General features: G+C 65.0%; 51 protein-coding genes and 3 tRNA genes. 33 read left to right on the top strand and 21 right to left on the bottom strand.

Annotated elements, in window-relative coordinates; genetic code table 11:
- Positions 1-81 precede the first annotated feature (81 nt).
- The 11 genes from XM53_RS10190 to XM53_RS10140 all read left to right on the top strand — a co-directional run bounded on the left by XM53_RS10190 (position 82) and on the right by XM53_RS10140 (position 11,684).
- Positions 82-768, top strand: a complete 687-nt coding sequence (locus XM53_RS10190) for an adenylate kinase (protein WP_057792948.1) — start codon at positions 82-84, stop codon at positions 766-768.
- Positions 769-831: 63 nt separating this feature from the next.
- Complete coding sequence (locus XM53_RS10185) at positions 832-1,092, top strand: DUF4212 domain-containing protein (RefSeq protein ID WP_057792912.1); 261 nt, start codon at positions 832-834, stop codon at positions 1,090-1,092.
- A 3-nt stretch (positions 1,093-1,095) separates the two neighbouring features.
- Positions 1,096-2,883: a sodium:solute symporter family protein gene (locus XM53_RS10180; protein ID WP_057792910.1), complete on the top strand. Its 1,788-nt coding sequence runs from the start codon at positions 1,096-1,098 to the stop codon at positions 2,881-2,883.
- A gap of 106 nt (positions 2,884-2,989) precedes the next feature.
- Complete coding sequence (locus tag XM53_RS10175; protein ID WP_057792908.1) at positions 2,990-4,810, top strand: DUF294 nucleotidyltransferase-like domain-containing protein; 1,821 nt, start codon at positions 2,990-2,992, stop codon at positions 4,808-4,810.
- A gap of 4 nt (positions 4,811-4,814) precedes the next feature.
- Positions 4,815-5,333, top strand: coding sequence for a hypothetical protein (locus tag XM53_RS10170; RefSeq protein ID WP_057792906.1), 519 nt, complete (start codon positions 4,815-4,817; stop codon positions 5,331-5,333).
- A 1-nt stretch (position 5,334) separates the two neighbouring features.
- A complete protein-coding gene (locus XM53_RS10165) occupies positions 5,335-6,756 on the top strand; it encodes a 3'-5' exonuclease (RefSeq protein ID WP_057792904.1) in 1,422 nt (473 codons plus the stop codon).
- A gap of 73 nt (positions 6,757-6,829) precedes the next feature.
- A complete protein-coding gene (locus XM53_RS10160; protein ID WP_057792902.1) occupies positions 6,830-7,606 on the top strand; it encodes a cobalamin-binding protein in 777 nt (258 codons plus the stop codon).
- A 145-nt stretch (positions 7,607-7,751) separates the two neighbouring features.
- A complete protein-coding gene (locus tag XM53_RS10155; RefSeq protein WP_057792901.1) occupies positions 7,752-8,381 on the top strand; it encodes a paraquat-inducible protein A in 630 nt (209 codons plus the stop codon).
- A complete protein-coding gene (locus XM53_RS10150; RefSeq protein ID WP_201455404.1) occupies positions 8,351-9,034 on the top strand; it encodes a paraquat-inducible protein A in 684 nt (227 codons plus the stop codon). Before XM53_RS10155 ends, XM53_RS10150 begins: the two co-directional genes overlap by 31 nt.
- Positions 9,031-11,115 carry an MlaD family protein gene (locus XM53_RS10145; RefSeq protein WP_201455403.1) on the top strand — a complete coding sequence of 695 codons (2,085 nt, stop codon included), beginning with the start codon at positions 9,031-9,033 and terminating at the stop codon, positions 11,113-11,115. Before XM53_RS10150 ends, XM53_RS10145 begins: the two co-directional genes overlap by 4 nt.
- 2 nt (positions 11,116-11,117) lie before the next feature.
- Positions 11,118-11,684: a PqiC family protein gene (locus XM53_RS10140; RefSeq protein WP_057792898.1), complete on the top strand. Its 567-nt coding sequence runs from the start codon at positions 11,118-11,120 to the stop codon at positions 11,682-11,684.
- 162 nt (positions 11,685-11,846) lie between these two features.
- Here the strand turns inward: XM53_RS10140 and XM53_RS10135 are convergent.
- A tRNA-Leu gene (locus XM53_RS10135) sits at positions 11,847-11,933 on the bottom strand.
- A gap of 124 nt (positions 11,934-12,057) precedes the next feature.
- Here XM53_RS10135 and lipB point away from each other — a divergent pair.
- Positions 12,058-12,705 carry a lipoyl(octanoyl) transferase LipB gene (gene lipB, locus XM53_RS10130; protein WP_057792942.1) on the top strand — a complete coding sequence of 216 codons (648 nt, stop codon included), beginning with the start codon at positions 12,058-12,060 and terminating at the stop codon, positions 12,703-12,705.
- A gap of 167 nt (positions 12,706-12,872) precedes the next feature.
- Here the strand turns inward: lipB and XM53_RS10125 are convergent, their stop codons facing one another.
- Positions 12,873-13,301, bottom strand: a complete 429-nt coding sequence (locus XM53_RS10125; RefSeq protein ID WP_057792896.1) for an organic hydroperoxide resistance protein — start codon at positions 13,299-13,301, stop codon at positions 12,873-12,875.
- Between the two features lie 108 nt (positions 13,302-13,409).
- On the opposite strand from XM53_RS10125, the gene XM53_RS10120 reads away from it, so the two are divergent.
- A complete protein-coding gene (locus tag XM53_RS10120) occupies positions 13,410-13,838 on the top strand; it encodes a MarR family winged helix-turn-helix transcriptional regulator (RefSeq protein WP_057792895.1) in 429 nt (142 codons plus the stop codon).
- Positions 13,839-14,043: 205 nt separating this feature from the next.
- Here the strand turns inward: XM53_RS10120 and XM53_RS10115 are convergent, their stop codons facing one another.
- Positions 14,044-16,389, bottom strand: a complete 2,346-nt coding sequence (locus XM53_RS10115; protein ID WP_057792940.1) for an ATP-dependent helicase — start codon at positions 16,387-16,389, stop codon at positions 14,044-14,046.
- A 125-nt stretch (positions 16,390-16,514) separates the two neighbouring features.
- Positions 16,515-16,961, bottom strand: a complete 447-nt coding sequence (locus XM53_RS23045) for a hypothetical protein (protein WP_144435505.1) — start codon at positions 16,959-16,961, stop codon at positions 16,515-16,517.
- A 297-nt stretch (positions 16,962-17,258) separates the two neighbouring features.
- Between XM53_RS23045 and XM53_RS10105 the strand changes: the two genes are divergently transcribed.
- From XM53_RS10105 to hisH, 9 genes are all read left to right on the top strand, one after another.
- Complete coding sequence (locus XM53_RS10105) at positions 17,259-17,732, top strand: hypothetical protein (RefSeq protein WP_057792893.1); 474 nt, start codon at positions 17,259-17,261, stop codon at positions 17,730-17,732.
- Positions 17,733-18,013: 281 nt separating this feature from the next.
- On the top strand, positions 18,014-19,156 hold the full coding sequence (locus tag XM53_RS10100; RefSeq protein ID WP_057792891.1) for an alpha-hydroxy acid oxidase: 1,143 nt from the start codon (positions 18,014-18,016) through the stop codon (positions 19,154-19,156).
- Between the two features lie 264 nt (positions 19,157-19,420).
- Positions 19,421-22,864, top strand: a complete 3,444-nt coding sequence (gene pyc / locus XM53_RS10095) for a pyruvate carboxylase (protein ID WP_057792889.1) — start codon at positions 19,421-19,423, stop codon at positions 22,862-22,864.
- Between the two features lie 112 nt (positions 22,865-22,976).
- Positions 22,977-23,792 carry a phosphodiesterase gene (locus XM53_RS10090; RefSeq protein WP_057792887.1) on the top strand — a complete coding sequence of 272 codons (816 nt, stop codon included), beginning with the start codon at positions 22,977-22,979 and terminating at the stop codon, positions 23,790-23,792.
- 130 nt (positions 23,793-23,922) lie between these two features.
- The gene (locus XM53_RS23915; protein ID WP_268873922.1) at positions 23,923-24,057 is read left to right on the top strand and encodes a hypothetical protein; all 135 of its coding nucleotides are present in this window, start codon (positions 23,923-23,925) and stop codon (positions 24,055-24,057) included.
- Positions 24,058-24,223: 166 nt separating this feature from the next.
- Positions 24,224-24,298 (top strand) — tRNA-Gly (locus XM53_RS10085).
- A 333-nt stretch (positions 24,299-24,631) separates the two neighbouring features.
- Positions 24,632-26,050 carry a hypothetical protein gene (locus XM53_RS10080; RefSeq protein ID WP_057792885.1) on the top strand — a complete coding sequence of 473 codons (1,419 nt, stop codon included), beginning with the start codon at positions 24,632-24,634 and terminating at the stop codon, positions 26,048-26,050.
- Positions 26,051-26,195: 145 nt separating this feature from the next.
- On the top strand, positions 26,196-26,783 hold the full coding sequence (gene hisB / locus XM53_RS10075; protein ID WP_057792883.1) for an imidazoleglycerol-phosphate dehydratase HisB: 588 nt from the start codon (positions 26,196-26,198) through the stop codon (positions 26,781-26,783).
- A gap of 4 nt (positions 26,784-26,787) precedes the next feature.
- Positions 26,788-27,426 carry an imidazole glycerol phosphate synthase subunit HisH gene (hisH, locus tag XM53_RS10070; RefSeq protein ID WP_057792881.1) on the top strand — a complete coding sequence of 213 codons (639 nt, stop codon included), beginning with the start codon at positions 26,788-26,790 and terminating at the stop codon, positions 27,424-27,426.
- A 3-nt stretch (positions 27,427-27,429) separates the two neighbouring features.
- On the opposite strand, the gene XM53_RS10065 is transcribed toward hisH, so the two are convergent.
- On the bottom strand, positions 27,430-27,813 hold the full coding sequence (locus XM53_RS10065) for a DUF2147 domain-containing protein (RefSeq protein WP_057792878.1): 384 nt from the start codon (positions 27,811-27,813) through the stop codon (positions 27,430-27,432).
- A 99-nt stretch (positions 27,814-27,912) separates the two neighbouring features.
- Positions 27,913-28,305 (bottom strand): DUF2147 domain-containing protein, encoded by a 393-nt coding sequence (locus XM53_RS10060; RefSeq protein ID WP_057792876.1) that lies wholly within the window; start codon positions 28,303-28,305, stop codon positions 27,913-27,915.
- A gap of 137 nt (positions 28,306-28,442) precedes the next feature.
- On the opposite strand from XM53_RS10060, the gene hisA reads away from it, so the two are divergent.
- Positions 28,443-29,165, top strand: a complete 723-nt coding sequence (gene hisA, locus XM53_RS10055) for a 1-(5-phosphoribosyl)-5-[(5-phosphoribosylamino)methylideneamino]imidazole-4-carboxamide isomerase (protein WP_057792873.1) — start codon at positions 28,443-28,445, stop codon at positions 29,163-29,165.
- Between the two features lie 34 nt (positions 29,166-29,199).
- Here the strand turns inward: hisA and XM53_RS10050 are convergent, their stop codons facing one another.
- Together XM53_RS10050 and XM53_RS10045 are read right to left on the bottom strand one after the other, a co-directional pair.
- A complete protein-coding gene (locus tag XM53_RS10050) occupies positions 29,200-29,652 on the bottom strand; it encodes a DUF302 domain-containing protein (RefSeq protein WP_057792871.1) in 453 nt (150 codons plus the stop codon).
- Positions 29,653-29,814: 162 nt separating this feature from the next.
- On the bottom strand, positions 29,815-30,507 hold the full coding sequence (locus tag XM53_RS10045) for a hypothetical protein (protein ID WP_057792869.1): 693 nt from the start codon (positions 30,505-30,507) through the stop codon (positions 29,815-29,817).
- Between the two features lie 171 nt (positions 30,508-30,678).
- Here XM53_RS10045 and hisF point away from each other — a divergent pair, with 171 nt between their 5' ends.
- The 3 genes from hisF to XM53_RS10030 are packed head-to-tail and all read left to right on the top strand — an operon-like array spanning position 30,679 to position 32,038.
- On the top strand, positions 30,679-31,443 hold the full coding sequence (gene hisF, locus XM53_RS10040; RefSeq protein ID WP_057792867.1) for an imidazole glycerol phosphate synthase subunit HisF: 765 nt from the start codon (positions 30,679-30,681) through the stop codon (positions 31,441-31,443).
- Positions 31,440-31,751, top strand: a complete 312-nt coding sequence (locus XM53_RS10035; RefSeq protein WP_057792865.1) for a phosphoribosyl-ATP diphosphatase — start codon at positions 31,440-31,442, stop codon at positions 31,749-31,751. Before hisF ends, XM53_RS10035 begins: the two co-directional genes overlap by 4 nt.
- Complete coding sequence (locus tag XM53_RS10030) at positions 31,748-32,038, top strand: Dabb family protein (RefSeq protein WP_057792863.1); 291 nt, start codon at positions 31,748-31,750, stop codon at positions 32,036-32,038. Before XM53_RS10035 ends, XM53_RS10030 begins: the two co-directional genes overlap by 4 nt.
- Positions 32,039-32,060: 22 nt before the next feature.
- Here XM53_RS10030 and XM53_RS10025 read toward each other — a convergent pair whose 3' ends face one another.
- The 3 genes from XM53_RS10025 to rlmB all read right to left on the bottom strand — a co-directional run bounded on the left by XM53_RS10025 (position 32,061) and on the right by rlmB (position 33,876).
- A complete protein-coding gene (locus XM53_RS10025; RefSeq protein WP_057792861.1) occupies positions 32,061-32,534 on the bottom strand; it encodes a CoA-binding protein in 474 nt (157 codons plus the stop codon).
- 194 nt (positions 32,535-32,728) lie between these two features.
- On the bottom strand, positions 32,729-33,079 hold the full coding sequence (locus XM53_RS10020) for a hypothetical protein (protein WP_057792859.1): 351 nt from the start codon (positions 33,077-33,079) through the stop codon (positions 32,729-32,731).
- A gap of 11 nt (positions 33,080-33,090) precedes the next feature.
- The gene (rlmB, locus tag XM53_RS10015) at positions 33,091-33,876 is read right to left on the bottom strand and encodes a 23S rRNA (guanosine(2251)-2'-O)-methyltransferase RlmB (RefSeq protein ID WP_057792857.1); all 786 of its coding nucleotides are present in this window, start codon (positions 33,874-33,876) and stop codon (positions 33,091-33,093) included.
- Between the two features lie 107 nt (positions 33,877-33,983).
- Here rlmB and XM53_RS23350 point away from each other — a divergent pair.
- Positions 33,984-34,067: transfer RNA gene (locus tag XM53_RS23350), tRNA-Tyr, on the top strand.
- Positions 34,068-34,282: 215 nt separating this feature from the next.
- A complete protein-coding gene (locus tag XM53_RS10010) occupies positions 34,283-35,185 on the top strand; it encodes a hypothetical protein (RefSeq protein ID WP_057792855.1) in 903 nt (300 codons plus the stop codon).
- An 18-nt stretch (positions 35,186-35,203) separates the two neighbouring features.
- Here XM53_RS10010 and XM53_RS10005 read toward each other — a convergent pair whose 3' ends face one another.
- The 10 genes from XM53_RS10005 to XM53_RS09960 all read right to left on the bottom strand — a co-directional run bounded on the left by XM53_RS10005 (position 35,204) and on the right by XM53_RS09960 (position 43,624).
- Positions 35,204-35,866 carry a DUF1523 family protein gene (locus tag XM53_RS10005; protein WP_057792853.1) on the bottom strand — a complete coding sequence of 221 codons (663 nt, stop codon included), beginning with the start codon at positions 35,864-35,866 and terminating at the stop codon, positions 35,204-35,206.
- Positions 35,867-35,877: 11 nt separating this feature from the next.
- Complete coding sequence (locus XM53_RS10000) at positions 35,878-36,144, bottom strand: hypothetical protein (RefSeq protein ID WP_057792851.1); 267 nt, start codon at positions 36,142-36,144, stop codon at positions 35,878-35,880.
- 3 nt (positions 36,145-36,147) lie between these two features.
- Positions 36,148-37,536 (bottom strand): DUF6638 family protein, encoded by a 1,389-nt coding sequence (locus XM53_RS09995; protein ID WP_057792849.1) that lies wholly within the window; start codon positions 37,534-37,536, stop codon positions 36,148-36,150.
- Positions 37,537-37,642: 106 nt separating this feature from the next.
- Positions 37,643-38,011 carry a hypothetical protein gene (locus tag XM53_RS09990; protein ID WP_057792847.1) on the bottom strand — a complete coding sequence of 123 codons (369 nt, stop codon included), beginning with the start codon at positions 38,009-38,011 and terminating at the stop codon, positions 37,643-37,645.
- Entirely contained in the window at positions 38,008-38,385 is a 378-nt protein-coding gene (locus XM53_RS09985) for a hypothetical protein (protein ID WP_057792845.1), read from the bottom strand. Before XM53_RS09985 ends, XM53_RS09990 begins: the two co-directional genes overlap by 4 nt.
- A complete protein-coding gene (locus XM53_RS09980; RefSeq protein WP_057792843.1) occupies positions 38,382-40,316 on the bottom strand; it encodes an AAA family ATPase in 1,935 nt (644 codons plus the stop codon). Before XM53_RS09980 ends, XM53_RS09985 begins: the two co-directional genes overlap by 4 nt.
- Before the next feature lie 76 nt (positions 40,317-40,392).
- Entirely contained in the window at positions 40,393-41,517 is a 1,125-nt protein-coding gene (locus tag XM53_RS09975) for a hypothetical protein (protein WP_057792840.1), read from the bottom strand.
- Positions 41,514-41,756 (bottom strand): hypothetical protein, encoded by a 243-nt coding sequence (locus XM53_RS09970; protein WP_144435504.1) that lies wholly within the window; start codon positions 41,754-41,756, stop codon positions 41,514-41,516. The genes XM53_RS09975 and XM53_RS09970 overlap by 4 nt, the downstream gene beginning before the upstream one ends.
- A gap of 170 nt (positions 41,757-41,926) precedes the next feature.
- Positions 41,927-43,003 (bottom strand): coiled-coil domain-containing protein, encoded by a 1,077-nt coding sequence (locus tag XM53_RS09965; protein ID WP_057792836.1) that lies wholly within the window; start codon positions 43,001-43,003, stop codon positions 41,927-41,929.
- Between the two features lie 129 nt (positions 43,004-43,132).
- Positions 43,133-43,624 (bottom strand): hypothetical protein, encoded by a 492-nt coding sequence (locus XM53_RS09960; protein WP_144435503.1) that lies wholly within the window; start codon positions 43,622-43,624, stop codon positions 43,133-43,135.
- A gap of 107 nt (positions 43,625-43,731) precedes the next feature.
- Between XM53_RS09960 and XM53_RS09955 the strand changes: the two genes are divergently transcribed.
- From XM53_RS09955 to XM53_RS23040, 5 genes are all read left to right on the top strand, one after another.
- Positions 43,732-44,733, top strand: coding sequence for a hypothetical protein (locus tag XM53_RS09955; RefSeq protein WP_057792834.1), 1,002 nt, complete (start codon positions 43,732-43,734; stop codon positions 44,731-44,733).
- Positions 44,733-45,134 carry a hypothetical protein gene (locus tag XM53_RS09950; RefSeq protein ID WP_057792832.1) on the top strand — a complete coding sequence of 134 codons (402 nt, stop codon included), beginning with the start codon at positions 44,733-44,735 and terminating at the stop codon, positions 45,132-45,134. The genes XM53_RS09955 and XM53_RS09950 overlap by 1 nt, the downstream gene beginning before the upstream one ends.
- Before the next feature lie 134 nt (positions 45,135-45,268).
- Entirely contained in the window at positions 45,269-45,400 is a 132-nt protein-coding gene (locus tag XM53_RS23910) for a hypothetical protein (RefSeq protein ID WP_268873921.1), read from the top strand.
- 251 nt (positions 45,401-45,651) lie between these two features.
- A complete protein-coding gene (locus tag XM53_RS09945) occupies positions 45,652-46,953 on the top strand; it encodes an O-acetylhomoserine aminocarboxypropyltransferase/cysteine synthase family protein (RefSeq protein WP_057792829.1) in 1,302 nt (433 codons plus the stop codon).
- A gap of 130 nt (positions 46,954-47,083) precedes the next feature.
- Positions 47,084-50,119: a hypothetical protein gene (locus XM53_RS23040; RefSeq protein WP_057792828.1), complete on the top strand. Its 3,036-nt coding sequence runs from the start codon at positions 47,084-47,086 to the stop codon at positions 50,117-50,119.
- Position 50,120 lies beyond the last annotated feature (1 nt).

Here is a 50,120-nt window from a genome sequence, read left to right as displayed (position 1 = left end):
CCTGGGCGACACCTCAACCCTCGCAGACCCCTCCGTCGTCGACGACCTTATCGACAACAGAATGAACAAGGGGGAATGATCATGGACGGCGCACAAACACCCAACACCGCCCCGGTCCTGATCCTGCTCGGCCCCCCGGGCGCAGGCAAGGGCACGCAGGCCCGCCTTCTGGAAGAGAAGAACGGCTTCGTCCAACTCTCCACCGGCGATCTTCTCCGCGCCGCCGTCGCCGCGGGCACCGCGGCGGGACGCGAGGCCAAGGCCGTCATGGAAGCGGGCAACCTCGTCAGCGACGATATCGTCATCGCCATCCTGCGCGACCGCCTGGCCGCGCCCGATTGCGCGCACGGCGTGATCCTCGACGGCTTCCCGCGCACGACCGTGCAGGCCGAGGCGCTCGACACCCTGCTGGCTGAACGGGGGCAAAAGATCGACGCCGCCATTAGCCTCGAGGTGGACGACGCCGCCATGGTCGACCGCATCTCGGGCCGCTTCACCTGCGGCGGCTGCGGCGAGGGCTATCACGACAGCTTCAAGCCCACGGCGAGGCCCGGCATCTGCGACACTTGCGGCGGCACCGACATGATCCGCCGCGCCGATGACAATGCCGAAACGGTGGCGCAACGGCTGGCGGCGTACCACGCCCAGACCGCGCCCCTGATCGACTATTACCAATCCAAGGGTGCGCTTTCCCGCGTGCCCGCAATGGGCCCGATCGACGAAATCGCCGCCCAGCTGGACACCGTCCTGTCGCAACGGGCGGCATGACGAAACGCCGGTCGGGCCGCATGTCGCGGCCCGGCCTTTTCACTAGGAGGAGGGACCCCACACATGTCTCTGGACAAAACAAGCGCACAATATTGGAAAGCCAATGTGCGCCTCATCCTGATCAGCCTCGTTATCTGGGCGCTGGTCTCATTCGGGTTCGGGATCGTCCTGCGCCCGGCCCTTTCGAGCATCGAGGTCGGCGGCACCGACCTTGGCTTCTGGTTCGCCCAGCAAGGCTCGATCCTCGTCTTCCTCGCGCTGATCTTCTTCTACGCGTGGCGGATGAACAAGCTCGACCGTGAATACGGCGTCGACGAGGTGTAAGTCATGGATCAGTTTACCATCAACCTGCTGTTCGTGGGCGCGAGTTTCGCGCTCTACATCGGCATCGCGATCTGGGCCCGCGCGGGCTCGACCAGCGAATTCTACGCCGCCGGACGCGGCGTGCACCCGGTCACCAACGGGATGGCCACGGCGGCCGACTGGATGTCCGCAGCGTCCTTCATCTCGATGGCGGGCCTCATCGCCTTCACCGGCTACGACAACTCCACCTACCTCATGGGCTGGACCGGCGGTTACGTCCTGCTGGCACTGCTGCTTGCGCCCTACCTGCGCAAGTTCGGCAAGTTCACCGTGTCGGAATTCATCGGCGACCGGTTCTACAGCTCCTCGGCGCGTCTGGTGGCCGTGATCTGCCTGATCGTCGCCTCGGTGACCTACGTGATCGGCCAGATGACCGGCGTGGGCGTGGCCTTTGGCCGCTTTCTCGAGGTCGACAACACCACCGGCCTTCTGATCGGTGCGGTCGTGGTCTTCGCCTATGCGGTGTTCGGCGGCATGAAGGGTGTGACCTACACCCAGGTGGCGCAATATGTCGTGCTGATCATGGCCTACACCATTCCGGCCGTGTTCATCTCGCTGCAACTGACCGGCAACCCGATCCCGGGCCTGGGCCTCTTCGGCACCGACCAGGCAAGCGGCGAGCCGCTCTTGGCGCGTCTCGACCAGATCGTGCAGGAACTGGGCTTCAACGAATACACCGCCCACAACGGTGACACGTTCAACATGGTGCTCTTCACGCTCAGCCTGATGATCGGCACCGCCGGTCTGCCGCACGTGATCATGCGGTTCTTCACCGTGCCGCGCGTGTCGGACGCACGCTGGTCCGCCGGCTGGGCGCTGGTCTTCATCGCGCTGCTCTACCTCACCGCTCCGGCCGTGGGCGCGATGGCGCGGCTCAACATCACCGAACAGTTCTGGCCCAACGGCACGGAAGGTCAGGCGGTGTCGGTCGAGACCATCGAATCCGATCCGGCCTATGACTGGATGGCGACCTGGCAGCAGACCGGCCTTCTGGGCTGGGAAGACAAGAACGGCGACGGCCTGATCCAGTATTACAATGAAAACTCGACCGCGATGCAGGAACGCGCCGCGGCCGAAGGCTGGCAAGGCAACGAGCTGACCAACTTCAACAACGACATCCTCGTGCTCGCCAACCCCGAAATCGCCAACCTTCCCGCCTGGGTCATCGGCCTTGTCGCGGCAGGCGGTCTCGCGGCAGCCCTGTCCACGGCGGCCGGCCTCTTGCTGGCCATCTCCTCGGCGGTCAGCCACGACCTGATCAAGGGCCAGTTCGCGCCCCAGATCAGCGAAAAAGGAGAGCTGCTGTCGGCCCGGATCGCCATGGCCGTGTCGATCGCGGTCGCGACCTATCTCGGTCTCAATCCACCGGGCTTTGCCGCCCAGACGGTGGCGCTGGCCTTCGGGCTTGCCGCGGCCTCGATCTTCCCGGCGCTGATGATGGGTATCTTCTCGACCCGCGTCAACAACACCGGGGCGGTCGCGGGGATGCTCGCGGGTCTGGTCGTAACACTGCTCTACATCTTCTTGCACAAGGGGTGGTTCTTCATTCCCGACACCAACGCCTTCACCGACGCCGATCCGCTCCTGGGCACGATCAAGTCGACCTCCTTCGGGGCGGTCGGTGCGGCGATCAACTTTGCCGTGGCGTTCTTCGTCTCCAGCATCACCAAGGAGACTCCGCAGGAAATCAAGGACCTCGTCGAAAGCGTCCGCGTCCCCCGTGGCGCCGGAACCGCTGTCGAAGGTCACTAAGCTCACCGATGGCCCCGCCGCACAGCTTCGCGGCGGGGCTTTCGCTTCAAATCCGGTCCGGCCCGCGCCACAGTGGGCCCGACCACCCCCTCAAGAGGCCTTGACCATGCCCCTTTCGAGCGACCTTGCGCAGTTCCTGCGCTCCGTTCACCCCTATGACAGCCTGAATGACAGCGATCTGGATGACTTGTCCACGCGCTGCGACGCCGCCGACATCTCGGCCGGCGCCACCATCTTTAGACTCGGCGACACCGTCGACAGCCTCTACATCGTCGTTACCGGCGAGATCGAGATCACCGACGAGGCCGACGTCCAGCTCTCGCTCCTCGGCCCCCGCAATTCCTTCGGCGAACGCGCGCTCCTGCGCGAGGATGTCGCCAGCCGCACCGCCACAGCCCGCTCCGACGCCACGCTGATCGTGATGCCGGCGGACGCGCTATTCACTCTCATCAAATCCTCCGCCAAGGTCGCGCGCTTCTTCGACCGCCGCCGCCCGGCCCGCGCCGACCGCAAGGACCTGACCACCCTGCGCGTGGCGGACCTGATGACCCGCGACCCGCTGACCTGCGCGCCCGACACCCCGATCCGCGACGCGGCGGCGCGGATGCACGAACATCACATCTCGTCGATCTGCATCACCGAGCGCGGCGACCTGCGCGGCATCCTCACCGTGCGCGACATGAACGGCAAGGTGGTGGCCAAAGGCACCGACACCGCCGCCCCCATCTCCAGCATCATGACCCAAAGCCCCCTGACGCTGGACCCCGATGCCCTCGGCACCGACGTTTTGCACCTGATGATGGAACGCGGCATCGGCCATGTGCCCATCACTGAGGGCACCCGGCTGGTGGGCATCGTCACGCAGACCGACCTCACCCGCGTGCAGGCGCTGTCCTCGGGCGCTCTGGTGGGGCGTATCGCACGGGCGGAGGACGCTGCCACCATGTCCCGCGCCACCGCCGAGATCCCGCAATTGCTGGCCCAGCTTGTCGGCTCGGGCAACCGGCACGACGTGGTCACGCGGCTCATCACCGACATCGCCGACACCGTCACCCGCCGCCTGCTGAGACTGGCCGAGGTTGAACTTGGCCCGCCCCCCGTCCCCTATCTCTGGCTCGCCTGCGGCTCTCAAGGGCGGCAGGAACAGAGCGGCGTCTCGGATCAGGACAACTGCCTGATCCTGTCCGATGACGTCACCGACGCCGATATGCCCTGGTTCACCAGCCTTGCCAAATTCGTCAGCGACGGGCTGGACACCTGCGGCTACTTCTACTGCCCCGGCGACATGATGGCGACGAACCCGCGATGGTGTCAGCCCCTGCGCGTCTGGCGCGGCTATTTCGACGACTGGATCGCGCGCCCGGGCCCCGAGGCACAGATGCTGGCCTCGGTCATGTTCGACCTGCGCCCCATCGGCGGCGACACGACCCTGTTCGAGTCGCTGCAAACCGACACGCTTGCCAAGGCGGCGAAAAACTCGATCTTCACCGCGCACATGATCTCGAACTCGATCAAGCACCAGCCGCCCCTGGGCCTGCTGCGCGGCCTCGCCACCATCCGATCGGGCGAGCATCGCAACCGGCTCGACCTCAAGCATAACGGCGTGGTGCCGGTGACCGATCTGGGTCGCATCTATGCGCTGCAAGGCCAGTTGCGGCAGGTGAACACCCGCGCCCGGCTCGAGGCCGCGCAGGCCGCCGGTCGCCTCTCCATCTCGGGCGGCGCCGACCTTCTGGATGCCTACGACCTCATCGCCACCCTGCGGCTCGACCACCAGGCGGCACAGGTCAAGGCGGGCGACCTGCCCGACAACTTCCTCGATCCCTCCACCCTCTCGGATTTCGAGCGCAGCCACCTGCGCGACGCCTTCGTCGTGGTCAAGACGATGCAATCATCGGTGTCCTCGGGCAAAGGCATGTTAGGATAACCTCATGTTCATAGAACTCATCGCCACCGTCTTCGCAGGCATCGCCGCCGCCGGCCTTCTGATGCTGGTCAACATCGCCCTGGGCCGCCGCCTGCCCCGCTGGCTCACGCCCGTCGCGGCGGGCCTCGGCATGATCGCCGCGACCATTTCCAACGAATACACTTGGTACGGCCGCACCGCCGACGCCCTGCCCGAAGGTATGAAAGTCGCCGTCACGGTCGAGGAACAAAGCTGGATCCGCCCCTGGACCCAGGCCTGGCCCTATACCGAGCGGTTCGTGGCCATCGACACCGGCAATGCCATGACGAACGACAACCTGCCCGGCCAGGTGCTGACCGACCTCTACTTCTTCGGCCGCTGGGCGCCGGTGAACAAGGCACCGATGCTCTTCGACTGCACCGCGCACCGCTCTGCCCTTCTGATCGACGGGGCCGACTTCGCCCAGGGCGGCACCGTCTCGGACGCCCAGTGGCAACCCCTGCCCGAAGACGACCCGATCCTCGGCATCGTCTGCGAGACCTGACATGTCCCCCCGCCTCGGCCTGCGCCTGCGCATCTTCCTGTTCTTCTGCCTCTCGGCGGCAGGCGCGGTGGCACTGGCGGGCGCAGCACTCTGGTTCGGCTGGTCGCGGGCCGACCCCGCACTGCCCGCCGCGCCCTTCCTTACGGCCTTTCTCGTCTTCGCGCTTCTGAACACTGGTCTTCTGGTCGGCGTCTGGCTGCTCTTCGACGAAAACTTCGCCAAGCCGATCGAGATGATTTCCGCCAACCTGCGCCTGCGCGCCCATTCCGGCGTCGACAAGGATCTCTGCCCCGAAAGCACGAAATATCTCGGCGATCTCGCCCCCGCCGCCGACGCCGTCACCCGCACGCTCAGCGCCGGCGTCATGGACACCGCCGCCCAGGTCGCCCGCGAAACCGAACGCTTGCGGACCGAGACCAGGCGCCTGACCTCGCTGCTCACCGAAATCCCCGTCGCCACGATTCTCGTGAACCCGGCCCAGGAAATCGTGCTCTACGACGGTCAGGCCGCCGACATCCTGCGCCAGATCGCGCCGCCCCGCCTCAAGGCCCCGCTCGGCGACTACTTCGACGCCGCTAGCCTCGCTGCCGCGCAGGACCAACTGACCCGGACCGGGGCCGAAATCTCGACCGACCTGCACGATCATTCCGGTGCGCGGCGCTACAAAGTCCGCCTGAAGCCTCTTGGCGAAGGCGGCTACATGCTCCTGCTCGACACCCAGGAAACCGAGGTCGACCCCACCAAGGCCCGCCCGCTGGTCTATGATTTCGCCCTGATGGACACCGCCCAGGCCTGCGACATCCTCGATGCGCCCCTGAACACGCTCTGCTGCGTGGCGTTCGACACCGAAACCACCGGCCTGTCGCCCGCCGAGGACCGCGTGATCCAGCTTGGCGCGGTGCGCATCCTCAACGGCCGCATCGTCGAGGGCGAGGTCATCGACACCTATGTCGACCCGGGGCGCCCGATCCCGCCCGCATCGACGAATATCCACCGCATCACCGACGACCACGTCCGGAACGCCCCGGATTTCGACACCGTCGGCCGCGACTTCCACCATTTCGCCCGCGAGGCCGTGCTGGTGGCCCATAACGCGCCCTTCGACATCGCCTTCTTCCGCCGCTCCGCCGACCGCATGGGCGTGACGTGGGACCACCCCGTCCTCGACACCGTGCTCCTCTCGGCGGTGGTCTTCGGCACCACCGCCGACCACTCGCTCGACGCCCTCTGCGACCGCCTCGGCGTGACCATCCCCCCCGAGATGCGCCACACCGCCCTGGGCGACGCGCAGGCCACGGCCGAGGCGCTGGTGAAACTCATCCCCCTGCTTCAGGGCAAGGGCCTGCGCACCTTCGGCCAGGTCATCGCCGAAACAAAACGCCACGGCCGCCTGATCCAGGATCTGAACACACCGCACGGCTGACCCGTCAGCGGATGAACACCCCCGCCGACTGTGGTAGCACCGCACCAGCAACCACCGACGCGGACCAGAGCCCATGAAAACCTTTCCCCCGGAACGCATCGTCTGCCTGACCGAGGAAACCGTCGAAACCCTTTACCTGTTGGGCGAACAGGATCGCATCGTCGGCGTCTCGGGCTATGCTGTGCGCCCCAAGGACGTGCGCCGGGAAAAGCCCCGCGTCTCGGCCTTCACCTCCGCCAACATCCCCAAGATCCTGGCGCTTCAGCCCGATCTGGTGCTGACCTTCTCCGACCTACAGGCCGACATCGCTGCCGAGCTTCTGCGCGAAGGCATCGCGGTCATGGGCTACAACCAGCGTGATGTGCACGGCATCCTCGCCATGATCCGCCACCTTGGCGCGACCGTGGGGCAGGACATGAAAGCCGCCGAACTGGTCGATCACTACCGCGACCGGCTGGCACAGGTTGCCGCCAACGCCGCCAACAAACCACGCCCGATAGTCTATTTCGAAGAATGGGACGAACCAATGATCTCCGGCATCGGCTGGGTCTCGGACCTGATCGAGATCGCCGGCGGACAGGACGCCTTCCCGGAACTGACGACCAAGGACAAGGCCCGCGACCGCATCGTCACTTCCGATCAGGTCATCGCCGCCGCCCCCGACATCATCATCGCCTCGTGGTGCGGCAAGAAGGTTCGGCCCGAGAAAATCGCGGCCCGCCCGGGCTGGAGCGCCATTCCGGCGGTGCGCGACAATCGCATCTTCGAAATCAAGTCGCCCCTCATCCTGCAACCCGGGCCCGCCGCGCTCACCGACGGGCTCGACGCCATCGTGGCGGCGCTGTCCTGACCGCCAAGGACACGTTCTTCGCGCCGCAACTCGCCCAAGGCGCGGCGCGACCAATCGGCGCGATGGCGTTGCCCAAGCCTTTCATCGCGGCGCTCGGGATGATTTGCAGCTTGCCAACCGCCGCATTAAACTAGTTAACGAAACCATGCGCGAACCTTCGCTTCCCCTCGACGAGATGATCGTCTGCCCGCAATGCGATGCGGCCTACAGCCTGCGCCGGCCCGAGATCGGCGAACGGGCCCGTTGCGTGCGCTGCGGCACGGTCCTGATCACGCCGCGCCGCAAGGCCGGGATGCAGATCATCGCATTGTCGCTGAGCGTGGCGATCCTGATCGTGTCGGCCACGGTGTTTCCGTTCCTGACGATCACCGCGGCGGGCACGTCGAACTCGGTCTCGATCCTCGACGCGGCCCTTGCGTTCAGCGACGGCCCCCTTATCGCGCTGGCGCTGGCCACGGCGGCGCTGATCGTCTTCATCCCGCTCGCCCGGGTGCTTTTGGCGATGTATGTGCTCATCCCCATCGTGCTGGACCGCCCCCCGGCGCGCGGCGCGACACAGGCCTTCCGCCTGTCCGAGGCGATGCGCCCCTGGTCCATGGCCGAGATCTTCGCCATCGGCTGCGCGGTCGCGCTGGTCAAGATCACGGATCTTGCCGATGTCGGCTTCGGCCCCGCGTTCTGGATGTTCGCCGCGTTGGTTTTTCTTGTTGTCGTTCAGGATAATTTCCTGTGCAGGTGGTCGGTATGGAACTCTCTGGACAAAACCAAGACATAAAAAGCGCACGCGAACTGGGCCTCGTCGCCTGCACCCGCTGCACCAAGGTCTGGCCCGCCGGAACCGAAACCTGCGGCCGCTGCGGCAAGCACCTGCACTCGCGAGACACCACCAGCCTGCAACGGGTCTGGGCCTTCTGGTTCGTGGGTTTTCTGTGCTACATCCCGGCCAACATGTACCCGATGCTGCAAACCCGCACGCTTCTCAGCGTGCAGGAGGACACCATCGTCGGCGGCGCGATCGAGCTTTTCCACTACGGCTCGCCCGGCATCGCACTGATCATCCTGATCGCCAGCGTCGCCATCCCCGTGGCAAAATTCCTGGCCATCGCCTTTCTCGCCATCTCGGTCGTGCGCGTGTCCAGCGTGTCCATGCACCAGCGCCAGCTTCTCTATGAAGTGGTTGAATATATTGGCCGTTGGTCCATGATCGACATATTCGTGGTTGCGATCATGTCGTCGCTGGTGCAATTGAATACATTGGCCGCGATCACGCCCGGCCGCGCCAGCCTGTTCTTTGCTCTATCGGTTATCTTTACCATGCTTTCTGCCCAAGCCTTCGACAGCCGGATGATCTGGGACGTCCAGTCCGGCCATTCCGACACGCCCGACGCCGCAGAGGGCACAGCCCCATCGGACCGGACCGCCACATGAGCGACACGCCTCCCCCCGTGCAGGTCGAACGCCAGCGCAAAACACGTCTCAGCCGCTTCTCCATCGTCTGGATCATCCCGCTGCTCGCCATCGCAATCGCGCTCGGCGTGGCCTGGCAAAGCTACAGCGCGCGCGGCCCCGTGATCGAGATCGTGTTCGAAAACGGCGCCGGCATCGCCGAACGCGAGACCGAGCTGCGCTATCGTGATGTCGCCGTCGGCGTGGTCGAGGAAGTCCGCTTTTCAGAAGATCTCGCATCCGTGGTCGCCGCCGTGCGCGTTGACAAGGACGTGGCCTCCTACATAGACGTCTCCGCCAGCTTCTGGATCGTCCGCCCCGAGGTCACCGCGCGGGGCATCACCGGCCTCGATACCGTCCTGTCCGGCGTCTATATCGAAGGCACCTGGGACAGCAAGATCGGCGCGCCTCAGACCCGTTTCGACGGGCTGGCCGACGCGCCGCTCTTCCGGCCCGGCGGAAACGGTCTCGAAATCGTCATGCGCACCACGCCCGACGGCACCATGACCGATGACAGCCCGATCACCTATCGCGGCATCGAGGTGGGCCGCGTCGGCAAGGCCAGCATCTCGCCCGAGGGCAACTACGCCGTGGCCGAGGCGCTGATCTACGAAGAGCACAGGCGCCTCATCTCCTCCTCCACCCGCTTCTGGGAAACCTCCGGATTCACCTTCTCCGTCGGGCCGCAAGGGGCCGAGATCGACTTTTCCTCGGTCGCCACGCTGGTCAGCGGCGGGCTGACCTTCGGCACCTTCGTGTCGGGCGGCGAGCCGGTGCGCAACGGCACTGTCTTCGAGGTCTACGGCACCGAGGAAGAAGCCCGCAACAGCCTCTTCCAGGCCGCCGATGTCGACGCGTTCGAAGCCCGCGTGATCTTCGACGAGAACGTCTCGGGCCTTGTTGTCGATGCCCCGGTCGAAATCAACGGTCTCAAGATCGGCGAGGTCCAAAGCGTCCGCGCCGTGATCGACGAGGAAGAATTCGGCGACAGCCGTGTGCGCCTCAGCGTCGTGCTGGCGATCCAGCCCGCGCGCCTCGGCCTGCAAGGCGACGTCACGCCCGACGCCGCCCGCAGCTTTATTGCCGACCGCGTCGCAAACGGCCTGCGCGCCCGCCTGACCAGCGCCAGCATCCTGACCGGCGGGCTCAAGATCGACCTGGTACAGGTCGACGATGCCGACCCGCTGACCCTGGAAATTCCCGAGGATGCCCTGCCGACCATCCCCACCACCGAAAGCGACATCGTCGATGCCGCCGCCACGGTCGAGGGCGTGGTCAACCGCATCAACAACCTGCCGATCGAGGAATTGCTGGGCAGCGCCATCGACTTCCTCGACAGCGCCCAGGCGCTCGTGGCCAACGAGGACCTTCAGGAAACCCCCGGCGAGGTCCGCGCCATCCTGTCCGAGATCCGCAGCATCGTCGCCTCGGACGATGTCCAGAACATCCCCGTGGCGCTCAACGCCTCCGTCACCCGGCTCGAATCCCTCCTGCGCGAGATCGAGGAAACCGAACTGACCGCGCGCCTGGTGAACGCCGTCGACGCCGCCGCCGACGCCGCCACCGGCGTCAGCACCTCGGTCGAGGGCATCCCGGCCCTCGTCGAACAACTCGAAGCCGTCGCCGCCAAGGCCGAGGCCCTGCCGGTCGAAGAGCTGGCCAACCAGCTGACCGAGCTTGCCGCCGCCGCCGAGGGCATCCTCGACACCGAGGCCGCCCGCCAACTGCCCGCCGACCTCAGCGCGGCCCTGAACGAGATCAACGCCACCCTGACCGAGTTCCGCGAAGGCGGCGCGGTCACCAATCTCAACGCCACGCTCGGCTCCGCCCGCCGCGCCGCCGACGCCGTCGCCACCTCGACCGAGGACCTGCCGGCGCTGGTCGAACGGCTCGGCAACGTGCTCAACCAGGCCAGCGTCACCATCGCCGGCTACAACAAGGGCGACACGCTCAGCCGCGAGGCGCAAAGCGCGCTCCGCGACATATCTCAGGCCGCCGACGCCCTGACGTCCCTGGCCCGAATGCTGGAACGCAACCCCAGCGCGCTAATCCGAGGAAGATGACCATGACGTTTCGCTCCACCGCCCTTGTCGCCGCGACCCTGCTGACCGCCGCCTGTGGCGGCCCCTCGGCAGATCTCTACCCGGTCGCGCCGCCGCAGGTGACCGACACGATCCGCATTTCCTTCCGCACCGTCGAGGTGCGCGAGGTGTCGCTGCCCGCCTACGCCGCCGCCGACGAGATCGCGGTCGAGGATGAAGACGGCAAGCTGGTCACAGACGCCAATGTCCGCTGGGCCGATTCGCCCGAACGCGCCGTCGCGCTCGAAATCGCCCGCAACCTCGCCCGCCTCTCCGGCGCGCGCGTCGCGTCCGAGCCCTGGCCGTTCGAGGAACTGCCCGACGCCCGCCTCGAAGTGCGCTTCGAAAGCCTCGTCGCCGGGGCCGACGGCAATTTCCGCGGCGCGGGGCAGTATTTCGTCGGCGTCCCCGACGGCCGCCGCGAACGCTCGGGCCTCTTCCAGCTTGCCGTGCCCTACGACCCCGAAGGCGGCACGCCCGCCCTCGCCCGCGCCCGCGGCCAGCTTGTGCTCGACCTGTCGCGCATCATCGCCCGCGAGGGCCTGCGCTGAGGCAAGGCCCGGTCGGGCACCACCGGGAAGATAAACTTGCTTATGCAAGCCCGCCCTTCTTTCCCGCCGCGCGGCAGGGGTCAATGTTGTGCGCATGGTAAAAGGATCGACCTCATCCCAAACCAGCCTCAAGGTGCCGAAGGCGGTAGGCCATATTAAGAATGGTGCGGTCGGGGGGACTCGAACCCCCACGAGTGTTAGCTCACAGCGACCTCAACGCTGCGCGTCTACCAATTCCGCCACGACCGCCCGTGACCGAAAGACGCTCTGAACGAACGCCTTGGTGCAGCGCCGTATAGGCAATCGCGCCCGGCTTGTGAAGGCCAAAAACCACGGCTTTGACAAAATCGGCGGACCCTGCCAAAGCACGGCGATGACAGAGTGGATCACCTCCCCCGGCCTCGTCGATTACGAGACCGCCTGCACCGAGATGGAGGCACGCGCCGAAGCCATCGCGCGGGGCGAGGCGACCGAGTCGATCTGGCTCCTGGAACATCCGCCGATGTACACCGCCGGCACCTCCGCCAAGCCCGCCGACCTCACCGATCCAGACCGTTTTCCGGTCTACCCCACCAAGCGCGGCGGGCAATACACCTATCACGGCCCCGGCCAGCGCGTCGTCTACGTCATGCTGAACGTGGGCCAGCGCGGCCGCGACGTGCGCGCCTTCGTCCAGCAGCTGGAATCCTGGGTCATCGCCACCCTCGACCAGTTCAACGTCACCGGCGAGATCCGCGAGGGCCGCGTCGGCGTCTGGGTCGTGCGCGACGACAAGCCGCTCACCGCCACGGGGCAAAAGCCCGAGGACAAGATCGCCGCCATCGGCATCCGCCTGCGCAAATGGGTCAGCTTCCACGGCATCTCGATCAACGTCGAACCCGATCTCGACCACTTCACCGGCATCGTCCCCTGCGGCATCACCGACCACGGCGTCACCTCGCTCGTCGATCTCGGCCTGCCGGTCACCCTGGGCGACGTCGATGTGGCCCTGCAAAAGACCTTTCCCCGGGTCTTCGACTAAAGCGTTTCCGGATCAGTCCGAAAATGCATTGCTTTTGGCGTTCGAAGAGGCAGCGAAAAGCGAGACAGTTTTCCCGGAAACGCTCTGACCCAAAAGAAAAGACCCGGACAAAGCGCGATTCACGGTCTTGCTTCGCCCGGGTCCTACGCGGACAATATCGCCAGCCGTCAGGCCAGCTCGGTTTTCACCTCGATATTGCCCTGCGTCGCGTTGGAATACGGACAGATGAAATGCCCGCGCTCCATGATCTTTTTCGCGGTATCCTCGTCGAAACCCGGCATCTTGACCGTCAACTCGACCTTCAGACCGAACCCGCCATCGTCGCGCGGCCCGATCCCGACCTTGGCGTCGACCGATGCGTCCTTCGGCACCTCGCCCAGCTTCTCGCTTTGGGCGGCAAAGCGCATGGCGCCCAGGTAACAGGCCGCATAACCCGTCGCGAACAACTCCTCGGGGTTGTGCCCCTTGCCGGCCCCGCCCAGCGCCTCGGGCGTATCCATGGTGAAGGTCAGCATCCCGTCCTTCAGGCGCGCCACCCCTTCGCGGCCACCGCCGGTGGCATGGGCCTCGGTCCAGTATTTGATATCGGTCGACATGACGCTCTCCTTCTGTATCGCTCGCAATTAAATCGTACACGATACATATATCGGCACTCCGGCCTGTCAACGCTTGCGATCAAATCGCGCACGATATACCGTTCCGCAATGAGCACCCTGCCCCCACCCGACATGCTGTGCTTCGCGCTCTATTCCACGGCGCACCGGATGCAGCAGACCTACAAACCGCTCCTGGCACCGCTGGACCTGACCTACCCGCAATACCTCCTGCTCAGCGCGCTCTGGGCCGAGGACGCCCGCACCGTCGGTGCCCTGGGCCGCGAGTTGCAGCTTGCAAGCAACACCCTCACCCCCCTGATAAAACGTCTGGAAACCCGCGGCCTCCTGCGCCGCACCCGCGATACCGGCGACGACCGTCAGGTCCGCATCACCCTCACGGATGACGGCCGCGCGCTTCAATCCGACGCCGCCCACATCCCCGATTGCATCGTCCGGGAAACCGGCATGGACATGGCAGACCTCACCCGCCTGCGAGACGAAATCCTCGCCCTGCGCGACCGGCTCGATCCCGCCTGACGCGCCGCGCACCTCCCGGCGCACCGGTCTTCCTCTGGCCAAAAATATTCCCGCCGGAGGCCCCGCCCCGACAAACACACGCCGCCGGGTGACCGCGTCACGCAGCCACTCGCAGCCCGAGACGCCGCGCTTGGCGGTGTCGAGACAGCCTGCGCGCGCGCAGCGCGCCCCTTCGGATCACCGGAACCGTTGCCAGCCCACCCCGTCAGAACGGGATGTCATCCGCCCCGGTCACGAACCGCGCCACCACCTTCTTGACCCCGGCCTTCTCGAAATCGATCTCCAGCTTGTCGCCCTCTATCCCGATGATCGCGCCATAGCCGAACTTCTGGTGAAACACCCGCTCGCCCATTTCGTGCGCGCTCACCGCCTGCGCGTCGATCACCATGTCGCGCGCCTCCTGCGGCTGGCTCATGGGGCGCTGCTGGCTCCTCGCCTGCATCCGCTTCCAGCCCGGCGAGTTATAGACATTGGCCTCCGCCACGCGGCTCTCGATCGACCCCAGGCCGCCGCCCGCCGCGCCATAGCCCCCACCATACAGTCCCGGCGGCGTCAGCACCTCCACATGATCCTCGGGCAACTCGTCGATGAAGCGGCTGGGCATCTGGCTCTGCCACTGCCCGTACACCCGCCGGTTGCCAGCGAAGGAAATCGTGCACACCTCCTCGGCCCGCGTGATGCCCACATAGGCCAGCCGGCGTTCTTCCTCCAGGCCCTTCACCCCGCTTTCATCCATGCTGCGCTGCGACGGGAAGAGGCCATCCTCCCACCCCGGCAGAAACACGGCCGGAAATTCCAGCCCCTTGGCCGCGTGCAGCGTCATGATGCTGACCTTCTCGCCCGCCTCCTCGCTCTCGTTGTCCATGATCAGGCTGACATGCTCCAGGAACCCCTGCAGGTTCTCGAAGCCTTCCAGCGCCTTGACCAGTTCCTTGAGGTTCTCCAGCCGCCCCGGCGCCTCGGGCGTCTTGTCCAACTGCCACATCTCGGTGTAGTCGCTCTCGTCCAGCACCATCTCGGCCAGTTCCACGTGGCTGACATCCTTGTCCCCCACCAGCCGCCCCCAGCGCCGCAGACCCTCCAGCAGCTTGCCCAGCTCCGAGGCCCCCTTTCCGGTCAGCCCCTTTTCCTCCAAGAGGAGCGCCGCGCCTTCCACCAGCGACACGCCGTTCTGCCGCGCCGTCACCTGGATCTTCTGCTGCGCCTTGTCGCCCAGGCCCCGCTTCGGCGTGTTCACCACCCGCTCGAAGGCCAGATCGTCGGCAGGCGACACCACCAGCCGGAAATAAGCCATGGCATCGCGGATCTCCATCCGCTCGTAAAAGCGTGGCCCGCCGATCACCCGGTACGGCATCCCGATGGTCAGGAACCGGTCCTCGAAGGCCCGCATCTGGTGGCTCGCCCGCACGAGGATCGCCATGTGATCGAGGCTCATGGGCTGCATCCCCCGCGTGCCCCGCTGCATCGCCTCGATCTCCTCGCCGACCCAGCGCGCCTCTTCGTCGCCGTCCCAGTGACCGATCAGGCGCACCTTCTCGCCCTCCTCGGCTTGGGTCCACAGCTCCTTGCCCAGCCGATCCTTGTTGCCCGCAATCACGCCAGAGGCGGCCGCCAGGATATGCGGCGTCGAGCGGTAATTCTGCTCCAGCCGCACAACAGTGGCACCCGGAAAATCCTTCTCGAACCGCAGGATGTTGCCCACCTCGGCCCCGCGCCAGCCATAGATCGACTGGTCGTCATCGCCCACGCAACAGATGTTCCGGTGCCCCCCGGCCAACAGCCGCAGCCACAGGTACTGCGCCACGTTGGTGTCCTGGTACTCGTCCACCAGGATGTAACGGAACCACCGCCGGTACTGCTCCAGCACGTCGTCATGGGTCTGAAAGATCGTCTCCATGTGCAACAGCAGATCGCCGAAATCCACCGCGTTCAGCTCGCGCAGCCGGGTCTGGTATTGGGTGTACAGCGCCACGCCCTTGCCGTCATAGGCACTGGCCTCGGCGGCCGGCACCTGATCGGGCGTCCACGCCCGGTTCTTCCATTGGTCGATGATCCCCGCCAGCATCCGCGCGGGCCAGCGCTTGTCGTCGATATTCGCCGCCGCCACCAGCTGCTTCAGCAGCCGCAGCTGGTCGTCGGTGTCCAGGATCGTGAAGTTCGACTTCAGCTCCACCAGTTCCGCATGACGGCGCAACAGCTTGACGCAGATCGAATGGAACGTGCCCAGCCACGGCATCCCCTCGACCGCCTCGCCCATCATCCGGCCCACGCGCATCTTCATTTCGCGCGCCGCCTTGTTGGTAAAGGTCACCGCCAGAATCTCATTCGGCCGCGCCGTGTTCGTGTTCAGCAGATGCACCATGCGCGTGGTCAGCGCCTTGGTCTTGCCCGTGCCCGCCCCCGCCAGCATCAGCACGGGGCCTTCCAGCGCCTCCACCGCCTCGCGCTGCGCGGGGTTCAGGTCATCCAGATAGGGCGTCGGTCGGGCCGCCATGGCGCGCGTCGCCAGGGACGCGCTCTCAAAGGCATCGGATTCGTCGAAACTGCTCATGGCCGAAGAATAGCGAAGCCGCATCCCGAGGGAAAGCCAATGTTCACACTGTGTTCCAACCCGTTAACACTTATTCACACCGATGAATCCCGCGTAGGGTGGGTGAAAACCCACGCGCCCGCCACCTACGACCCCACGCGCCGCAACGCCTGCAAATCGCAACTCGACGCAACGGCCCCCGGCCCTGGCAGGTCATCTATCCCCGCACCATGCCGCAGCCCCGATGTCGCCGCCCACCGCTGGATCGCACCTTCCGAACACCGCAGGTACAGCACCCCCGCCGCCTTGGTCACATGACGCATCTCGAACTCGAACCGGCCTTCATACCCGTCCCGGTCGATCAGGATCACCACCGGCGTCTTGCCGGTCAAATGTTGCGCGAACAGCGCCTGGTGCACGGAATCCCGCGCACTCGGGCTGCCGTCGAGGCCCAGCTCGATCACATGGCGGTCGGTTTCGCAATCCACCCTTACATAGCGCTTCATGCCCGCCACGTCGAAGTAATGCCTTTGCTCCTCGGCACTTCCCGCCAGAAACGCGCATAACAGTGCCGCCAGTTCCACCTCACCCATGCACCACACCCTCGCGCGCCCGCAAATCGTTAACAAATGGTTAACACGCCGCACCACAGAACCACATCCCCAATCTCCCTCGCACCGCCCGGACAGCGCGCGCAATAACATTTCTCAACAAAAGTTAACGTCTGCGACCGCGCCATTTTCTTCCTACGAAGAAAATCCCTCCCGAAAATTCGCACGAATTTTCTCGGCCTCCCGATTGCGCATACCCGATACTTCCGTCGCAACCGTGGAACGATCGCGCCAAGTCCGAGTTTCCCCGGCATCTTTGACTCGGAGAGGAGGACTCCCATGCAACACAAACTGACAAGCGTCATCGCGCTCTGCGCCATTGCCGGCCTGTCCGGCCCGGCCTACGCCGATTGCCAGGAAGAACTGGCGCAACTGACCGGAGAAGCCGGAATGCAAACCGAAGGGTCTGTCTCCAAGGACGGCAGCCTTGCCCCGCTGGAAGAGCCCGACACGGACGAAAGCGCAGCCGACACATCCGACGCCTCGGCCGGTGATTCCGACGACACCAAAGGCGACGGCGAGATCGTCAAGGACGGCGACACCGCACCGCTCGAGACGGACACCTCCCAAGTCGCGACCTCCGGCCAGGACGCCGCGGCGCAGCAGAACGGCGACAGTGCCGACAGCTCGGCAAGCGGCTCGCAAGACATGTCGCAAGAGGCCAAGGACGCCATCGAGGTCGCCAAGGCTGCGCTCGAAGCCGGCGACGAAAAAGCCTGCATGGAAGCCGTCGAAGAAGCGCGCAACTCGTAACATCGCAGCATTGCGGCACGCCGATATGCGCCACCGTCCCTCTGGACGGTGGCTTTTTGTCGCCGGGCATCCCGGACCTGGGTCGGACTCGTTCGGCCAAGCCCCCTGACGGCTGCGCAACGCACGGCGGGTTCACATCAGGTCATTTGCCACCCCACCGACGCATGACAGTGCGAAATACCGACGCGATACCGACGCCGATTTTGCGTCACTCCGGCAGTTAACCTTCCGATTCGCCGATTTTTCTTCCCGGTTGTCGTCCGCCTTGCTATCGCTTCGTCATGTCACTTGATGCCCGCTTCCCCGCCATCTCCGACTTGCGCCGCCGCGCCCGTCGTCGCCTGCCGCATTTCGTCTGGGAATATCTCGACAGCGGCACCGGGTCCGAGGCCACGACACGGCGCAACAAGGCGCAGATCGACGCCATCCGCCTGATGCCCTCCGTGCTGCATGGCGAGATCACGCCCGACCTCAAAACGTCCTTTCTGGGTCAAGAGTTTGACCTGCCGGTCGGCATCGCACCGGTCGGCATGTCCGGCATGATCTGGCCCGGTGCCGAACAGATCCTCGCCCGCGCCGCCGCCCGTGCGAACATCCCCTACACGCTCTCCACTGTGGCCAGTCAGAAACCCGAGGATCTCAGCTCTTCGATCGGCAACCACGCCTGGTTCCAGCTCTACCCGCCGCGCGATCCGGACATCCGCGCCGATATGCTGCAACGCATTAAAAAGGCTGGGTTTTCCACCCTCGTCATGACGGTCGACGTGCCCGTCGGCTCGCGCCGCGAGCGCCAGGTCCGCTCCGGCCTGACCCAACCGCCCCGGATCACGCCCCGCATTCTCGCCCAGATCGCCACCTGCCCCGCCTGGGCCATGGGCATGGCCGGCCGAGGTATGCCCCGGATGCGCTTCATCGACGATTATGCGCCCAAAACCAAGGGCTTGCCCTCGAACAAGCACGCCGGCTACCTGCTGCGCACCTCACCCGACTGGACCTATCTCACCTGGCTGCGCGAGCATTGGGACGGCCCCCTGATCATCAAGGGCGTGCAAGACCACCGCGATGTCCCGCGCCTGCAATCCGAAGGCGTCGACGCCATCTGGATCTCCAACCACGCCGGGCGCCAGTTCGACGCCGCCCCTGCCACGATCGAGGCCCTGCCCCGCATCCGCGCCGCCACCGACCTGCCGATCATCCTCGACGGCGGTGTCGAAGGCGGTCTCGACATCCTGCGTGCGCTGGCCCTTGGCGCGAATCTCGTGATGATGGGGCGCGCCTGGCACTACGCCCTCGCGGCCCTCGGACGAGACGGCCCGGCTCATCTGGTGCATATCCTCAAGTCCGATCTCGAAGCCAACATGGGCCAGCTGGGTCTTGTCCGCCCACAAGATGCCCCGAACCGCCTGCTGCCCGACACGGACTGAGCGGTTTCGATCCCAGCATTTACCAAGTGTTAACCGAATTGGGGGAGTGTCCCGTCAAAAACGCCTGGAAACAGCGCCCGTCGCGCCGTTCCCGACCGGGTAGTCATCCTACCCGCCCGGCCAAGAAAATCGCCCGCCGGTGGATGTACCCACTTTGGCGGATTGCGCTATCCTCTTGCAAAACCTACAAACAGGCGCAACGCTGCACTGCGGCGCAAACACTGCTGAGCGACTGCAGCGAACGATACGACGGAGGAGCAGGCCATGGCCGAGTTCAAGAAAATTCTCATCGCCAACCGGGGCGAAATCGCCATCCGCATCATGCGCGCCGCGAACGAGCTCGGCAAACGCACCGTCGCTGTCTATGCCGAGGAAGACAAGCTTGGCCTGCACCGCTTCAAGGCCGACGAGGCCTACCGCATCGGCGAGGGCCTGGGCCCCGTGCAGGCGTATCTGAGCATCGACGAGATCATCCGCGTCGCCAAGAAATCCGGCGCCGACGCGATCCACCCCGGCTATGGCCTGCTGTCGGAAAACCCCGCGCTGGTGGATGCGTGCGAGGCCAACGGCATCACCTTCATCGGCCCCAAGGCCGAAACCATGCGCGCCCTTGGCGACAAGGCCAGCGCCCGCCGCGTCGCGATCGAGGCCGGCGTGCCCGTCATTCCCGCCACCGAGGTGCTGGGCGAGGACATGGACCAGATCCGCAAGGAAGCGTCCGAGATCGGCTACCCGATGATGCTCAAGGCCTCCTGGGGTGGCGGCGGGCGCGGAATGCGGCCCATCCAGTCCGAGAAGGAGCTTGAAGAGAAGGTCCGCGAAGGCCGGCGCGAGGCCGAGGCGGCCTTCGGCAACGGCGAAGGCTATCTGGAAAAGATGATCGAGCGCGCGCGCCACGTCGAGGTCCAGATCCTCGGCGACAAGCACGGCAACATGTACCACCTCTTCGAGCGTGACTGCTCGGTCCAGCGCCGCAACCAGAAGGTCGTCGAGCGCGCGCCCGCCCCCTACCTGACCGACGCGCAGCGCGCCGAGATCTGCGAGCTGGGCTACAAGATCTGCAAGCACGTCAATTACGAATGCGCCGGCACGGTCGAGTTCCTGATGGATATGGACACCGACCAGTTCTACTTCATCGAGGTGAACCCCCGCGTCCAGGTCGAGCACACCGTGACCGAGGAAGTCACCGGCATCGACATCGTGCAGGCCCAGATCAAGATCGCCGAAGGCAAGACGCTGGAGGAGGCGACCCGCAAGAAAAGCCAGGACCAGATCACCCTGAACGGCCACGCGATCCAGACGCGGATCACCACCGAGGACCCGCAGAACAACTTCATCCCCGACTACGGCCGCATCACGGCCTTCCGCGAGGCCACCGGCATGGGCATCCGTCTTGACGGCGGCACGGCCTATTCGGGCGGGGTCATCACGCGGTATTACGACAGCCTGCTGGTCAAGATCACGGCCCATGCGCAGACGCCCGAAGGGGCCATTGCAAGAATGGACCGTGCCCTGCGCGAGTTTCGCATCCGCGGCGTCAGCACCAACATCGCCTTTGTCGAGAACCTGCTGAAACACCCCACGTTTCTGTCGAACGAATACACGACCAAGTTCATCGACACGACGCCCGAGCTGTTCGATTTCGCCGCCCGCCGCGACCGCGGCACCAAGGTGCTGACCTACATCGCCGACATCACCGTCAACGGCCACCCCGAGGTGCAGGGCCGCGTGAAACCGCGCGAGGACCTCGCCCTGCCCCGCGCGCCCAAGCCGAAGAACGACACGATCCGAGACGGCGCCAAGCAGATCCTCGACCGCGACGGCCCGCAGGCGGTGGCCGACTGGATGGCGGCCCAGACCAAGGTCCTGATGACCGACACCACCATGCGCGACAGCCACCAATCCCTGCTGGCCACGCGGATGCGGTCGATCGACATGATCCAGATCGCCGAGAACTATGCCCATGATCTGCCACAGCTTTTCTCGGTCGAATGCTGGGGCGGCGCCACCTTCGACGTGGCCTACCGCTTCCTCGACGAATGCCCATGGCAGCGACTGCGCGACCTGCGCGAACGCATGCCCAACCTGCTGACGCAGATGCTGCTGCGCGGCTCCAACGGGGTCGGCTACACCAACTATCCCGACAACGTCGTGCAGGCCTTCGTGAAACAGGCCGCCGAAAGCGGCGTCGACATCTTCCGCGTCTTCGATCCTCTGAACTGGACAGAGAACATGCGCGTGTCGATGGACGCCGTGCGCGACGCGGACAAGGTGCTGGAAGCGGCCATATGCTACACCGGCGACATCCTCGACCCGAACCGTGCCAAGTACGACCTCAAGTACTACCTGAACATGGCCCGCGAGCTGAAAGAGGCAGGCACCCATATCCTCTGCATCAAGGACATGGGCGGCCTTCTGAAACCCGCCTCCGCCACGGTGCTTTTCAAGGCCCTGAAGGAAGAGATCGGCCTGCCCATCCACTTCCACACCCACGACACCGCCGGCGTGGCCTCTGCCACGATCCTCGCCGCCGCCGATGCGGGCGTCGATGCCGTGGACTGCGCCATGGACGCGCTTTCCGGCAACACCAGCCAGGCCACCATGGGCTCGGTCGTCGAGGCGCTGCGCCACACCGACCGCGACACCGGGCTCGATATCGACGCAATCCGAAAGATCTCGATCTACTGGGAAAACGTGCGCGAGCACTACGCCGCCTTCGAGAGCGCCATGCAGTCGCCCACCTCCGAGGTCTACCTGCACGAGATGCCCGGCGGCCAGTTCACCAACCTGCGCGCCCAGGCCCGCTCGCTGGGGCTCGAGGCGAAATGGCCGGAAATCGCCCGCACCTATGCCGACGTGAACCAGATGTTCGGCGACGTGATCAAGGTCACGCCCATCGCCAAGACCGTGGGCGATCTGGCCCTGATGATGGTCAGTCAGGGCCTGACCTGCAAGGACGTGCTCGACCCCAAGACCGAGGTCAGCTTCCCCGAAAGCGTCGTGACCCTGATGAAGGGCTACGTGGGCCAGGCCCCCGGCGGCTTCCCCGATGATATCGTGCGCAAGGTGCTGAAGGACGAGAAACCCATCACCGTCCGTCCCGGCACCCTGCTGGAGCCCGAGGATCTCGAGGCCCGCCGCAAGGAGCTTCAGGACAAGTTCGAGGACGAGGAGATCGACAACGAAGACCTGATGGGCGCGATGATGTATCCCAAGGTCTTCGATGCCTACATGGAGCGTCACCAGGTCTACGGCCCCGTCCGCACCCTGCCCACCAAGACCTTTTTCTACGGCATGGAACCGGCCGAGGAGATCTCCGCCGAGATCGACCCCGGCAAGACGCTGGAAATCCGGCTGGTGGCCGTGGGTGAAACCCACGAGGACGGCGAGGCGCGCGTGTTTTTTGAACTCAACGGCCAGCCCCGCACCATTCGCGTGCCAGACCGCCGCGTCAAGGAAACCGTCGAGGCACGGCCCAAGGCCGAGGCCGGCAATGCCGACCACATCGGCGCGCCCATGCCGGGGGCCGTGGCCACCGTGGCGGTCAGCGCGGGCCAGCAGGTCAAGACCGGCGATCTGCTGCTGACCATCGAAGCGATGAAGATGGAAACCGGTCTGCACGCCGAACGCGACGCTACCGTCAAGGCCGTGCACGTTCAGCCCGGGGCCCAGATCGACGCCAAGGACCTGCTGGTCGAACTGGAATGATCATACCGGGCGGGTTGTGTAGTACGCCGCGACCCGCCCGGCCCTTCACAACAGCCCTCTTTCCAAAACGAACGAATCCGACAAAGCTGCGCCGATCCGAACCGGGGCCTTCATGCAGAAAATACTCGTCTTCACCGACATCCACTTTCTTCCCGAAGGCGAGACCATCATAGGCCTCGACCCAGCCGAGCGGTTTGCCCAAGGTCTGGCCCACGCCCAGGAACAACACCCCGACGCCGCCCGCATCGTCATCACCGGCGACCTCACGCACCACGGCACCGCGCCTGAATACGAACGTCTTCATGCCGCACTGGCCAAGGCCAGCATCCCCGTCTCGCTGATGCTGGGCAACCATGACCGCCGCGGCCCCTTTCAGGCCGTCTTTCCCGACACGCCGCAAACACCCGACGGTTTCGTGCAGGACGTGATCGACCTCGACGACACCCGGCTCATCCTGCTCGACACCCTCAACGAAGAGGCCGACGACACCCACAGCGGACTTCTGTGCGACGCGCGGCTCGACTGGATGGAGGCCGCCATCGCCGGGGCCGGACGCCGCCGGGTCATCCTGTTCATGCACCACCCGCCCATCCTGACCGGCTTCGGCGGGATGGATTGGATCGGGCTTAAATCGCGCCGCCAGTTGGCCGCGCGACTGGAAGGCCACGACACCGTGCACCAGATCGTCGCCGGCCATATCCACCGCACGATCCAGGGCGGGTTTGCCACCGGCGCAGGCAATCATATCCCCACCGCGATCTTCAAAAGCCCCTGCCACCAGATGCCCATGGCGCTCGGCTTTCATGATCCCAGCCTGTCGATCGACGAGCCGGGCGCCTACGGCCTCCTGCTGCTCACGCCCGAGGGAATAGTCGTGCATACCGAGGATTTCTCGCTGCCTCCGTCCCAAGCCGCCTGTTACGACTAGCCGCCGCCGTCAAGGCAATTTTCCGCCACTTGGCAGGGACGCGCCGGTTTTGCTTGCTGCACCTTTTCAATCGAACTAACTTCGGTTGCACCCTGTTGCCATTGCCGCCCTCGACTGAAGGAGACGTGACGTGACCGGATTGCATGATCGGGACCCTGACGCCCCCACCCCGCCCACACGGCGCAAGCGCGTACTGTTTCTGGCCTTTCTGCTGCTCGCCTCGACCCTCGTCTATGTAGAACTGATCCTGCGTTATTCGTCCTGACGCAGCCCATTTCGACGTCCCCGCAAAAGCTTTCTCAAAGCTTTCGCCAAATCCTTTCACAAAGGATTTGGCCCGCACCGGTCCCGATCGGAAAAAAATCCGGTCAGCTTGCGATTTTCCCTTGCAGGGCCGCGTCAGACTTTATATCTCCGCCTCACCCAAGGACGCGGGCGTAGCTCAGGGGTAGAGCATTACCTTGCCAAGGTAAGGGTCGTGAGTTCGAATCTCATCGCCCGCTCCAATTTCTCTCCAAGTTGATCGACTGGACCGGTAGAACACCGGTCCAAGTGCTGTGCGGTCGACATGTGGTTACCATCCGATCAGGATGTCGCATAACGCGAAACGCCATTTGCGACGACCGGACAAACGAAAATATCTCCACCGTCGTCCTGCGCCTCCACGCGCGGCTCGCCACCACTTTTCGTCCGGTCGATCCCGCATCACTTGCCGCCCGCCGGTCCCGCCAGAACAGGCAAAGCAAACATCTCTGGCATAACGCTTCGACATTGGTAATCTGCAAAGCGACGCGCACAGAGCATCCTGCGCATCGGACACAGGACTCAGGAGGTCTTTCATGCGCTTGTGGCAGGGTGTCGCGGTCGTCGCGCTCAGTGCGTCATCGGCCATGGCACAGATGCAATGCGATCGCGACCTTCTCGTCGAGATGGCCAGAGACGTGATCGAGAAGCGTGCGGATCTGCCCGGATTGTCGGGCCGCAACACGGGCGGAGACGCCGCCTACCTGCTGCTGCGCCACGACGCCATGACTGCCGAAGACATCGCCGATGCGCTGGCCGCTGGCAGGCCCTACACGAACACCGAAGAGCTGTTCCTGGCGCAACGCATCACCGAGCTGGGGCCTGAAGGCACGCAGATGTGGGGCGCAGACCCCCGTGACGTCCTGATCTCCGCATTCTGGCCGGTTCAACGGGCGATCCTTCTGCTCGACAACGGCGAAACCTATTTCGACCTCGTTCAGAAAATCCAGGCCGATCCGGCCCGCGCCGACAAATTCAATCGCACCTGGTTTTATGGCACCAACCTTCACGCTCTACTGACCGATCAACCTGTCGAAGTGCTGCAAGACATCGCGCGCCGGGCCGAAGCCGACGGGCACCTCGTCGTTGCCGCATCGCTTTACGCCTTGATGCCCGAAGGCGCCTACGAGGATTTTTGGGACAGGGCGCGCACCACCAATTTCAGAACCTTGCGCATTGCCGGCCCGCTCATGATGAACTCGAACGGCAGCGCCGCGCTGGTGCGGGCCATCGCCATGTCGGACCCGGACAAACCCGCTGGCATGGACCAACGCCTTCAGCGCCAGCGCCTCTTCGTGACGATGAAGGCAGGCCTCGCCGAAGCGGGGACGCAGATCCTGGGCATCAGCCTGAACCAAAGCGGGCGCGAGACCGAGATGGCCTATGTCAGTGAACGCTTTCTGGCAGCCATCCAGAATGGCGACATCAACCCCCAGCGCCGACCCGAGGAAGCCTGGGTCTTCATCCTGTCCGCGATGAAAGAGGCTCTGGGTACCGAGGCCACCGAGAACATCCTTCGCGCTTTCGATCAACGCGCGGACCATCGCCATTACGCCGGCCGCGCGCTTCAAGTCCTTGAAATGGCAACCGCTGCCGAGGTCGCCGGCCCGTGGCTGCTCGAAGAGGTCGCCGACCCGCCCGAAAAACCCGCAAGCCTGGGCCAAGGCTTCGACTGGCCGCGCGCCGTGTCGATCTGGTCGATGGTCCGGGCGGGTGGGCAATTCCAAGATGAACCACTGACGGACGACGATCTCGCCCTCGCGCTGGAAGGCCACGTGCAACGGAGCGAGATAAACGCGGCACTGGACCTGGCAGAACGCATGGGCGGGCTTGAAACCCGCCTCGATCTCGCACGCGACGTGATGTTGCGGCAGAACCGGCTGTGCGATCGGCACGGGATCATCCCGGGACAATCCATATTGCTGGGCGGCCAGATGCTCTACGACTTTCAGTGACAGGAGTGGCCCCGCGCTGCGTGGCTTGATGACAGCGCCCGCAAATGGCCAATCCGCTACAGGTCCCGCAGGACGGCACCGCCCCCCTTGGCGCGCCTGCCCACGCCGCCTATAACGGCGCGGCAAACACTCAGGGACGCACCCCATGCGCAGCGCCACCATCACCCGCAAGACTGCGGAAACCGATATCTCCGTCAAGATCGACCTGGACGGCACCGGCACCTATGACAACCGGACCGGAGTGGGCTTTTTCGACCACATGCTGGATCAACTGGCCCGCCACGCGCTGATCGACATGGAAATCCGATGCGAGGGCGATCTGCACATCGACGATCACCACACGGTCGAGGATGTGGGCATCGCGCTCGGACAGGCCCTGGCACAGGCCGTGGGCGACAAAAAGGGCATCCGCCGCTATGGTGCCTGCCTTCTGCCGATGGACGACGCGCTGGTGCGCGCCGCGCTGGACATCTCGGGCCGTCCCTACCTTGTGTGGAACGTCGCCATGCCGACCGCCCAGATCAAGACCTTCGACACCGAGCTTGTGCGCGAGTTCTTCCAGGCGTTCAGCACCCATGGCGGGCTGACCCTGCACGTGGACGCGCTGCACGGGATCAACAGTCACCACATCGCCGAAGCCGCGTTCAAATCCGTCGCCCGCGCCCTGCGCGACGCGCTGGAAATCGACCCGCGCAAGGCCGATGCCATCCCCTCGACCAAGGGCACGCTCTGACGCCATGACCACCGTTATCGTCGATTACGAGTCCGGCAACCTGCACTCGGCCGAAAAGGCGTTTCAGCGCATGGCGGCCGAGGTCGGCGCGGACAAGGTCGTGGTCACCTCCGATCCCGACACCGTGCGCGGCGCCAGCCGCGTCGTGCTGCCCGGCGACGGGGCCTTCCCCGCCTGTCGCAAGGAACTCTACGACCATCGCGGGCTTTTCGAGGCAATCGAAGAAGCTGTGCTGACTGGGGGCCGCCCCTTTATGGGTATTTGCATCGGGATGCAGATGCTGGCGACGCGCGGGCTGGAATATTCAGAGACCGACGGGTTCGACTGGATTGCTGGCACCGTCGCGCCGATTGCCCCCTCCGATCCGTCGATGAAGGTGCCGCACATGGGCTGGAACGACTTGGTGATCGACACGCCCCACCCCGTCCTAGACGGGATCAAGACCGGCGATCACGCCTATTTTGTCCATTCCTACCATTTCGAGGTGTCCGACCACGCCCAGCGCATCGCTCACGTCGAGTATGGTGGTGCTGTCACCGCCGTCGTGGGCCGCGACACCATCGTCGGCACCCAGTTCCATCCCGAGAAAAGCCAGGCCACCGGCCTGCGCATCATCCGGAATTTCCTGACCTGGGCGCCCTGAGCCTTATTGGATCCGGGTCCAGTTCTGCGACATGCAGATCGGCCCCATGCAGCCCCGCACCGTCATACGGTCGCCGCGCAGTGTCATGCCCGCCGGGTATTCCCGCTGATGCGCGGGGATCCACGCGCGGCCTTCATACTTGCCGTTGCCGGTGGGCGTGGCGTTGCGGATCACCGTGTGACCCAGGCTCGCCGCCTTGATCTCTTGGCCTTGCGAATTGAACGTGCGGGTGATCTCGCCGCAGACGGCATCGCCACAGTCATAGACGTTCACATAGGCAATGATACCCTTCTTGTCGGGCTCGGTCTGCCACGTGCCTGTCGCCGGATCGGCCATCGCCGCCCCGGTCAGTCCAAGAATAATTGCACAGGATATCGCCAAACGCATTGGCCGGGCCTCCTTCTTACCTGATTTCAACATATTACAGGTTAGACGTGCGGCCCGTCCAATTCGTTCACTCACGTTTCCGTATCAGCGGAAAAAGGCTTATTTCACCTTCGACCATGTGCCGCCGTCGCGGCAGATGCCCAGAACGCAGCCCGACACTTTCAGGGCGTTGCCGCTCATCTGAAGCCGGGAATTATAGGTCTTGCCACGGTCGGGACTATAGACCTTGCCGGTATAGCTGCCGTTGCCCTTGGGCACGGTCGCGGAAATGATGTTGCGGCCCAGGTTGTCGCTCTGGATCTCGTTGCCGTTGGCATCATAGGCCTTCACCAGCGTGCCACAAAGCTGCGCGCCGCAGGGCTTGACGTGGACCAGCCCGGAGTGGCCGTTGTCGTCCTTGGCGGTGCGCCAGTAGCCTTCCAGCGGATCGGCGGCAAAGGCCACGCCGGCGCTCATCAGGGTGGCCACGAAGGCCAGTGTCATCGTTCTCATGCGTATCTCCTCCCGCAGTGATGGCACGCACTCTGCGGCCCCGACCCCGCCGCGATCAAGCCTGACGCCACGTCGCGTTGCAAATGCCGTCCCGTCATGGCACATCGCGGCAGACCTTTCAGACCGGATGACCGCCCATGATCCTCTACCCCGCCATCGACCTCAAGGACGGCCAGGCCGTGCGCCTGTTCAAGGGCGAAATGGAGAAAGCCACGGTGTTCAACGACGACCCGGCGGCGCAGGCGATGGAGTTCGTGACTGCCGGCTGCGAATGGCTGCACCTTGTCGATCTCAATGGCGCCTTCGCCGGCGAGCCGGTCAATGCCGCCCCGGTCGAGGCGATCCTGGAACGCACACGGGTCCCTGCCCAGCTTGGCGGCGGCATCCGCGACATGGCCACGATAGAGCGCTGGCTTGGCAAGGGCCTCGCCCGCGTCATCCTCGGCACCGTGGCGGTCGAAAATCCGGCGCTCGTGCGCGAGGCCGCCAAGACGTTCCCCGGCCAGGTCGCCGTGGGCATCGACGCCCGCAACGGCCGCGTGGCCACCAAGGGCTGGGCCGAAGAAACCGACGTCATGGTCACCGACCTTGCCCGCAGTTTCGAGGACGCGGGCGTCGCCGCCATCATCTACACCGACATCAACCGCGACGGCGCCATGCAGGGCCCGAATATCGAGGCGACGGCAGCACTCGCCAACGCCGTCTCGATACCGGTCATCGCCTCGGGCGGCGTGTCATCGCTCGAAGACCTCATTGCGCTGAGGGATTGCGGTGCGCCCCTCAACGGCGCCATCTCGGGCCGGGCGCTCTATGACGGCGCGCTCGACCTGAAAGAGGCCCTGCGCGCCCTCGCCGCCTGACGAAAGTCCCGCACGCAAGCGCGGGATAAGCGGGTCAGCCGCCCGCCGCCTTCTTGGTAAGCTTGCCAAGCGCGCCGGTCATCTGCTGGATGTATTCCGCGTCGTCGTCGATCCCGTCGAGTTCATCGAACATCTCTTCGGGATCCTCGTAGACCAGCCAGGCCTGCCCATCCGCATCCTCGTAGACGAGGACCTTCATCGGCAGATACAGCCCCGCCAGCGGATCGGCCTGCATCGCGGGCGTGCCCAGCTTGGGGTTGCCGAAAATCAGAACCTGAGACGGGGCAAGCTCCATGCCTGCGCCCTCGGCACCGGCGGCGTGATCCACACGGGCAAAGATCGTGGCGCCCGCGCCTTCAACCGCCGCTTCCAGCGCGTCCATCGTGCTGGCCACGTCCCCGCTGGCCTGCACCTTCATCAGGTCGTCATCGGCCAAGGCTGGGCTGGCCAGAATGGTCAGCGCGGCAACTGTCAGAAATCGTTTCATCGCGAATATCTCCTGCAAGAGTCTGTTCCATAAACTTAGGTAAGCCGTCGGTGCGCCATGGAAACCGATATTCGCGTGATCGGCCCGATCCTGCCGGGGCTCCACCCTCACGCAAGCAAACACCCGGCAAACCGCCGGGTGCAGGCTTTCCTATCGGCGTGCCTACTGCCAGGTCGTGTAGCCCAGCGACAGTGTCTTCGGCGATCCGCCCGACACCGCGTTCACCCGAAACTGGCTGATCCGTCCTTCGTTGGTCTTGGCGCAGATGTAGGACCCCACCGGAATATCGCGCAGCGACACCCGGTTCGCACTGAAACGCGCCCCCCGGCAGCCGTCAAAGCCCCGGTTGCGCCGGTCCCCCACGCCCAGCTGCGCGCCATTGCGCGGCGCAAGGTACAAAAGCTCCGCCGTCTCGGCCTGGAACCAGATGTCCACGCCACTGCCGCGGCCCACCGCCCCTCGGTCAAGATCCGCGGTCCAGGTCTGCGGGATCTCCAGCGGCCCGGTCGAGAAGGTCCGCGCTCCCGCGCCCGAGGCCGAGCCACGATTACACTCGAATTGCCGCCCGCTCACCCGGCAGGTCGCACCGTCGGGCGCATAACGCTGGATCGACCCCGCCGGGCCATACAGGCACAGCAACGCGGCACGTCCGCCGATATTGGTGACCCGCGCCTCGGTCAGCGAGTTGACGATCGGCGTGTTCCACCAGCCCCCGGGCAGGGCCGTGGTCACCTCGCGGCGGATCTGGCTGTGCGGGCAGGTGATGGTCTCGGCCTTGGCAGGCGCGGCCGGCGCGGCGACAGCGGCGGTCATGGCCAGCGACAGCATGGCGAGGGTGGATTTGAAAGACATCATGGCTTAGTCCTTTCGGATGGCTTGGATTAAGGCGCAGAACCGCGCCGACACCTGTCCGTCGCCCATCCCCCCGCAAGCGTTCAAAAATCACGGTCCGACCGGGCGTGCGGCCAAAGCCCCATTGGCACCGCCCGCCGCCCGCGCTAGAAGGCAGGCGCGAAAGGACGGCCCATGCTCAAGATCCGCATCATTCCCTGCCTCGACGTGGCCGACGGCCGCGTGGTCAAGGGCGTGAACTTCGTCAACCTGCGCGACGCGGGCGACCCCGTGGATGCCGCCCGCGCCTATGACGTCGCCGGTGCCGACGAGCTGTGCTTTCTCGACATCCACGCCACCCACGAAAACCGCGGCGTGATGCTCGATGTCGTCACCCGCACCGCCGAGCAGTGCTACATTCCGCTGACCGTCGGCGGCGGCGTCCGTACCGTGGCGGATGTGCGCGCGCTCTTGCTGGCCGGCGCCGACAAGGTCTCGTTCAACTCCGCCGCCGTCGCCGACCCCGACGTGGTGCGCCAAGCTGCCGACCAGTTCGGCAGCCAGTGCATCGTCGTGGCCATCGACGCCAAGACGGTCAGCCCCGGCAAGTGGGAAATCTTCACCCATGGCGGGCGCAAACCCACCGGCATCGACGCCGTCGAATTCGCCAAGCTGGTCGAGGACAAGGGCGCGGGGGAAATCCTGCTCACTTCGATGGACCGCGACGGCACCCGTTCGGGCTTCAATTTGCCTCTCACCCGCGCCATCGCGGACGCGGTCTCGATCCCCGTCATCGCCTCGGGCGGCGTCGGCACGCTCGATCACCTCGTCGAGGGCGTGACCAAGGGCGGCGCCTCCGCCGTTCTGGCCGCCTCCATCTTCCATTTCGGCGATCACACCATCGCCGAGGCCAAGGCCCACATGGCCGCGGCCGGCATCCCCATGAGGATCGGCGCATGACCCTCGAAGAGCTGGAACAGATCGTCGCCGCCCGCGCCAGCGCCGCGCCCGAGGACAGCTGGACCGCCAAACTCTTGTCCAAGGGCCCCGAGAAGGTGGCCGAGAAGTTCGGGGAAGAGGCCATCGAGGCGTTGATCGAGGCCGTGAAGGGCGACGCGCAAGGCCTCACCTCCGAGGCCGCCGATGTGCTCTTTCACCTGCTCGTCATGCTGCACAGCCGCGGCGTGTCCGTTGCCGACGTCATGACCGAACTTGCCGCCCGCCAGTCGCGCTCCGGCCTCGCAGAAAAGGCGTCCCGCTCCGAATGATCCGCCACATCGTCTTTTTCACCGCCCGCGACCCCAAGGACCTGCCCGAGATTCGCGCCGGTCTCGAAACGCTGGGAACCATCCCCTACTCGACCCATTTCGAGGTCGGAGAGAACCTTCATGCCGACACCCTGACCGGAACCGAGGTCGATTTCGTGGTGTATGTCGAGTTCGAGACCGAGGCGGATCTTGCGGCCTACAAGGCGCATCCCGTCTACGAGGAAGCCATCCGCCGCGTACGCCCTCTGCGCGAATTGCGCATCGCGGCCGACGTCGTCGCGGGCTGACCGGCAGGCCCGGCCGGAGCGCCTAAAGCTTCGACGAGATCACGCCAGTATTGAAGCCACCCATGCGCAACTCCCCAAACAGGCGCTGGTACTCGATCTTGGGACAGCGGTTCATCACCACGTCCACGCCCCGCGCCCGCGCCTTTTCGGCGGCTTCCTCGTGCCAGACACCGATCTGCATCCAGATCGTCTGAAGCCCGGGAAAACGCTCCAGCGCCTCTTCCACGACGGGCGGCACATGCTCGGACCGACGAAAGATGTCCACCATGTCCACGCCGACCTCAACGTCGCTCAGCGATCCCAGAACCGTCGCCCCGAACGCCGTCTTTCCGGCGTGGGCGGGATTGACCGGGACCACATCGAACCCTTTCAGCTTCAGGTAGCGCGCGACATAGAAGCTCGGGCGCACCTCGTTCATCGACACGCCCACAACCGCGATCCGCTTGGTCCGCTTCAGAATGTCACGCAGGTCAGAATCTTTGTACTGTTCGTTCATCGTTTCACTCTAGACCGGCTGGCGGAAAGAAAAAAGCGCCCGGGAAAGCCCGGGCGCCAGTCGCGGAACGAGGGACAGTGAAGGGAAGCACCGGAGTTCCAGTTCGGCGCTTCCTGATAGTCAGATAGGTACTGAATTCCAGATATAAAGAGGTTGTAAATTAGGTGTGAACATTCGGTGAAAATTTGCCGGCCTCAATCGATGATGTCTTCCAGAACGTCCCAAACCTCATCAAGCACCCGCCCCAGGATCGGCTTGCGCTTGCGCTTCGGGCGCCGTTTCGGCCGATCCGGACCCGCATCGCCATGCCAGTCCGGGCGTGGTGCCACGGGGCGTCCATCGCGCCGCCGATCCGCTTTCTTGCCCGGTGGCATCCCGCGTGCCATCCCCTTGCGTTCATCCGCCTTGTCCCTTGAGACCGGCATCATCTTCATGTCGTGCAACGGTGCCCCGCAGGCCCCGCAGGCCAGTTCATGCCGGCCTTCGTCCAGCACCAGCACCGCCCGCGTTCCGCAGTAACAGCATGTCGCGATCTTCCGGCCCATTCCGCCTCCGTCTATTGCCCTCTGGACGCATATAGGGCCACCGCCGCGGCATTTGAGACGTTGAGCGATCCAAACGCCCCGGCATAGGCGATCCGCACCAATTTGTCGCAGGTCTCCCGCGTCTTCTGGCGCAGTCCCGGCCCCTCGGCCCCCAGCACCAGCGCCACGGGTCGGTCCTGCATCCCGGCCAGCGCCTCCTCGACGGTCTCGCGGGCCTCACCGTCAAGTCCCAGAACCAGGTATCCCATGCCCTGCAACGCGCTCATCGCATCGGCAAGGTTGCGCACCCGCAAATAGGGCTGACGCTCCAGCGCCCCACTCGCGGTCTTGGCCAGCGCGCCGGTCTCGGGCGCCGAATGATGCCGCGGCGCGATCACCGCCGAGGCGCCAAACACCTCGGCCGAGCGCAGGATGGCACCCACATTATGCGGGTCCGTCACCCGGTCCAGCATCATCACCCGCGGCGGGCGCACCCCGTCGCCAAGGCAGACCTCCTCAAGCGTGCCCCAGTCCAACGGCTTCACTTCCAGCGCCGCCCCCTGGTGCACCGATTGCGGATCCAGCGGCGCGCTGAACTTGCGCGGGTCGGCCATCTCCGGCTCCATGCCGGACACCGCAATGGCGTCGGACAGCTTGTCGGCCGCGTTCTTCGTCACCACCAGCCGCAGCTTCTCGCGACGCGGATTTTCCAGCGCATCGCGCACCGCGTGCAACCCGAACAGCCACACGGTTTCCGCCGCCGACGCCTTCTTGGCCTGTTCCTTTTCCACGACCCACTTGGGTTTCTTCGTTGCCATCCGGGGGCCTCCTTCACAGGCGGCGGACAATGGCCCCGCACCGTCGCAATCGCAAGCGATTTTCCGGTTGACGGGGCACCGGCCCGCTTCTAAACACGCGCCTCAGTGGGCGACAGGCCGCAAGGTGTGGCAGGGGACTGTAACTCCCTCGCGGAGACGCACGCTAGGTTCGATTCCTAGGTCGCCCACCATTCTCCCCGATATCCGATCATCGAAAACGCGACCGCACGCCCCACGCGCCGCGTCAGATTATTCGCAGAATAATCTGCACCCCTGCACCGCACCGCGGCCCTCCGATTATTCGCAGAATAATCGGCACTGGATGATATCGGCGAAATGTTGCGCGATTCCGCGTCATGCGCTACACTACGCTCATAAAAATACAAAACAGGCACCGGGCAGGTCCATGAAATACGTAATCCATCTGGGCGTCCACCGGACGGCGCCATTGCTCTTGCAGCAGAACCTTTCAGCAAATCTCAACCAGTTGCGCGCTCAGGGCGTTTTCTACGTGAACGCGGAAACCCCCAAATTCCTGCGCCGCCAGGTGCGCATGATCCGCCGCCGGCACAGGCCCGGCTCCACCCCGCACGATATCGGCGATTTCAAAGCTATCAATGCCGCTATCACGCAGGCCGCCACCAAGGCTGGAGCACAGACCGTTCTCATCTCGGACGAGCACCGGCTCGGCCCCTCGATGACACACAGCCTGATGTGGAACCAGTCGCACCCCAGCTTCTACCCGCAGGCCGCGACCAACCTGCAACAGGCCCAGGCCGGCCTGCCGCTCGAAGACACACGCCTGCTGCTCTACACCCGCAACGCCGAAAGCTACCTGCTCAGCCTCTACTCCGACGCGATCCGTCAGAACCAGGTCGCCATGACGCTGGAGCAGTTCTGCCGCAGCGTGAACTTCAACTCGATCAACTTTCCGGCGCTGGAACAAGAGCTTGCCGGGCTGCACCCCGACCTCCAGGTCAAGTCGCGCCAGTTCGAGCGGATCAAGCTCGGGCCAGAGACCTACCTGCGCAGCTTCCTGCGCGATATCGGACTCGATCCCGCGCCCTTCACCCTGCATCCCGCGCAACCGCAGCCACAGCTTGATGCGATGCAGGTCGAGGCGCTTTTGCACATCATGTCGGGCAGCCAGTCGAAACGTACCGACATGGTCGCCCGCCTGCGCGAGAACGTGCTGCGCGGCGCGCCGAACCCGCTCGCGCCTCTGGTGTTGCCGCAATGGGTCACAGACTCGATGCGCGTCACTGACGAAGGCCGCACCTCCGACGCCGGACACACTCACGCCGCCTGAGGCGGCACTCTCCGCGCTTCAGCCCTTGCGTTTGTCCTTGGGCCGCCAGGTATCCAGCCAGCGCCGGACCCGGCCTCGCCGGTCCTCCAGCGCATTGCCCGCCGCGTCGAACCGCGCCTCGACCCCGTCCCAGACCGGGTCGAGGCGCCGCGCGCGGAACCGCCGCCACAGCCGCCAGACGCCATAGGCCACCAGCCCGAACGCCGCCAGGATCAGGATGTTCAGCCATGGAAACGGCTTGCCCACGTCCGGGCCCGCCACTGGCCAGATGCTCACCCCGTTGGGAAAGATCGACAGGAACTCGTTGCGCCACCCGTAATGCTTCAGCGCGGCCCAGCGCGGTGCCTCCGAGGTCGATTTCAGGTCCGCCGCCTCGGCTTGCAAATTCGATGTGTCGAACTTGAAATAGGGCGGCCAGCCCCAGCTTGTGTCCTCGTTGCGATAGACCATGGTGCTGCCATCCGCCCGCACCGTCTGGATGAAAAACACATCCCGGTTGATCGCCGTGGCGTCATTTCCGGCATCGGGGCTGGCCCAGAACAGGCTGTTCTCGCCGAAATCTATGCGCTTTTCATAGGTATCCGTGACCCGCACGATATCGGTCTGCGGCAGCGTATAGTGAAAGAACGCCGCCACCAGCACCCAGAAAACTGCCCAGAAAAGCCACTTCAGATACACCATCGCCCCGCCCCTTAGTGAAAGTTCGTGAAATAGATGATCGCGGCCACGATGCTGAACGGCACCACATAGACACCCAGGATCAGCCTGCGCCTCAGCGAGCCATCATACTCCTCCAGCCCCTTCTCGATATAGGCGTCGAGATCGCCAGGCCGGCCTTCCTCCTCCCACCATTCGCGCAGCTTGCCCTTGCGCACGCTCCGCGAATAAAGCGACAGCACCACGTACAGGATCGTGCAGACGATGAACCCGATGATCAGAAGCCGTGCCAGTGCCGCCATGTGCTATCCCTTTCCCTTGCTGCCCGCCCGGCGCGTCACCGGCCCCCAGGGACCGACCCGCGCCACCACCGCCTCCAGGTCCGCCGCCGGGTCCTTCGCTACGGGCGGCGCGGGCTCTTCCATCGGCGCGTCGTGCCCAAAGAGTGCCGCGCGCGTGCCCAGCTTGTCCACCTGGTATTCGTTCAGCAGGAAATCGACGACATAGGCGCGTTTGGTGTCCGCCCAAGTCTCGTAGCGGCGATAAAAAAGGCTCTTGTGACAGATGAACAATTGCCGCACATCCTTCGGCGCCAGTTCCGCAAGCAGCATGTTCACCAGCTCCGCGTCCTTGTGCGCCGCCGCCCGCAGCGTGTAGAAATAGGCCGGGTTGTCCGAGGTGATCACCGGCCACGGCCCGCCATTCTCGGCCCAGTTCAACAGAGCGTTGAGCGTGTGGAACTCTTCAGGCAGAAGGTCCGAATGCCGCCGCGCCAGCCGGCGCATCTCGGCCCGGGTGCGGCCTGCGAACTCCACGCCTTCCCCGGCCAGCGCGTCGACCAGCACGAAATCCATCTTCTGCCGCAAGATCGCCGCCGCGTCGATGCCGCGCGCCTTGACGATGGGCTCCACCAGACCGTTGAGGTCAAGGAAATTGGCCACCCGGTTGCGCTCGCTCAGGTCAAACACGTACTCGACCCGCCCACCCTCGAACGGCGTCTTGTCTTGGGCACAGATCACGCCGGGCAACTCCAGGTCTTGAAACAGGTACACCCCGCCGAAATGACTGGTCCAGTAATTGCGCTGCTCGAAACTCATTTCCTTCAGGTCGATGGGGTTACGCAGCACGTCGCCGGTCTGCCCCGCAAGCTCGATCATCTCGGCAATCAGCACGTCGTCGAACCACGCGTCCTCTTCCGACATGAACCGCTCGACCCTTTCATCCAGCTTTTCCGCCTGCCGCAGCGCGCCGTTGGTGGTATCCGCCTCGATCTTGATGCGCCGGATATCGAACAGCCGCGCGGGGCTCGACATGTCGTAGACCGAGTTCACCAACTCGCCCGCCACCGCATCCCGCGCCGTCAGCGCGAAAAGCGCGGGCTCGTTCTCTTCGATGAACTGCTTCAGGATCCCGCGCGAGGTCGAGAACTGCGCATTCAGAAGCGGCGAACGTTTCTGCTCCGTGGTCAGCAGGATGAACTGCCGGTTCACCCCCGCATGGTTGAGGTAAAGGTCATCGCCCAACTCATGCCCCACCTCCGGCGAATAGCCCGAGATATCGACGTAGAAATCCGTGAGGCTGGTGGTCTTTCCCGTCAGATGCTTCAACGCCCGGTTATACCGCTCCACCAGCGCCGGACTCGCCACATGCACCAGGTTGCCGAACATCAGGCCGGACTTGATCAGACGTTCCATGCACCACCTCCGTAGGGTGGGTTTCCAACCCACCATCCCCGGCCCGCCCCAAGCGCCCCCGCGCCCCGGACCCGATCCGGGGCCTCTCCTTTCGGGCGCATTCCCATCACGCTTCCCCCCGCACGATATCGCGGTTCCTTAACCGCTCCACCCGCTGCGCCAGGCCCAGCCACGTGAAGACAAGCACCGGCCCCCACACCACCACCGCTGCCAGCGAGGTCCGCAGGTACATCCACACCACCGCGCCCTGACCGGCAAGCCCCTGCCCGCCCAGCAGACTGCGCCTGTCGAACAGCGCGAAGATCCCAGCGCTCAAACCCAGCAGCAGACCAGCCGACGCGACGACCGCAACCAGAACCCGCCCATGCGACCGCGTTCCCCGCGGCGTCAACAGCCACGGCAACAAAGCCGCAAACCCGCCGATGATCAGCAGCGGCAGGCCAGTGTTAACAAGTGTGACCTGATCCTCGTTCATGCAATCTGCCTGCCTTCGGAATTCTCGAGCCGGCGTTCGAAGCGAACCACCTGCCATGCCCAGAAAAAACCGGCGAAAACAGCCGCGAACCACGGCACACCCGACAGGTTGTCTTTGAATTCATGGACCTCCGGCCGCGAAATATCACCGGTGACCGAATACAGAAACTGCACATCCGACAACACAGCTTGCCCAAAACGGGCTGCCACGAAAATCGCGCAGATCGCAGCACAGAGAGAGACGACGACGAAAACGGAAAAGCGCGCACCGTTTGAAAACCGGACCCCGGCGGAGAGGCCCACGTAAATCATACACGCGCCCAATAGGCCGAGCGCCAAGGCGTAGGCATTAATGATGACGCCGAAATCTGTCATTTCTTCGCCGCCATGTACCGCCGCTTCGCCTCCTCCGTGCGTCCAAACTCGCGCACCATGGTCTCGATTGCCACCTCGTCCGACTTGTCCGCATAGCGGAACTCGGAATCCGCGTATCGGTTGATCTCCTGAACAACCATCTCGACCGTAATCGGCTGGCGCAGTTCCTCGATCATCCCCATTTTCTCGTCGTAGGACTTGAACAGGAACAGGTCGGGCTTTTCCATCCATTCATCGGGCAGCTCGAAATCCATCGCCCGCACTTTCACCGCGTCGGTGATGTTCTTGATCGCGCGGCCCGTAAAGCGTTCATCCGCCTCCTGGATCCCCTTCAGATATGTCCCCAGCTTGGCAATAGTATCCAGCGTGCCGATCTCCTTCTCCACCCGCTCATAGACCCGGATCAGACCCTCCTCATGGGGCTTGGCGTGGCTCTCGAACGAGGCTGCCACGGCCTTCTTGATCTCCTGCGCGGCATAGACTTCATGCTGGCCCAGCGGGATGTCGTGGTTCTTGCCCATCAGCAAGTAGAGGATGTCGATGTAATCCTCCCGCGTCTGCGGCCCGTCCACCAGGAACCGTGCGCCCGCCCTCTGGCGCAGCGCGTCATCCACGTTTTCGGGATAGTTCGAGAACATCCCGAAGGTGCAATTCCCCCGCACCACGGTATTGGCCCCGGCAAAGCTCTCCATCAGCACGGCGGTGATCTCCAGCTGCCCCGCGCTCGATTGCCGATCGCCCCGCTTGCCCGCCAGCTGGTCGATATCGTCGATCGTGCCGAACCCGATCACTCCGGGATCGATCACGTTGTTGATGAAAGCCTTGGCATTCTGCGCCGACTTGCCCTGGTAGCTGTCGATGCTTTCGGTCGACAGGTTCTGGTACCGGAAGGGGTAGCCAACGTTGTCGCAGTATCCCTTGATCAGCCCCGCCATCATCTGGATCAGCGTCGTCTTGCCCGTGCCCGGCTTGCCGTCGCCCATGAAGGTAAAGATGAAGCCGCCCAGTTCCGCGAAAGGGTTCAGCTTTCGTTCGAAATCATAGGCCATCAGCATCTTGCTGAGCTTCAGCGCCTGGTACTTGGCGATATGGTTGCCCACCACCTCGTGCGGCTGTTTGAACGCCATCGTCAGGGTCGTGGACTTGCCCTTCGATGCGGCATCAAAGCCGCGAATGGTGAAATCATCCGCCTCCACGCGCCAGCTTGCCCCGGTGAAGGCGCTCAACCGCCCGGCATTCTGGGCGCGCAGCGCGATCTTTTCCATCAACTGCTCGGCAAAGGCGCTGACCGTCGCCACCAGCCGCGCATCGTCACCGGCATGGGCCGCGATATCCTGGTCCAGCTCCCATAGAGCGCCATGCAGAGCGAGCTGCGAATTGTCGGTCAAAACCTCCTCGACCTCGCCCACTTCCACGCTCACCTCGGACCGATGTGGCGCCAGCAGGAACGCCGTCGCATTGGCAAACACATGCCCAACCGCCAGCGCCTCGGCCCCCAATAGCTCGGTGAACTCGGTCTTGCGATCCGCGCCCAGCGATCCGGCCAGGTTTGCCCGCCGCAGATCCGCCAGCCCGGTGGCGTCGGAAAACTGCTCGCCCACGGCCAGCGCGATGGCAATGGCACGCCGCAACCCGTGCAGCACCGTCGCCTGCATCGGGCTCACCAGCGGGTCGTCGCCATCCGCCGCCTCGATCCGCTCTACCAGGTGCACGCCCTCGGGCCGCGCGGTCGAGCGTGTCACCAGCCCCGGCGTCGTGGTGCGAAACCGCCGCCGCGTGCCCAGCCCGGCCGACTTTTCCTCCTGCGCCGCCTCCGCCGGCTTGGCGATCCGGGGCGTATGGTCGAACCCCGCCAGCATCGCCGCCGCCGCCGCGTAATGCTTTGCGATATCCTCTTCGCGCAACTCCATCGTGTCTGCCGTCAGGCTCATCGTCTTCTCCCCAATGGTGGGTTTGAAACCCACCCTACAATTCTGGCGTAGGGTGGGGTTTCACCCCACCTCGCGTTCAATATCTGAGCACCCGCCCTCCCGGGCTGACCACGTACTTGGTGACCGACGAAAACCCCGGTGGGGTCTTCTCGGCCAGCACCTGATAGGGCCGCTCCGGCAGGATGATGCTGCGCTCCATCCGTGTCGCCCCGGTCTCGGCCCCCTGCCCGGAAAACGGGTCAAGCGCGAAGACCTCGCGCTCCACCGTTCCGAACCAGCCCGCGCGCTCCTCGATCACGCGCTCGCTTTCCAGCACTTCGTCCGTCCAGGCCAGAGCCCAGTCCTGCCCCACCGGCGCATCCGCCTGCGCCAACACCTCGCGCAGCGGGCCTGACTGGCGGGTGAACGCGTGGCTGTACATCGGCCCTACGTGAAACCGCCGCATCCGCTTGGGATGCAGGTCGTCGAAACTCTGGTCGAACCCCTTGGCAATGGTCAGCAGCTTCAGCCCGCCCAGGGACTGCGCCATCAGATGCGCCTGCACTTCAGGCCAGCGCCGCTCGTCCTTGCCCAGGGGCGCGCGGCCCGTGTCCTCGACCTCCATCAGGTAGATCGTCGGCAGGTTCACCTGGCTGTCATAGACCGCCCAGTGCAAAAGGTATCGCCGCCGCTCGTCCAGCCCGCTCACCCATTGGACCTGCGGATCGTTCTGCGCCCAGAACAGATGCCCGCGCAGCATTTCCTCGTAATACAGCCGCTGTGACAGCGCGAATTGCAACCGCGTCGGGATCGTCCGTTCGGAAATGATCTGCTCGACCATCTCGCGCTTCAATGTCTCAGTATCCGGCATCCCGTCCAGGTGCCGCCGCGCCTGCGCCGCGTCATTGGCCATCACCATCAGTTCCGAAAACATGGGAAAGCCGCTTTCGGTCACGTCCATCGCCAGCGAGCCGAAAAACTGCCCGGTGTCGCGCCCGACCAGCAGGTACTTCATGCTCAGCGCCTTGAACGTATAGGCGATGCCCTGAACATAGGTCGTCAGAACCTCGACCTCCTGCTTACTCAGACTGCTTTCGGCCTGCATCACCGCGGCCACTCGGTTCAGATGCGCCGTGATCCGCTCGAACTTGGCGAAGTAGCGCCGCGACGCGAAAAGGTCGGTCAAAGCAGCGCGTTCGGAGGTCGGGGCGTCGGCGGTCATTCACCTCCCCCGCCACCGTCACCCGCCCCACCAGCTCCGTCACTATCAAAGCTGGAATAGCCCGCATCACCAGACCCGGCGCCGGGCTTCACGAATGCCCAGACCGCCAGAACGATCATCCCGATGATGCCATAGGCCATCATCTCGTCATGTCCCAACCTGTGGCCGCCCAGCGCCACGCCACCCGACGCCAAGATGCCGATTAGTAAAACCATGCCGGATATGCGCTCTTTGGACATCGCTCTCACGACCCCTTGCCGCCATTCCGGCGCCCCCTGCTGATCAGCAACAGACCCGCAACGCCAAAGCCCATACCGGCAAGGTTCACCCAGGCAGGGACGGTGAATACGAACGACACAACCAGGCAGACGAAAGACAGAACAATGGCAAGCGTTCCCAGCCCCATGCCTTAGCCGCCATACGCGTTGGCGTCATGCTTCTCGATGATCTTGGCAAACCGCCGCGCGAACCGCTCGTCCGCCTTGGCCTTGGCCTCCAGCACCTCGCGGGCAAAGACCATGTGATCCTCGTGCGCCTCCAGCATGTCGGCCATCTTCTGGTTGGTGGCCGCGCCGATCCCGGCCATGGCGCTCTGCGCCTCCTGGTCGGTCTTGACCCCGATCTCGTTGATCCGGTGCGCCACGTCCTGCTGCTGTGCGGTCTTCAGCGACTTGGTCAGTGCATCGTACAGCACAACGCGCTGCTTGGTGTCGGTCTGCAACTTGTTGATCAGCACCATCTGAGTCGCCGCCTGGTTTTGCAGCGAATCGACCCAGGTTTTGCCCTTCTCGATATAGCGCTCGAGCGTCTGCGACTTGGCCAGCTTGACCTGCTCCTGCTGCACCATCTCGTTGTACTTGGCGTTCATCTCGGCCAGCTCGCTTTCCAGCTTGGTGCGGGCCGCCGCGTCGGTTTCGTTGGCGATCTTGTTTTCCAGCTCGATGATCTTGGGGTCCATCGCCTGGATATCCGCGCGCAGCGTCTCCAGTTCGCCCACCGTCGCCTCGCGCTCGTCCAGCGTCTCGGTCAGGTTCGTTTCCACCTTCACCTTGTGCTCTTCCAGCGTGCGCAGCTGGCCTTCCAGCAATTGCACGATGATGTCGGATTTCGAGATCAGGTCCTGCAACTTATCGTCGATGCTGGCGGTGCGAATGCGGTCCTGGCGCATACTGTCGGCCTTGTGGCGGCTGAAGATGCCCACAAAGCTTTCCCAGCCGGTCTTGTTGCGCATCTCGTCGAAGTCGCGCGAAAACCCCGCCGTCACATCGTCCAGCCCCATGATCAGCTCGGCGATGTTGGCGTTCATCGTCTCGGTATGGGCGTGCACCTCGTCCAGCGTCGCGTTCTCGATATCGAGGCTTGCATCCTCGCCGCCCTTGATCTTGGACCGGGCGCTTTCGATCTTGCTGGTCAGCTCGGCGATCTTCGCCTGCGCCGATGCGACCTGCTCCTGACTTTCGCGCACCTGCGCGTCCAAATTCGCCATCACCGTTCCCTTTCGCGTAAAGTTAATCGCCTTAACATCAATATAGGCATGCCGCCGCCGATTTGAAGACGCCCTGTTCCCCAAGGTTTTCGCAAAACCGCGGGCGCGGGGCAAGAAAGACCTGCGCGCTCAGGGCATCAAAACCTCTTTCCGCCCGAACAATCCCTCGGCCGTGCCAAGGTCGTCATACAGGATCTCGACCGCGATACTCTCGATCTCGCCCAGACCGAAGCTCTTGTAGATGACCGCGCCGTCCGGGAATGCATTGGGCGCAGCGGTCTTGGTCTGGCAGACCGGCATGTCCCAGATCTCCATCGCACCGCCATTCACGGCGACACTGACTTGGTGCATTCCGCAACGCCAGCTCAGCAGATGTGTCAGGTACAACAGGTCCTGGCCATCGTACTCGCGCACCGCCACCCAGTTGCCGCGCGTGGCCTCGATGATCGGCCTGATCTCAGCGGCGGTGGTGAACTTGCCGCTGGGCGTCTGGTCCTCGGCCTCGAACCCCGCGGACGGCGCAGCCTCATTCGCCCCCGCCTGTGCGGCATCGCTCCCGCTTGCGCTCCCCTCGCCGCCGCCCAGTGCCACGGCCAGGCCGATGAAAAACCAATCTATCATCCGAAAATACCTTTCCTTTCAAAAATCTGCGCAACTGCCTCTCGCGCAAGCGCAACGCGGCTCCTATACTGGCCGCAAATGGCAGTTCAGGCAGGCGTGACCAAAGTATGGCCGCGAAAAAGGCGAAAAACCAAGCGTTCAATATCGTGGTGGTGGGCCACGCCGGGCGGCTTCAGTTCGAGGCGGTGCTTTTCGCCGCCTCCCTGCGCGCCCGCAGCCCCGAATTTTCCGGCCGCCTGTTCGTGGCCGAACCACAGCCCGGCCCGCTGTGGAAGAACGACCCGACCATGCGCGGCGACATCCGCGCTCTGCTGGAAAGCTACGATGCCGAGATCGTTCCGTTCCAGTCCCGGCATTTCGGACAGGCCTATCCCTACGGCAACAAAATCGAATGCCTGACCGCCCTGCCCAAGGACGAGCCGTTCGTGTTCTTCGACACCGACACGCTCATCACCGGCGAGCTCGCCCGCGTGCCCTTCGACTTCGACCGCCCCACCGCCTCGCTTCGCCGCGAAGGCACCTGGCCCGAAATAGAACTTTACGGCCCGGGCTACACGGCTACATGGAAATCGCTCTATGACAAGTTCGGCCTCGATTTCGAGTCGTCGCTCGACACGTCCCTGCCTGACGAGTACTGGCGCCGCTATCTTTATTTCAACGCCGGGTTCTTCTTCTACAAATGCCCGCATGTCTTCGGCCAGCGTTTCCTCGACTATGCGCTGGCGATCCGCGACGACCCGCCCCCCGAACTGGTCTGCCAGTCGCTCGATCCCTGGCTCGACCAGGTGGCGCTGCCGCTCGTCATCCATTCGCTTGGCGGCGGGCGCGACACGCTGCCCGACGGTTTGCTCGACGGCGAGATCACGTGCCATTACCGCCTGCTGCCGCTGCTCTATGCCCGCGAGAGCGATGATGTCGTCGCCCTGCTGGAAGAGATCAGCGCGCCCAACCCGGTCAAGAAACTGCTCAAGAACTACGACGCGATCAAGTTCATGATCTACCACGGCCGCGGTCACAAGGTACGCGCCCTCTTCGACCGGGCAAACATGCCGCGCAAGGAACAGGCGATCCGCAACACCATCCGCCGCAACGGCTTCTGGATGCGCTGATGGCCTTGCGAGACGTGCCCGGCCTGACCCGCATCGCGCAGGTCTTCGGCCCGTCCGACGCGATTCTGGCTGTCGCCGCGCTCGAAGGCGCGGGGTTCCGCGTCTTCGTGCCGGGCTACCACACGCTCTCGAACGCGCAGTACCTCTCGGTCGCCCTGGGCGGCGTACCGATCATGGTCGAAACCTCCCGCGCGGCCGAGGCCGCGGCCTTTCTCGACGCGTTGGAAACCTCTGACGTGGAGGTGCTTTCCCCCTCCGCGTTCGACATCATTCCCGATGACGATCTGCCACCGCCCCGCCCGCGCGGCCTGATGCGCCGGATCGTGGAAAGCGCGTTCTACCTTCTCACCGGAACCGCGCCCGCCCTGCGCGGCCGCTACGGTCGCAGCCCGAAACGCTAAATCCCCTGATAATTGTTGATTTCGGAGGCCCTGTCGCCTTTAATCGGGGCATTCGAGGCCGTTCCAGCGGGAAACGGTCGCCCATGCATTTACGAGTGTCCTTCGCTTTTTCCAGCAAAAAGGAGGACCGCAACATGATCGACGATACCGTCGCGCGGCGCGGGCCGCGATGTGACAGCCGATCTGCCATCCTGCTCCACTTTCGGCGACCGAGCGCCGTGTCGGCGCGAGGCACCGGCGCCTCTAACCGTTTTTCATTTGTGTGAGTGTGTCGCCAAGTTTCCTTTGCGAACCATACAGAAAGGCAAGATATGCCCAGAATTTTGTTTTCTCTCCTCTTCATCGGTCTGCTGACCGCATGCGCAGGACAAGAAGAGCCGCTTGGCGGCTACCCGGGCCAAAGCGGCAACTACGGCGACTGATCCAGCACCTCGCCGGTGTCTCGTTGCGGGAATTCAGTTGTCCTGCGCCGCCCTTTGTCCTACCCCTTTCGGCAACGCCATAAGGGAGGCTTTCCATGTCCGACGACGACCGCATTCACAAGTTCGGCTTCGACACGCTGCAAATTCACGCCGGCGCCCGGCCCGATCCGGCCACCGGTGCGCGTCAGACCCCGATCTACCAGTCCACGGCCTACGTGTTCCGCGACGCCGAGCACGCCGCCGCCCTGTTCAACCTCCAGGAAGTGGGTTTCATCTATTCCCGCCTGACTAACCCCACCGTGGCCGTGCTTCAGGAACGCGTCGCCACGCTGGAGGGCGGCGCCGGTGCCGTCTGCTGCTCGTCGGGGCACGCGGCCCAGATCATGGCGCTGTTCCCGCTGATGGGCCCGGGCAAGAACGTGGTCGTCTCCACGCGCCTCTATGGCGGCTCGGTCACCCAGTTCAGCCAGACCATCAAACGCTTCGGTTGGTCGGCCAAGTTCGTCGATATCGACGACATGGACGCCATAAAGGCGGCCATCGACGACGACACCCGCGCGGTGTTCTGCGAGTCCATCGCAAACCCCGGCGGCCATATCGCCGACCTGCGCGCCGTGGCCGACGTGGCCGACGCCGCGGGGCTGCCGCTCATTGTCGACAACACCTCTGCCACGCCCTACCTCTGCCGCCCGATCGAGCATGGCGCGACGCTGGTCGTACATTCCATGACCAAGTTCCTCACCGGCAACGGCACCGTCACCGGCGGCGTCGTGGTGGATTCGGGCACGTTCGACTGGTCCGCCTCCGACAAGTTCCCCTCGCTCAGCGAACCCGAACCCGCCTATCACGGCCTCAAGTTCCACGAGACCTTCGGCCCGCTTGCCTTCACCTTCCACGGCATCGCCATCGGTCTGCGCGACCTCGGTATGACATTGAACCCCCAGGCGGCCCACTACACCCTGATGGGGATCGAAACCCTCTCCCTGCGGATGCAGAAACACGTCGAGAACGCCGAAACCGTCGCCGCCTGGCTGGAAAAGCACGACGCGGTCGAGGCCGTCACCTATGCAGGGCTCAAATCCTCGCCCTACCACAAGCGCGTCAAGACGGTCTGCCCCAAGGGCGCCGGCGGCCTGTTCACGGTGGCGCTCAAGTCGGGCTACGAGGGCTGCGTCAAGCTGGTCGACAATCTCGAGCTTTTCAGCCACGTCGCCAACCTCGGCGACACGCGCTCGCTCATCATCCATTCGGCCTCCACCACCCACCGGCAGTTGACGCCCGAACAGCAGACCGCCGCCGGGGCCGCGCCCAACGTGGTGCGCATTTCCATCGGCTGCGAGGATGCCGACGACATCATCGCCGATCTCGAACAGGCGCTGGCCAAGGCGGGCGCCTGACCGCCGGGGGTCTCCGCCGATCGCGCCGATCGTGATCGGTGTTTGCCTTTCCCTCGGCGGTAAGCTGCTGTAGAATCCACCTGCGGCAGGGGGTCACCCCTGCCGGGTCCGTGGTGCCAGAGCGTTGTGAATGAAACCGAATTTTGCCCTGACCCTGTCCTTCGAAGGCATCAGCCTTCTGCATCGTGCCTTCCCCGGCTGGCACATGGTGGGCGAGGTCAGCCTCGACACGCCCGACCTGACCGGCGCGCTCGCGCAGCTTCGCCAGCGGGCGGAACAGCTCGACAACAACCCGATCCGGTCCAAGCTGGTCATTCCCAACGACCAGATTCGCTTTATCCAATTCGACTCCGAAGGGCTTGAGGCGGACGAGATCGCCTCCGCCGTGCATCGCGCCCTTGACGGGGCGACGCCCTACGCCGTCGACGATCTGGCCTATGACTGGTCGATTTCCGCAGGGCAAGTGCATGTCGCCGCCGTGGCCCGCGAAACCCTGGCCGAGGCCGAGGCCTTCGCCACCGAACATGGCTTCAACCCGCTATGCTTCGTCGCCGTCCCCGAAGGGCGCGATTTCGTGGGCGAGCCGTGGTTCGGCGAGGCGGCCGGCGCAACGGCTCTTCTGCCCGAAGGTGGCCGCATCGACCGCGACACCGCCGCCATCCGGGTCATCGGCACGGCGCCTCTGCACAGCGCCGCCGCAGGCGCGGCCCCCACCGCAGCCCCCGAAACCGAGTTGGAGGGCGCGCCCGCAGCCGCGTCGACGCCCGACCCCGAAATACCGCCCACGCCAGAGCCTGACCTTCCGCCCGGGCCCGAGCCCGAAGTGCCCCCCGCGCCGGAACCCGACCTGCCGCCCGAGCCCGAGCCCGAAGTGCCCCCCGCGCCCGGCACGCCCCCCGCGCCCGAGCCCGAGATCGAACCTGAAATCGATCCCGAGCCTCAGCCGGACGTGCCCCCGACGCCACAGCCCGACATTCCGCCCACTCCGACGCCAACGCCGGACCCGGACATTCCGCCAAGCCCCACACCCGGCCCGGCGACCGCTGAGGCGTACACCGACACCGGCACGACGTCCGAGGACACAGAGACCGGCATCACCGGCGAGGTGCCCGACGCCCTGTCAGAGCCAGACACCGTCCCGGTTGCCTTCAGCTCGATTCGCGCCCGGCGCGACGCGTTGCCGACCGCCCCACGCCGCCTGACCGGCGCCACACGCGACACCAGCGCGCCCAGCCCCGAGTCCGCTCCACGTGAGGCGCCGCGCACCGAGCCCACGCTCACCGCCGCGCCGCCCCCGGTCAGTGACGCCGCTGCCGCCAAGGTCACCGGCACGCCGCAGGATGCTTTGTCCGACGAGGCCGCCGCGCGGATCGGCGCCACGCTGCGTCCGTCCGACGACGCCCGCCTGACTTCGCCGGCCTCAAATCTGTCAGACGACGCGGTTTCGACACACTCGTCCCCCGAAGAAGAGGACGATGGCGGTGATATTCCGCCGCCGCCCGCCTTCATGGCGGACCGTGCCGAACCGGCGGGTTTCGACCTGCCGGACGATACCCCCAACGCGCCCCTTGCCGCGCCTGCCATCGCGGGCAAAGCCCCGGCGGGGTCCCCCTCCGGCGCCCTGTCGTTCTTCTCGCGCCGCAAGGCGCCCAAGCCCGACAAGCACCAGGCCACGCGCACCGCCCCACGCCCCTCGCCCGAGGCCCAGCGCGAGCAGGAACGCCAGCGCATGACCGTCTTCGGCGCGCGCAAGCCCGCCGCTGTCGGGGGCAAGCCGCGCTTTCTGGGCCTGATCCTGACGGCGGTGCTGCTGATCTTCCTCGTGGGTGTGGCCGCCTGGGCCTCGATCTTCCTCGAAGACGGCATTTCACGCGTGCTGCGCGGCACCCCCGACGCCGATGAACAGATCGCCGCAACCCCGGACGCCGAGCTTCCGTCCGGCGACACCGCCGGCACCTCCGCGCCCGAGATCGATGACGCCGATGCCGGCGAAAGCGTTCTCGCCGCCCTGCCCGGCGTCACCTCGGACGGCACCGAAACACCCCTTGCCGATCCGCAGCCAGAACCGAATCCGGCAGAACTGACCGACCAGCAGGCGCGTACCCGTTATGCCGTTACCGGCATCTGGCAACGCGCCCCCGAGGCGCCCACCGATCCCGGCACCCAAAGCCTCGACGACTTCTACCTCACCTCGATCGATCCCAAGGTCGTCGAGCAGGATGCGGTCGCCCTGCCCACGCCCGACAGCCTGCGCGGCGACACGCGCCCCGACACGCCCGCCGATCCCGCCGCCGCCGACACGATGTTCACCATGGACACGCGTGGCTTGGTACAGCCGACGCCCGAAGGCGCGCTGACCCCCGATGGCATTCTGGTCTATGCCGGTCAGCCCGCGCTCGTGCCGCCGGACCGCCCGGCGGAAACCCTGGCCCAACCGGGCGAGGACCCCGCCGAGGCCGCCGCGCGCATCGAGGCGCTTGAACGCATCGCCGCGCTGCGTCCCCGTGTCCGGCCCGGCGACCTGTCCGAGACCAACCAGCGCGAAACGCTGGGGGGCCGCACGCGGGACGAACTTGCCTCGCTGCGTCCCCGCCTGCGCCCGAAAAGCGCTCAGGAACTGGCCGAACAGGCCGCCGCGGCCTCTACCGCCGCGGCTGCGGCCGCCGCCGCCACGTCCGAAGCCGTCTCGCCCGACCCCGAGGCCGTCAACGCCGCCCTTCAGGCCGCCGCCGCCGTCCAGCCCCCCGATCCCTTCGCCGGCGCGACCGCCCAGGCCGTCAAGGTCTCGGTCAAGCCCAACGCCCGGCCCCGCAATTTCGACCGCATCGTTCAGCGCAGCCAGCGCCTTGCCGAACAGCAGGAAACGCGCTCCGCCGCCGTCGCCGTGCCCCGCAACCAGCGCATTGCGCCCAGCGGTCCGACCCCCACCACCGTTGCGCGGGCCGCAACCGAAAAGAACGCGCTGCGTATGCGCCAGGTCAATCTCATCGGCGTCTACGGCAGCAATTCCAACCGTCGCGCCCTCGTGCGCCTGGCCAATGGCAGCTACAAGAAGGTCAAGGTCGGCGACCGGCTGGACGGCGGGCGCGTCGCCGCCATCGGCACCAGCGACCTGCGTTACGTGAAATCCGGGCGCTCGGTGACACTGACCATGCCACGCGGCTGAT

This window comes from Roseovarius atlanticus (assembly GCF_001441615.1).
Taxonomy (GTDB): domain Bacteria; phylum Pseudomonadota; class Alphaproteobacteria; order Rhodobacterales; family Rhodobacteraceae; genus Roseovarius; species Roseovarius atlanticus.
The sequence above is the reverse complement of the archived record's forward strand: the minus strand, read 5'-3'. Positions and strand labels throughout refer to the sequence as shown.

Bases quoted from the DNA above. Each gene is read 5' to 3' on its own strand.
- XM53_RS10180 (WP_057792910.1), top strand. From the start codon at position 1,096: ATGGATCAGTTTACCATCAACCTGCTGTTCGTGGGCGCGAGTTTCGCG.
- XM53_RS10190 (WP_057792948.1), top strand. From the start codon at position 82: ATGGACGGCGCACAAACACCCAACACCGCCCCGGTCCTGATCCTGCTC.
- XM53_RS10025 (WP_057792861.1), bottom strand. From the start codon at position 32,534: ATGAACGAACAGTACAAAGATTCTGACCTGCGTGACATTCTGAAGCGG.
- XM53_RS23045 (WP_144435505.1), bottom strand. From the start codon at position 16,961: ATGGGTGAGGTGGAACTGGCGGCACTGTTATGCGCGTTTCTGGCGGGA.
- XM53_RS10050 (WP_057792871.1), bottom strand. From the start codon at position 29,652: ATGAAACGATTTCTGACAGTTGCCGCGCTGACCATTCTGGCCAGCCCA.
- XM53_RS09955 (WP_057792834.1), top strand. From the start codon at position 43,732: ATGGCCGCGAAAAAGGCGAAAAACCAAGCGTTCAATATCGTGGTGGTG.
- XM53_RS10090 (WP_057792887.1), top strand. From the start codon at position 22,977: ATGCAGAAAATACTCGTCTTCACCGACATCCACTTTCTTCCCGAAGGC.
- XM53_RS09985 (WP_057792845.1), bottom strand. From the start codon at position 38,385: ATGACAGATTTCGGCGTCATCATTAATGCCTACGCCTTGGCGCTCGGC.
- XM53_RS10140 (WP_057792898.1), top strand. From the start codon at position 11,118: ATGACGTTTCGCTCCACCGCCCTTGTCGCCGCGACCCTGCTGACCGCC.
- XM53_RS10170 (WP_057792906.1), top strand. From the start codon at position 4,815: ATGTTCATAGAACTCATCGCCACCGTCTTCGCAGGCATCGCCGCCGCC.
- XM53_RS23910 (WP_268873921.1), top strand. From the start codon at position 45,269: ATGATCGACGATACCGTCGCGCGGCGCGGGCCGCGATGTGACAGCCGA.
- XM53_RS09965 (WP_057792836.1), bottom strand. From the start codon at position 43,003: ATGGCGAATTTGGACGCGCAGGTGCGCGAAAGTCAGGAGCAGGTCGCA.
- XM53_RS10145 (WP_201455403.1), top strand. From the start codon at position 9,031: ATGAGCGACACGCCTCCCCCCGTGCAGGTCGAACGCCAGCGCAAAACA.
- lipB (WP_057792942.1), top strand. From the start codon at position 12,058: ATGACAGAGTGGATCACCTCCCCCGGCCTCGTCGATTACGAGACCGCC.
- XM53_RS10045 (WP_057792869.1), bottom strand. From the start codon at position 30,507: ATGATGTCTTTCAAATCCACCCTCGCCATGCTGTCGCTGGCCATGACC.
- XM53_RS10035 (WP_057792865.1), top strand. From the start codon at position 31,440: ATGACCCTCGAAGAGCTGGAACAGATCGTCGCCGCCCGCGCCAGCGCC.
- hisH (WP_057792881.1), top strand. From the start codon at position 26,788: ATGACCACCGTTATCGTCGATTACGAGTCCGGCAACCTGCACTCGGCC.
- XM53_RS09960 (WP_144435503.1), bottom strand. From the start codon at position 43,624: ATGATAGATTGGTTTTTCATCGGCCTGGCCGTGGCACTGGGCGGCGGC.
- hisA (WP_057792873.1), top strand. From the start codon at position 28,443: ATGATCCTCTACCCCGCCATCGACCTCAAGGACGGCCAGGCCGTGCGC.
- XM53_RS10080 (WP_057792885.1), top strand. From the start codon at position 24,632: ATGCGCTTGTGGCAGGGTGTCGCGGTCGTCGCGCTCAGTGCGTCATCG.
- XM53_RS09970 (WP_144435504.1), bottom strand. From the start codon at position 41,756: ATGTCCAAAGAGCGCATATCCGGCATGGTTTTACTAATCGGCATCTTG.
- XM53_RS10150 (WP_201455404.1), top strand. From the start codon at position 8,351: ATGGAACTCTCTGGACAAAACCAAGACATAAAAAGCGCACGCGAACTG.
- XM53_RS10010 (WP_057792855.1), top strand. From the start codon at position 34,283: ATGAAATACGTAATCCATCTGGGCGTCCACCGGACGGCGCCATTGCTC.
- XM53_RS10165 (WP_057792904.1), top strand. From the start codon at position 5,335: ATGTCCCCCCGCCTCGGCCTGCGCCTGCGCATCTTCCTGTTCTTCTGC.
- XM53_RS09980 (WP_057792843.1), bottom strand. From the start codon at position 40,316: ATGAGCCTGACGGCAGACACGATGGAGTTGCGCGAAGAGGATATCGCA.
- XM53_RS10005 (WP_057792853.1), bottom strand. From the start codon at position 35,866: ATGGTGTATCTGAAGTGGCTTTTCTGGGCAGTTTTCTGGGTGCTGGTG.
- XM53_RS10175 (WP_057792908.1), top strand. From the start codon at position 2,990: ATGCCCCTTTCGAGCGACCTTGCGCAGTTCCTGCGCTCCGTTCACCCC.
- XM53_RS10065 (WP_057792878.1), bottom strand. From the start codon at position 27,813: ATGCGTTTGGCGATATCCTGTGCAATTATTCTTGGACTGACCGGGGCG.
- XM53_RS09990 (WP_057792847.1), bottom strand. From the start codon at position 38,011: ATGAACGAGGATCAGGTCACACTTGTTAACACTGGCCTGCCGCTGCTG.
- XM53_RS09945 (WP_057792829.1), top strand. From the start codon at position 45,652: ATGTCCGACGACGACCGCATTCACAAGTTCGGCTTCGACACGCTGCAA.
- hisF (WP_057792867.1), top strand. From the start codon at position 30,679: ATGCTCAAGATCCGCATCATTCCCTGCCTCGACGTGGCCGACGGCCGC.
- XM53_RS10020 (WP_057792859.1), bottom strand. From the start codon at position 33,079: ATGGGCCGGAAGATCGCGACATGCTGTTACTGCGGAACGCGGGCGGTG.
- XM53_RS10000 (WP_057792851.1), bottom strand. From the start codon at position 36,144: ATGGCGGCACTGGCACGGCTTCTGATCATCGGGTTCATCGTCTGCACG.
- XM53_RS09975 (WP_057792840.1), bottom strand. From the start codon at position 41,517: ATGACCGCCGACGCCCCGACCTCCGAACGCGCTGCTTTGACCGACCTT.
- XM53_RS10115 (WP_057792940.1), bottom strand. From the start codon at position 16,389: ATGAGCAGTTTCGACGAATCCGATGCCTTTGAGAGCGCGTCCCTGGCG.
- pyc (WP_057792889.1), top strand. From the start codon at position 19,421: ATGGCCGAGTTCAAGAAAATTCTCATCGCCAACCGGGGCGAAATCGCC.
- XM53_RS10185 (WP_057792912.1), top strand. From the start codon at position 832: ATGTCTCTGGACAAAACAAGCGCACAATATTGGAAAGCCAATGTGCGC.
- XM53_RS10060 (WP_057792876.1), bottom strand. From the start codon at position 28,305: ATGAGAACGATGACACTGGCCTTCGTGGCCACCCTGATGAGCGCCGGC.
- XM53_RS10155 (WP_057792901.1), top strand. From the start codon at position 7,752: ATGCGCGAACCTTCGCTTCCCCTCGACGAGATGATCGTCTGCCCGCAA.
- XM53_RS10125 (WP_057792896.1), bottom strand. From the start codon at position 13,301: ATGTCGACCGATATCAAATACTGGACCGAGGCCCATGCCACCGGCGGT.
- XM53_RS10105 (WP_057792893.1), top strand. From the start codon at position 17,259: ATGCAACACAAACTGACAAGCGTCATCGCGCTCTGCGCCATTGCCGGC.
- XM53_RS10120 (WP_057792895.1), top strand. From the start codon at position 13,410: ATGAGCACCCTGCCCCCACCCGACATGCTGTGCTTCGCGCTCTATTCC.
- XM53_RS09950 (WP_057792832.1), top strand. From the start codon at position 44,733: ATGGCCTTGCGAGACGTGCCCGGCCTGACCCGCATCGCGCAGGTCTTC.
- XM53_RS10100 (WP_057792891.1), top strand. From the start codon at position 18,014: ATGTCACTTGATGCCCGCTTCCCCGCCATCTCCGACTTGCGCCGCCGC.
- rlmB (WP_057792857.1), bottom strand. From the start codon at position 33,876: ATGGCAACGAAGAAACCCAAGTGGGTCGTGGAAAAGGAACAGGCCAAG.
- XM53_RS23040 (WP_057792828.1), top strand. From the start codon at position 47,084: ATGAAACCGAATTTTGCCCTGACCCTGTCCTTCGAAGGCATCAGCCTT.
- XM53_RS10030 (WP_057792863.1), top strand. From the start codon at position 31,748: ATGATCCGCCACATCGTCTTTTTCACCGCCCGCGACCCCAAGGACCTG.
- hisB (WP_057792883.1), top strand. From the start codon at position 26,196: ATGCGCAGCGCCACCATCACCCGCAAGACTGCGGAAACCGATATCTCC.
- XM53_RS10160 (WP_057792902.1), top strand. From the start codon at position 6,830: ATGAAAACCTTTCCCCCGGAACGCATCGTCTGCCTGACCGAGGAAACC.
- XM53_RS09995 (WP_057792849.1), bottom strand. From the start codon at position 37,536: ATGGAACGTCTGATCAAGTCCGGCCTGATGTTCGGCAACCTGGTGCAT.